Origin of the sequence: Vibrio sp. 1557 (assembly GCF_033340175.1) — a bacterium.
In the GTDB taxonomy this organism is placed as follows: domain Bacteria; phylum Pseudomonadota; class Gammaproteobacteria; order Enterobacterales; family Vibrionaceae; genus Vibrio; species Vibrio alginolyticus.
In genome coordinates this window covers 171,900-229,570 of sequence record NZ_JAWOVZ010000001.1, presented here as the reverse complement: position 1 = coordinate 229,570, position 57,671 = coordinate 171,900, and the positions used below count along the sequence as shown (strand labels likewise).

Genomic DNA, 57,671 nt, shown 5'->3' with positions numbered 1-57,671 from the left:
CAATGGAGATGTATTTAGCGGTGCCTGGCCGAATGATCGGGTTCAAAGAAATTGTCATGACACAATATTTTAATTGATTCATTTTTAACGCTCATTGTAACTTCCATTTAACAAATGGCGAACTTTAACTCACAAAACGAGGTGAAATGCACAAAAATAAACCACAATTGTAATGATTGACATGAAATGTATGGGTTAAACAAACATGTTAAACAGCATCGTTTAATCCAAATACAACCCCAGAGGTAAATTGCAATCATTTTTTAACGCAGATCTGGCTAGCTGGTAGAAGGTAGAAATACCTCAGCGTCTCCGAAGGCCCATAAGGCGTCGGATTTCTAACAAGGAGAAAATATGAGAGGCGTTGCTTTGCATTTTACACTGGATGAGTTCCAGGATCGGTTAACGAAAGTTCGGCAATCGATGGAAGAAAGAGAATTGGATGTCCTTATCATTCATGACCCTTCTAACATGGCGTGGCTGACAGGCTATGATGGGTGGTCTTTTTACGTGCCACAATGTGTCGTTGTTGGTCCATCTGATGAACCCGTTTGGTTTGGACGCTGCCAAGATGCCAACGGAGCATACAGGACTGCGTATATGTCGGCAGAAAACATCACCTACTATCCAGACCATTATGTAATGAATCCGCCGCTACACCCGATGGATTTCCTGGTCGAAGCCGTACTGGCTCCGCGCCTTTGGGATCGTGGTCGTATCGGTGTAGAAAAAGATAACTATTACTTTAGCGCCACCGCTTACGAATCACTCACTACGCACCTACCGAATGCTCAACTTCTCGATGCAACCGGACTAGTCAACTGGTGCCGCGCCGTTAAATCCGATCAAGAACTGGCATACATGTACCGTGCCGCTCGCATTGTTGAAAACATGCACCGTGTCGCGTTCGACATGATTGAACCAGGATTACCGAAACACCACCTTGTTGCCGAGATTAACCGTCAAGCCGTGCTCGGGCATGAAGACCACTTTGGCGATTACACCGCGATTGTGCCGCTTTTGCCATCAGGTTCTGATGCTTCCGCACCTCACCTGACTTGGGATGACAGACCCTTCAAGAAAGGCGAAGGGACGTTTTTTGAAATCGCAGGGGCGCACCGCCGTTACCATTGCCCACTCTCACGCACTATTTTTCTTGGCGAGCCTGACGACAAGTTTAAACGAGCCGACGAAGCCCTAACTCTAGGACTTGAAGCGGGCTTGAAAGTGGCAAAGCCCGGAAATACCTGCGCCGACATCGCCAATGCACTAAACCAGGTTCTCGATAAAGCGGGATTCTCACGCGAAGGTGCCCGTTGTGGCTACCCAATAGGTTTGAGCTACCCACCAGATTGGGGGGAACGAACCATGAGTTTGCGAGACACCGATAAAACCATCTTGAGAGAAGGCATGACATTCCATTTTATGCCGGGGCTGTGGTTCAAAGATTGGGGGTTAGAAACAACGGAAAGTATCGTCATTACCCATGATGGAGCAAAAACGCTGTGTGACTTTCCACGCCACTTATTTGTTAAACACTAATTTTTCAAACCTCAAGCTCTGTTGAGCTAGGTCTGAGAACTAAAAGGACTTGATATGCAAAAAAGCTCGATCACAGCCACCATAGACTTTGACCGAGAAGGTGTACAGCACGGCTTTTTAACGCTGCCCTATTCACATGACGACTCCGCTTGGGGAAGTATTATGATACCTATCACCGTGATCAAAAATGGTCACGGACCAACCGCACTGCTTACTGGCGGTAATCACGGAGACGAATACGAAGGCATCACCAGCCTGCTAAAATTGACGAACTCGCTTCAGGCAGATCAAATCCAAGGTCGTGTCATTATTGTACCCATGATGAACTTACCTGCGGTACAAAATGCCTCACGTACGTCGTTTATCGATAAAGGGAATTTAAATCGAAGCTTTCCCGGCAATCCCATAGGCACAGTGACTGAGAAAATTGCGGATTATTTTACTCGTTACCTAGTTCCTAAGTGCGATTTTGCGTTAGACATTCACTCAGGTGGTAAAACGTTAGATATCGTTCCGTTCGCCGCTGCCCATCGTCTCGACAATCTCGATCAAGAAGAAGCCTGCATATTAGGTGCAAAACTGTTTGGCGCACCTTACACCATGATCTTGCTCGAAATGGACGCCACCAGCCTGTATGACACTGCCGTGGAGTCTCAGGGAAAAATCTTTGTTACCACCGAACTAAGAGGAGGCGGAACCAGCACTCCAGAAACCATCGCTTATTCCGACCGTGGCATTCGCAACTTCTTACGCTTCTCAGGCAACTTGCCCGGTGACTACGAACAACCAACCCAACCAACTAAGTTATTAGATATGCCTGATGCAAGTTGTTATGTGCAAAGCCAACACCACGGCATCACAGAATACTTATTTGATCTTGGCGATACCGTCAAAAAGGGCGATGTATTAGTGAGAATCTTCTCGACCGAGCGCACAGGTACCGCCCCCGTTGAGTACAAGTCACAGCGCAATGGTATTTTCGCGGCACGTCGTTTTCCTGCTATGGTGAATATCGGTGACACTATCGCAGTTATAGCCGAAGACTGCGGCGAGATAGGCTGATTGAAAAGCCAACTAAAGAAATCAAAACCAATGGCATACCAGAAGCAAACTGGAAAGCACCTTATAACAGCGACCAGTCATCAGCCTTTATGAAATGATTAGTATTCAACAGGGAGACTCATAATGCGCCTCGATCGCTACGACGTAAAAATTCTACAAATACTTCATGATAATGGTCGTATCACCAAATCTCACCTTGCCGAGGCCATCAACCTATCCGTGAGCCCTTGCTGGGAGCGCGTCAAAAAACTGGAAGAAGCAGGCATCATTGAAGGTTACGGAGCAAAAGTAAATACCGATATTTTGTTCAAACGAACGTCAGTTATGGTTGAAGTTACGCTCAAAGAACACAACGCCCAAGCGTTCAAACGCTTCGAGCAACTGGTTCAACATTCACCAGAAGTCACTGATTGCTATGCCACGGGCGGTGGTGTCGATTACATCCTTAAAATTCAGTCAGAAGATATCGACCAATATCAGCGGCTTATCGACAACTGGTTAGACTCAGATGTGGGCATTGAGCGCTACTTTACTTACATTGTGACAAAAACAATCAAACGTGATGCGGGCACATTCGAAGTAAACCAAAACGCTTTGTTATAAAAGGGAAAATGCGTATCAGGCGTGAACAGAAAAAACACCATATTTTACGGCACTAAAAAGAAAGTTCTGACGTTTTAAACCTCGGTATCAGAAATTATTTCGGTCACTTCTCCATTACAGTTTCATTATGGACAACGATGCTGGGAGAAGGACTCATGGCAGCACTGCACAGCTTACACGCTGAAGAATTAAAAGCCTCGCACGACATGATGGCGATAATGAAAGACGTACGTTTGGTGAGAGGTTTAGCGTACGTGAATGGCAAATGGGTAAGTGGTGATCAATTTCATCCGGTGGATAATCCAGCAGATGGCACGGTCATCGGTTACATCACTAAGCTATCTCAGCAACAACTCTATCAAGCGATTGATGAAGCCGACCAAGCCTTTCGTCAATGGCGAAAAATGCAAGCAGAAGAACGCGCTGAAATTCTCATGCGTTGGCACGACCTGATTCTAGAATCAAAGCAAGATCTTGCTCATTTGATGGTGATGGAGCAAGGAAAAACACTAGGTGATGCTGTAGGTGAGATTGACTACGGCGCATCCTTTGTTCGTTGGTTTGCCGAAGAAGCACGCCGCAGCTATGGTGAAACCATCCCAAGTCATATTCCGAATGCGCAGCTATCAACCGTGCGCGAGCCGATTGGTGTCGCAGCACTGATTACGCCATGGAACTTTCCTAATGCCATGATCACACGCAAAGCCGCAGCCGCACTAGCAATAGGCTGTCCGGTGCTCATTAAGCCAGCCAGTGAAACGCCTTTTTCTGCGTTAGCGTTGGCAGAGTTAGCAGACCGAGCTGGCTTTCCACCTGGTGTGTTTAACGTGATCACTGGCGATGCGGTGATGGTGTCACAAACCTTGTGTCACTCCGATAAAGTCAAAGCGCTCTCGTTCACAGGCTCAACTCGAGTAGGCAAACTATTGCTACGCGACGCGGCACAAACCGTGAAGAAGTGCAGTATGGAACTCGGTGGTAACGCCCCTTTCATCGTGCTGCCAGATATGGATGTCGAGCAAGCAGCCAAAGCCGCCGTGGATGCGAAGTTTCAAACCGCAGGACAAGACTGCTTGGCCGCAAACCGTATTTTCGTCCCTGACGATAAGTACGAAGCGTTTTTGGAAGCGTTTGCCAAAGAAATGAGCCACATCGTTTTGGGCAATGGCTTAGACGAAAAAACCACCATGGGACCACTTATTAATCGCACTGCGGTGGATAAAGCGCATGATTTGGTGCGTGACGCGCTCGACAAAGGCGCGCGATTGATAGCGAGATACCACCAGCCCGTACCAGGCGAAAACTTCTTCGCGCCGACATTGCTAGCCGATGTAACCCCTGAAATGGCGGTGTATCGCGAAGAGAATTTTTGTCCTGTGGCAGGCGTATTGCCTTACCAAGACTTAGATACTGTGATTGAAATGAGCAACGACACTGAGTACGGCTTAGCTGCCTATGTTTATGGTCACGATATTCACCAAATTTGGCACTGCATGCGCGGTTTGGAGTTTGGCATGGTGAGCGTGAACTCCGTCAAAATGACAGGGCACCCTATCCCATTCGGCGGCGTGAAACAGTCTGGTCTTGGACGAGAAGGAAGCCGTCACGGATTTGAAGAATACAGTGAAATCAAATACTGCTGCTTAGGCGCTTTACCAACCGTCAGTGGCAGTTGAGACACGAAATATGGATATCCAATTATTCGAGGAGAAGGATCATGAGTAACAAAACCCAACAACTTTTAGAGATCGATCGTCAGAGAGTATTTCATGCCTCAACCCACCTGAAGCAGTATGCGGCCGGGGAGCTTCCGGGAAGAATTATCTCGAGCGGAAGCGGAATACGCATCACCGATTCAGAAGGCATCGAGCTGATAGACGGCTTTGCCGGGTTGTATTGTGTAAACATTGGTTATGGCAGGACCGAAATGGCCGATGCGATTTATGAGCAAGCCAAAGAACTGGCGTACTACCACACGTACGTCGGTCATACGAACGAAGCGCTCGTGACACTGTCAGATCGCATCATCAAAATGGCGCCTGAAGGCATGAGCAAAGTTTACTACGGCATGTCAGGCAGCGACGCGAACGAAACTCAACTTAAGTTGGTATGGTATTACAACAATGCTCGTGGTCTACCAGAGAAGAAAAAAATCATTTCGCGTGACCGCGGCTACCATGGTTCAAGTATCGCGTCCGGTTCAATGACAGGTTTGCCGCTGTTCCACGCCCATTTTGATTTACCACTTGAGCGTATCAAACACACCATCGCGCCATATTATTATCGCCGTGAAGAAGAGAGTATGTCTGAGCTCGAATTCTCTCAATATTGCGCAGATCAACTCGAAGCGATGATCTTGGAAGAAGACCCAGAAACGATAGCAGCAATGATTGCAGAACCAGTGCTCGGTACTGGCGGTATTGTGCCACCACCAGCAGGGTACTGGCAGGCGATTCGCAAAGTGCTCGACAAATACGATGTACTCTTGATTGCGGATGAAGTGGTGTGTGGCTTTGGTCGCCTCGGCTCCGATTTTGGCTCACTCCACTACGACATGAAACCAGATCTCATCACGGTAGCGAAAGGGTTAACCTCAGCGTATCAACCGCTGTCTGGCGTGATCGTCGGTGAACGAGTTTGGAGTGTGCTAGAAAACGGCACCGACCAGTGGGGCGCTATCGGACACGGTTATACCTACTCTGGTCACCCAATGGGAGCGGCAGCTGCGAACTGCAACCTCGATATCATTGAACGTGAAGGATTAGTGCAAAACGCGGCCGAAGTCGGTGCTTACTTGCAGCAACGTATGGCAGAGACGTTTAACGATCATCCATTAGTCGGTGATACTCGTGGCGTTGGCTTGTTGCATGCGTTGGAGTTTTCTTCAGACAAGCTTCGCCGAGCACACTTTGATCCAAACTTGAAAGTAGGCCCGCAAATCGCGGCGGCCTGTTTAGAGCAAGGCTTAATCGCTCGCGCTATGCCACATGGTGACATCCTCGGTTTTGCTCCACCGCTTATCGCGAACCGTAACGATATAGACATCATTGTCGACAAAGCGCATCAAGCGGTAAACAAAGTGATGGATAACCTTGTCACATCTAAACAGTGGCAGCCATAACCCACCTAGATTTCAGTAACGCTCGCGGGCTTTGGAGAAGGCCCGCTTTGCACTTTCCTTAAAGAGATAACAAGCCAACCAAACATTTTAGACCCATAGGAAGTACTATTATTTACTACAAGTGGCAATAGTGGGTAAAATGCCCAAAATTGCGCACTAACTGGATAAAACATGGCAAAACTTACCCTTCAAGAACAAATGCTGAAAGCTGGCTTAGTTAATGAAAAGAAACTAAAGAAAGCGAAGAAAGGCTCTAAAAAATCACGCGTTCAAGCACGCGAAGTAAAAGCGGCGGTTGAAGAGAATAAACGCCAACAGTTAGAGCGTGATAAACAATTGAGCGAGCAGCAAAATGCTGAGCGATTAAATAAAGAGATCAAAGCGCAGATCAATCAGTTGATTGAGATGAACAAGATCGACTTAAAAGATGGCGACATCAAATACAACTTCACTCACGGTACGCTAGTGAAATCTCTTTATGTAGATTCACTTATCCGCGAGCAGTTGATCAAAGGTATTTTGGCAATCGCAATTGTTGGTGAAAGCTATGTTGTCATTCCACGTGGAGTAGCGAATAAAATTGCTCAGCGTGATGAGTCCGTCATCATCGAACAAAAAGAACCTGAATCGGACATTCCAGCAGAAGACGATCCATACGCAGATTTCGTCGTGCCTGACGATTTGATGTGGTAACAATAAATAATCGATGCATCAACTAAAAGAGCCGCTGATGTAACATCAGCGGCTCTTTTTATAGAAAAATAATCTACGGAGATGATGTGTTGTTATTGCTTACTTAGTAGCAAATTCGCACCTGATGCGGCTAAAAACAACGAACATCCGCGATTGAAACGTTTCGCCATTTTGGGGTTTGAAAACCAGTGTCTCAAGTACAAACCAAAGATGGCATAGATTGAAATGGCGACCATTTCTAATATCAAAAACGTGGAGCCAAGGGCAAAAAACTGCTCTTGAACGTTGGCATTGGCATCAACAAATTGCGGCAAGAATGCAGTAAAAATAAGAATCGCTTTCGGGTTGCCAGCAGCGAGCGTAAATTCTTGTTTCGCCAGTCCTGCGTAGTTGCGCGAATTGTCCAAGTCAGAGATCGGGCTGGACTCTGAGCGCCAAAGGTTGAACGCAATCCATAGTAGATACAGCGCCCCTACCAACTTTATTGCCAAAAATAGCATTTCTGACGTATACAAAATCACAGCCAGACCTGATGCAGACAACGCAATCATCGCTGAAAAAGCGGCAATTCTGCCTAAACTAGCCGTAAACGCGGCCCTAAAGCCGTAACAACGAGCATTATTCATTGCCAATAAATTGTTTGGGCCTGGAGCCATATTGAGAGCAAAGCAAGCAGGGATAAAAAGGAGAAGCTGCCAAATATCCATAATAAAATGGTCTTAGTGAGTGATTTTGATCGGTACCCTAACATCTGTTAATAAAGTGAGTAAACCACAAACCGATCTTAAAGCAACTCAGCATCAAATCGTGCCGTGCGAGCTTGAACTAACGTGCAGTTCGTTTCAGCCATCAGCTCCGCTAAGGTGATGTTTGGGTTTTGTCTCACCAAACGTATCAACTTCACGTCCAAAGGTTCCAATTTGTCTTGGTGAGCAAGTAGAGCTTGTTCGATTTTGTTGATCGCAAATCGCATCGTCTCTGCTTCTTCGTTTTTGAGAAGCTCTAAAAACGCTTTTACATCCAAAGCCTCGCCTGAGATTTGCCAGTGACGAGATCGTCTAATTCGCTTAAGATCGCACTGTTTTTCTGCTGCGAGTGTTTTCGCTCGCTTGGCATGGTCGCCCCCAATACGGTGAATCAAGGATGGGAGCGAAATCGTAATCTTCGTCTCTTTCATGGCCTTTTCTTTCATCGTCTTAGCCCTCAACCACCGACACATTCTCGCCAACCCAAGCCAACAACTGTTTTGCCGCTTTGGATAACACCTGATTTTGACGCACGATGTAGCCGAAATCAGTGTTTGGAAAACTTGGCAAAGGCGTAACTTCTCGAGAAAGCTTTAATCTCGGATCGAGCGAAAAATCCGGCACAATAGCAGTCCCAAACCCCGCTTCCGCCCAGTCGATTTGTGCTTCCACACTGCCCACTTCCATCACGCGATGCTTAGGCAGATTTAGCTCAGGTAAAGACGCATCAATCAGCTCTCGGGTTCGAGTATCGTGCCCTAGCAGGATCAGCGTCTGGCTCTCTTTTCGATTGTCTTGCCACTCAAAAATGTTATCGCCAAACGCACACCAGTGAATTTGCGTGAGAGGCGTAAAATGCAGCGGTTGACTCTCTTTTTGTGCGATTACAAAGCCGATATCGGCACGCGCACTTTTCACCAAATCCACCGCTTGAGAAGATGTGGTATTGAACAATGCCAAGTCGATCCCCGGATATTCACTTTTGAATTGCTGAAATGGTTTGATAAGCAGTAAACGTGAAACAATATCGCTCGCCGCAATAGAAAGCGTCCCCTGCGTAAGATCGTTGATGGCATTGAGATCCGACTGACAAATTTGCAGCTCATTGAGCATCCGCTGCGCCGTAGCTAACAAACGCTTCCCCGCTTGCGTCAACTGCACGGGATTTCGCTCAATCAATTTCGTGCGCGTGGCTTGCTCCAACTGCTTGATATGCAAACTTACGTTCGGCTGCGTCATGTGCAGTTCCGTCGCTGTTTTGCCGAAATGTTTTACCTCTGCAAGAGTTACGAAGGTTCGCAGCCAGTTCAAATCTAACATTGCCAATTCCGATATGAAATTCTTATCAAGTTAATGAGTATAATTAATTTCTCTTATTATGGCGAACGTCTTAAGATTTTTGCATCTGTTTTTGGAGATTAAATTATGTCGTCTATCGTTGTTGTGGGTGCAAACTGGGGTGATGAAGGCAAAGGCCGCATCGTTGACTTTTTGGCAGAGCAAGCTTCTGCGAGCATTCGTTTCCAAGGTGGTAACAACGCGGGTCACACCGTGGTTAACGATCTAGGTACGTTCAAGCTGCACCAGCTTCCAAGTGGCGTATTCAACCCTGACTGTTTGGCAGTGTTAGGTCCGGGTATGGTTATCAGCCCTGCGTTGCTGTCTCAGGAGATTGCGGAAGTTGAAGAAGCAGGCGTAAAAGTGAATATGTGCATCTCTGATCGCGCAACACTGTGTCTACCTCTACATGCACTAGAAGATACGCTAGAAGAACAACGTTTAGGCGACAAAGCATACGGTTCAACTCGTCAAGGTATTGCACCTGCGTACGGTGACCGCGTAATGAAGAAAGGCATCCTAGTTGGTTGGTTGAAGCAACCAGAAGTATTGGTTGAACGCCTTCAATTCATGATGGATTGGAAACTGCCGCAACTGCGTGCACTTTACCCGACGTTCGAGTTTGAACAAACTGCTGAAGAACTGGCGAACTGGCTGCTAGAAGTCTCTGCACCTTGGCGCGATTCAATTTGCAACGTAACGCTTCCTCTAAAAGAACTACAAGCGAAAGACAAAACTCTATTGTTCGAAGCGCAGCTTGGCGCGGGTCGTGACCTTGTTTACGGTGAGTACCCTTGGACAACATCTTCTAACGTTGTATCAATGTACGCGGGTATCGGTAGTGGCCTTCCGGCACTTCGTCCTGAACGCGTTATTGCGGTTGCAAAAGCCTTCAGCTCATCAGTGGGTACTGGTACGTTGATCACTGCAATGGAAGAGCAAGACGCTTTCCGCGAACTTGCTGGCGAGTTCGGTGCAACTACGGGTCGTCCACGCGACATGGGCTACTTCGACGCAGTCGCTACGAAGAATGGCGTTGAACTGCAAGCCGCAACTGAAATTGCACTAACGAAAGTAGACTGTTTGACTGGCCTTAACGATCTGAAAATCTGTGTTGGCTACGAAGGCGACCACAGCGAAAACCCAATCTGGCCTCAAACTGCCTCTCTTGCGCCAATCTACGAGAAGATGGAAAGCTGGAGCGAGGACATCACAGGTTGTCGTAAGTTTGAAGAGCTTCCAGTAGCAGCACAGAAATACGTTCTACGCATTGAGGAACTCATGGGCGTACCAGTAAAAATGGTGTCTGTGGGTCCTGGTCGTGAACAAATGATTATGCGATAAGATGTGAATTAACACATCATTGGCAAGCGGCTTTTATCTGTTCCGGGGTAAAGCCGCTTTTTTTTACACTGTAAACTTTGGAAAATTGCACGGCTAAATTCATGTTTAATAACCTCATCACGAGACTCCTACCTCCTTTATTTATAAATCAATAAATTATAGGACTTAACACGTTGTGCACGTTACTAGCACATCTCACTTGTTAAAGAAGCACGTCAATTAGGTTAACTGGTTGATTTGATATTCTTTAAGTGATTAGTTGATCACGATCTTCATCTGCAATTTGTTGAACTAGTACTCAAAAAATCTAACCCGCTGTTTTTAGGATAGATGAGTTCCCCAACATCCAACCTAACAGCAGGTGATTCCCATGACAAAAAATCTTTTCCGCCTCAGTACGATAACCCTCGGTTTATGCATCAGTTCGTTCTCTTTTGCGCAATCCGATCTTCCGAACATTAAAATTCTTGCCACTGGTGGCACCATAGCAGGCGCAGGTCAATCTGCAACAGAATCAAACTACACAGCAGGTAAAGTCGGCGTTGAATCATTGATTTCTGCGGTGCCGAGTATGACCAAGATTGCCGATATTTCTGGAGAGCAAGTGGTCAGTATCGGTTCACAAGATATGAATGATGAAGTGTGGCTAAAATTATCGAAAAGAGTTAATGAGCTACTCGATCAAGATGATGTTGACGGCATCGTCATTACTCATGGTACGGATACGTTAGAGGAAACCGCTTACTTCCTTGATCTGACCGTCAAGAGCAAAAAGCCTGTCGTGATCGTCGGTGCAATGCGTCCTTCCACCGCAATGAGTGCTGATGGACCAGTCAACTTATACAATGCAGTCGTAACAGCCACCGATGAAGATTCAGAAGGACGTGGCGTGCTAGTCGCAATGAATGACACGATTTTCGATGCGCGAGATGTGACAAAAACCAATACAACCTCCGTCAGCACTTTCCAGTCACCCAACTTTGGTGCTATCGGCTACATTCATAATAGCGATGCCAAATATCAACGAAGCCCAGAACGTAAACATACGACAGAAACCCCATTCGATGTATCAAAGCTTACTAAGTTGCCTAAGGTCGGTATTGTTTATAACTATGCAAATGCCTCCAGTTTGCCGGTGAAAGCCTTTGTGGATGCGAAGTTTGACGGCATCGTAAGTGCTGGTGTCGGTAATGGTAACTTGTACCACACTGTGTTTGATGAGCTAGAGAAAGCGAGTAAAGATGGCGTTGTTGTTGTAAGAAGCTCCCGAACGCCTAGCGGCTCAACGACTTTGGATGCTGAAATTGATGACGACAAATATGGCTTTGTTGCCGCAGGTACATTGAACCCACAAAAAGCACGTATCTTACTGATGCTGTCACTGACTCAGACGAAAAACTATCAAGACATCCAAAAGATGTTCCAATACTATTAATTCTGTCTAAGGCTCATTCGATAGAGGAGGTACACACCTTACCTCCTCTTACACATAGCGACATGAGCGTCTCTTGTTAGCCAAACAAGCGACGCTTCATTCCTGCTTTTTCCAGAATACGCGTAGTAATTTCCTCAACAGACAGAGAGGACGTATTGATATATGGGATCGCCTCTCTTCTAAACAACGCCTCAACAGTGTCTAGCTCCAGCTTGCACTGCTCTGTGCTAGCGTAATCACTTCCAGACAAACGATTTTCACGGATTTCAGTCAAGCGCTCGGGATCGATCGTCAGCCCAAACAACTTATGACGATGGATCTCAAACTCAGGCAACAAACGCATCATCTTCACATCTTCCGCAATGAACGGATAGTTCACAACACGTAAACCAAATTGCATCGCCATGTACAAGCTAGTCGGCGTTTTTCCGCTGCGCGATACTCCCAGCAGGATAATATCGGCTTGTTCCAACCCTTTTAGCGTGATGCCATCATCATGCGCCAATGTGTATTCAATAGCCGCAATACGGTCAAAATAGGTGTCGGAATCTTTCCCCACGCTGCGAGAACGCTGCAACTTAGGCTTTGGTGCCATCTGAATGTCGTCTTGCACTTTCTGCACAATACTCTCCAACACATCGTAACTGTATGCCGGCGCTTCAAGCAGCATTTCACGTACTTCTGGAACGACAATTGAGAAAAAGACCAGAGGTTTGACGCCATTGCGCTGGTAGGAAGTTTCAATTTCTTTGACTACGTCAGTAGCTTTGTCCTGGCTTTCTACAAACGGAAAGGTTTTTTCGTTAGGAATGAACGGAAATTGACCGAGAACAACATGCCCTAATGTCTCACATGTTATCGCCGTACCGTCAGAAACATAGAACACATCACGACTTTGGTTATTTATTTGCATTTCTGTTTAATTTTTCAAAATCTTTTGAGTAGGATGGTACACATAATATTAATAAATCAGTTTGGCTTTCAGTTAGGTTCACCACAGCTTTAAAAATTCTTTTGAATTTTTTTCAGCCAGAACGTAATCGTTTGCCTTTGATATCAATCTAAATGAAGCAATGTATGGTCAACGTGTAATAACAGCCAACATGCGATTGTTTAGATCGATTTAAGTCCCCCTACTAAGCTGCAATGTTTCTGGAGAAAGACATGCAAAAGAACACCCTCTGGTTCAATGGCCTATCCATGGATGATGTCGACAAAGTCGGCGGTAAGAATGCTTCACTTGGCGAAATGGTTTCTAACCTAGCAAACGCAGGCGTTTCTGTACCAAATGGTTTTGCGACAACCTCATACGCGTTTAACCAATTCCTTGACCACGAAGGTTTGGATGAGCGTATTCACCAATTACTCGATGAACTAGACGTTGAAGATGTAGAAGCTCTGCGTAAGACAGGTGCAAACATTCGTCAATGGGTATTAGAGGCCCCTTTCCCTGCGGACCTTGAACAAGAAATTCGTGAAAATTACCAAGAACTGATCGAAGGCAATCCTGAGCTTTCAGTCGCAGTTCGTTCATCTGCTACGGCAGAAGACCTACCTGATGCTTCTTTTGCTGGTCAGCAAGAAACGTTTTTGAACGTGAAAGGCATCGACGCAGTACTAGAAGCAACTAAGCACGTTTACGCTTCTCTATTTAACGACCGTGCGATTTCTTACCGCGTTCACCAAGGGTTCGACCACCGTGGCATCTCGCTATCTGCGGGTATCCAACGTATGGTGCGTTCAGATAAAGCCTCGTCGGGTGTTATGTTTACACTAGACACTGAATCGGGTTTCGACCAAGTTGTCTTCATCACCTCTTCATGGGGTCTAGGCGAGATGGTCGTTCAAGGTGCAGTAAACCCTGACGAGTTCTACGTTCACAAGCCAATGCTTGAAGCAGGCGAACACCCAATCGTTAAGAAAACATTTGGTTCTAAGTTGATCAAAATGATCTACTCAGATAACCAAGAAATCGGCAAACAAGTTGATATCGTTGATACTTCTGATGAAGAGCGCAACACGTTCTCATTGAACGACGACGAGATCAAAGAGCTCGCAAAACAAGCAATGATCATCGAAAAGCACTATCAGCGTCCAATGGACATTGAATGGGCAAAAGATGGCATTGATGGCAAGCTGTACATTGTTCAAGCGCGTCCTGAAACCGTATGTTCACAAACGGAACAAAACGTGATTGAGCGCTACGAGCTACAAAACAAAGCGGATGTTTTGGTTGAAGGTCGTGCAATCGGTCAGCGCATCGGTAAAGGCGTGGTTCGCTTGGTTGACTCTCTGGACCAAATGTCTTTAGTCCAAGAAGGTGACGTGCTAGTTACAGACATGACTGACCCAGATTGGGAACCAGTGATGAAAAAAGCATCTGCAATCGTAACCAACCGTGGTGGCCGTACTTGCCACGCTGCCATCATCGCTCGTGAGCTTGGTATTCCTGCAATCGTTGGCTGTGGCGATGCGACAAGCAAGTTAACCGATGGCGCAACCGTGACCGTATCTTGTTCAGAAGGTGAAACGGGCTACGTTTACCAAGGTGAACTTGAGTTTGACGTAAAACGCTCTTCTGTTGATGAACTGCCACTGCTACCAACAAAAGTGATGATGAACGTGGGTAACCCTGATCGCGCGTTTGACTTCGCACAAATTCCAAATGAAGGTGTTGGTCTTGCTCGTCTTGAATTCATCATCAATAAGATGATTGGTATCCACCCGAAAGCATTACTTAACTTTGATGCACAAAGCGATGAGCTAAAAGCAGAAATCACTCAGCGTATTCGTGGTTACAAAGATCCTATCGATTTCTACGTAAGCAAGCTGACAGAAGGTATCGCAACCATTGCTGCGGCATTTTGGCCGAAACGCGTTATTGTTCGTATGTCTGACTTTAAGTCTAACGAATACAGCAACTTGGTTGGCGGTAAAGCATACGAACCGCATGAAGAAAACCCAATGCTTGGCTTCCGTGGCGCGTCTCGTTACATTTCTCCAGTGTTTGAAGACTGCTTCGAGCTAGAAACTCAAGCAATCAAACGCGTTCGTAACGAAATGGGTCTGAAAAACGTTGAAATCATGATCCCATTTGTTCGTACACCAAGCGAAGCAGCATCAGTGATTGATTTGCTAGCGAAGTTTGATCTGCGCCGTGGCGATCAGGGTCTTAAAGTCATCATGATGTGCGAACTGCCATCCAACGCGGTCCTTGCCGATGAGTTCTTGAAGTACTTTGATGGCTTCTCGATTGGCTCAAACGACATGACTCAGCTAACGCTTGGTCTTGACCGTGACTCTGGCGATGTCGCACATCTATTTGATGAGCGCAACCCAGCGGTTAAGGTGATGCTTCAAATGGCGATTGATGCGGCAACAAAAGCAGGCAAATACGTTGGTATTTGTGGTCAAGGCCCATCAGACCACGACGACTTAGCGGAATGGCTAATGGATCAAGGTATTAGCTCTGTATCACTAAACCCAGATACGGTTATCGATACTTGGTTAAAACTCGGTAAAGTTAGCAGCAAGTAACACACGATAAACTCTAGCCCTCACACTCCCCTTGTGAGGGCTTTGTTATTCACACGTCATTTCACAATCAGTTCGTGATTCCTCTCTCAAGTTCGTCATTTAGTCAATTTCATTATCAAAGTCTGATGACCTAAAATGAATGGTATATCGATAACTCCAGAGAGAATTTGATGAAAAAGCCTATCGCACTCCTTACTACATTGATGCTCCTGGCATCCCCTGCTTATGCCGATTGGGATGAAATTTCCAATAAAATGTCTGAGCTTGGCGACGCAGTTTCTGATACTGCACAAGATGCTTGGGACGACACCAAAGCGTTTTCAAAACAAGCGTGGCAAGATTTCACGAACTGGTCCGAGGAAGCGATCAATACCGCAGGCGAATGGACGGAAGCCAGCATCGAGAAAAGCAAAGAATGGATAGATGCTGCCGACAAAAAAATTGATGAGCTGATGGAAGGCGATACGCCAGAAGAAGCTCGCCAAGCCGTGGACTTAATGGCAGATAGCGCTTTGCTCAAGTTATTTAATGAAAAGCCGGAGGCAAAAGCTATTTACGACAACGCGTACGGCTACGCGGTCTTTGATTCTCGTAAATTATCTTTGCTGTTTCACACCAACTCAGGGTCAGGAGTCGCAGTGAATAAGGAAACAGAAGAACGCACTTATATGAATATGTTTGGTTTGGGCGTTGCACTTGGGGCTGGCGGCAAATTTTACCAACAAGTGGTTCTGTTTGAGAGCAAAGAAGACTTTGATACGTTCGTCAACGAAGGATGGGAGGCCACAAGTGAAGCCTCTGCTGTTGCGGGCGAAGATTCAGAGCAACTTTCAAAACAATTTAACAGCGGCGTCGCCGTCTATCAGTTGAACGCTAAAGGTTTGCTCATCGATGCTAACGTGTCTGGTTCTAAATATTGGGTTAACGAAGAGCTCACTAACTCGCAGTAATGCATAGCAACTAATCGCTTAAATAAAACCGTTGTTATGCACCCTTATCAATAAGTTAACGGGGATATGATTCCTCAAAACTGAGCACTTACGCAACTTTCTCTATGGAAGTCACCAGAAGATGGCGACTTCCCTTTCTCGTTGGATTGCTTTTGGTTATGCTTGCGCAAAACCACCTGCAATTCGGTATCCCATGCCTGACAATAACTTTAATAATCTGCTAGCAGAAGCAATTTCTGCTCTTAACACGCCTAACTTTACTCCTAAACTTATGCGTGTCATTCGCACTCTTTTTCATTTTGATTGCGCAGTTATTTTAGGTTACCGAGAAGGTAAACATCCTATTTATCTCTACGACTCAATTGAGAACGAGCGAGAGTTACTTTTTCAACGCTACCTTACTGACTCATTTCAAAATGACCCTTTTTTTCTCAAACTAAACGAGACAAAGCAACAAGGCGTATTTACGCTCAAAGACGTGGCGCGTAAAGGCGTTGACTTCACCTCATACTGCGAGCAGTTCTATCATCAAACAGGGTGGAAAGACGAGCTTAGCATGCTAGTCGAAGTTGAATCTGGCCGTTGGGTCATGCTGTACTTCGGATATATGACTGATGGAAAATACTTTTCTCAGCCACAAATCAATAAGCTAAAGCCCTATTTCCCGATAATTCAGTCGCTTTGTCAGCAGCATTGGAAACAAACGGAATTTACCTTTTCTGAGCCTGTTTTTGCACAGAGTGCTTATTCTGGCAGTATGCGATTAGCCATTGAGCAAGCTTTAGCAACGTTTGGCGTAGAATCACTCACCCGTCGCGAACAAGAGGTGGCTTCGCTTCTCGCTCAAGGGTTTGACACCAAAGAAATTGCCGCGCGGTTACACTTAGTTCAAGGCACGGTCAAAAATCATCGAAAGCGAATTTACTCGCAATTAAATGTGTCTTCATTGAGTGAGTTATTCCAGCTTTTCCTCAATCACCTCATTCTCCATTCAAGATAAAAAACTGTCCCTTAAGGGATATATCGAGAAAAGGTGTCGCGTTTTAGTCTGAATGTAACAACCACTAAAACAGACAAAAAGAATGACAACACCATTACTGCAAGATTTACAAGATCGTGGCTTGATTGCACAAGCCAGCGATTTGGAAGAAATTCAGACACTTCTCTCACAGCCACAAACCGTTTACTGCGGCTTCGATCCTACAGCTGGCAGCTTGCATATCGGCCACCTCGTGCCTTTGATTATGCTTAAGCGCTTTCAAGATGCCGGACACCAAGCTGTTGCCTTGATTGGCGGTGCAACGGGCATGATTGGCGACCCAAGCTTTAAAGCGACTGAGCGCAGTCTGAACTCAGAGGAAATCGTCTCAGGCTGGGTTAACGATCTTTCTAATCAAATTCAGCAGTTGATGAACCTCCAACTGACCAAGCCGATGATCATGGTGAACAACGCTGACTGGATGAAAGCGATCAATGTGATCGACTTCTTCCGCGATGTGGGTAAGCACTTCTCGATCAATACTATGGTCAACCGAGACTCGGTAAAACAACGCCTGCAACGACCTGACCAAGGTATCTCCTTCACCGAATTTAGCTACGCCCTACTGCAATCGTACGATTTTGCCGAGCTAAACCGTCGATACGGTTGCCGTTTGCAAATCGGTGGCAATGACCAATGGGGAAACATCGTCAGCGGGATCGATTTAACTCGCCGTCAAAATGGTGAGCAAGTATTTGGCTTAACTCTGCCGCTGATCACCAAATCCGATGGTACCAAATTTGGCAAAACCGAAGGCGGCGCAGTATGGCTAGATCCTAGCAAAACCTCTCCTTACGCGTTCTACCAGTTCTGGCTTGGCGCAGAAGACGCCGACGTTTACCACTTCCTGCGTTACTACACGTTCTTGAGCTGCGAAGAAATTGCCAGCATTGAGGCGCAAGACCAAACAAGCCAAGGTAAACCGCAAGCACAACGTATTCTCGCTGAGGAAATGACGCGATTTGTTCATGGCGAAGAAGGCCTAGCTAGCGCCGAGCGCATCACTCAAGCTTTATTCAGCGGTAATGTGCAACAACTGAGTTTGGGTGAATTAAAACAATTGGAGTTGGATGGTTTACCAAGCATTGAGAGCGCACAACAAGATTTGGTTGAGCTGTTGGTTGAGTCGGGTTTAGCAAGTTCGAAGCGTGTTGCACGCGAACACATCAGCAACAACGCCATTAGTGTAAACGGTGAAAAAGTGTCGGCTGATAACCCAAGTTTGAGCTTCCCACTGTTCGATCAATATTGGTTACTGCAACGCGGTAAAAAGCACTTCTGCCTCGTAAAGCGTGCCGCGTAGCAACACTCGCAGTACAAAGCCTGTAAAAAATTCCCCTCACCACTTTCGTGATGAGGGGAATCCAAATTTGAACGATTTTAAGCCTAAAAATAGGTAAAGACGTCGCTTATTGCGTTCTTAAACGTTGCCAGTACTTTTCGTAAATCGCTAACGTTTCTGCGCCAACATCATTAATGAACTCGCCTTTTTTCATGTCTTCTGATGAAGGGAAAATAGTACGGTTGTTTTTCAACTCTTCTGGCAATTTGTCACGCCCAGCGTTTGTTGCCGACGCATAACCCAAACTGGTCACGATTTCCGCTTGGTTCTCTGATTGGTACATAAAGTTAATAAATTTATGCGCCAATGCTTTGTTTTTACTGCCAGACGGAATAGTGAAGTTGTCCATCCACAATACCGCGCCCTCTTCCGGCATCACGAACTTCAGCTCAGGCATTTCAACCTGCCCTTGGAATGCGTTGCCGTTCCATTGCATGCCGACCGATGTTTCACCGGACACGTAAGGGACTTGAGGTGCATCTGAGTTGTACAGCAATACGTTATTTTTCAGTGCCACTAAAGAATCGAAAGCCTGTTTGATTTCTGCTTCGTCTTTGGTGTTCACACTATGGCCATTTTTCTTCAGCGCCATACCGAACACATCGCGAACGTCATCAATCAGCATGACTTGTTGTTCGTATTGTGACTCCCATAAGTCAGCCCATTTTGTCACTGGTTGCTCAACCATGGATTCATTGTAGCTGATCCCGGTAATGCCCCAAATATAAGGCAATGAGTAATCATTTTTCGGATCGTGCGCTTGGCCAAGTAAGCCGTCCATTGTGTCTTGCATGTTTGGCACTTGAGCGTGATCTATTTTCGAAAGCAGTCCTTCTCGACCCATTTTTTCAATGAAGTACGCAGAAGCAAAAACCACATCGTAACCAGAACCTTTTAGCAATTTTAGCTTGGTATACATTGATTCATTATTCTCAAAGGTCGAATAATTAATCGTAACGCCTTCTTGTTTTTCAAACGCTTTTAACGATGCTTCCGGCAAATAGCCACCCCATGCATAAACGTTCAACGTTTTGCTATCTGCATGAGCAAACATGCTGAGCACAAGAGCACTCAGCCCCAATCCTTTGATGATTAATTTCATGGTATGCAATCCAACCAGTCCAGCGACGCGCTGGGATTCGGGTGCATAATTAGGTAATTGTTACCCAATTGAAAGAAAATTTAATTAATCTTTAACAGCAAAAATATTTATCGAATTTATAAAATTAACGCATGTTTTTAATAGCGACTGTGCATACCAAAATGATGAGACATTCCATCTTCCATTCGACCTCCTTTCCAGCCACCAGAGCCGAGTAAATTAAGCACATCTTGAGCGGTATAATCGACACCAGCGAAGAAGTCATGCGCTACATCAGAGCGGATGGCTTGCAACTCTGGTTGATTTTCCAAATCAAGATCTTGCGGATTCGCATACAACGCCAACGCAATTTTTTGTTGGCACGCGCTTAACTCGCTGGTGCTCGTCTTTACCTGACCAACCGAAAAGTACTCACGACTGCCGTATCCCACCACCAATCTGGTACTCATTAGTTTAATCACTTTCTTAATGCGGCGACGTTGTATAAATCTCAACATGTTTTGTTATTCCTGTATTAAGTTGGCTATGGTCGTATTCTTTTGTTCGAATTAAAACACTCTGTTTTATCCGCGAAATTTCTCTAGCGCTTTTCGCGATGATCGGTTGTATAATACGATCCTGAAATATTTTGTTACGTTACCTCGGTAACCCCTGAGACTGCAACATGAACAACAGCAGATGGGTCGGCTTTATAGGCGGCACGATTGTCTTACTTAGTACCTTTATCCTCTTTGGATCTTCCGTCCACTCTGCTTGGTACCGAATCCCTGCGGAAGCCATTCATGGTATCGCCTTCACTCTGGCTTTTGGTTTAGGGTTAAACAGCCTACTGGCGTACGCGACGGCAATGATTACTCTTGCTGCACTATTCTACATTGGCTTTGTCGTTAGCTATCGGGTCCATCAGAAACTTAAATAGTCTTCTGTCTCAACCTGAGCTTAATAACGGATACTTGGTAACTAAAAAGGGAGCAAACGCTCCCTTTTTAGTTGTCAGCATGTAGATGTTCTATACCCGCTTTAATCATTAAGGTGGTATACCCTCAACGACTGCTGCATACCTGAAACATCATCACCTAAATACTCAACCGTCATTGGAACGTTGACCAACAGAGTAAAACTGGAGTCACTGAACCTTCCATCAGCATCACTCTCCAAATGAACAAAAAACGCAGGCTTATCCGCAATCAATGTAATTCGCCTCCCTTCAATAGAGACATCTATATTGGCTTTCGCTATCGGCAAGGTTTTTAGCTCGTGAGTACTAAACCATGTGTTGCTTATTCTGTCTTCACCGATTTGCGCTTCAACATAGAAGAAGCCTGACGTAAGTTCATCCTTCTCGATCAATTCATCCAACTGCCACAAAATCGTATTGCTGTCTGCTATGACTGTTTGTTCTAAGCTCCAACATTGCTTTTCTTCCCCTTGCCAATCTACCCACTTGAGCAATGCGTTGACGCTTGCGGACTCTTTCGCATCATTGAGCAAATGTAGGCTCAACTTGCCTGTATGCTCGGAAAATACCAAATACTGCGGCGCAAAAAAGCGTTTTGCATGGTAGTGCAACTGCTTCCATCGACCACTGTATTCCAAACTAGACCAAGAGCTGACAGGCCAGTTATCGTTGAGTTGCCAGTACAGCATGCCGCGACAAACTGGAGAAATGGCACGCCAATGATCGCATGCAGTTTTGATCGCGATTGCCTGCTGAACTTGACTTAAATACAGCATGCTCTCAAATCCAGAGGGAAAACGAAAATAGCGCGTGAACATCTCTGTGATAATACTATTACCACGCGGGTTCTTCTGATGTTGTTCGAAAGTTGGGGATGTAATATTCCAGTCTTGCTCAGGGACAAACCGCTTAACTTCAGCAAAAGATGGCCAAGATTGAAAACCAAACTCAGAGCAAAAACGAGGATTCACGTCAAGGTAGGCACTGAATGATTTTCCTGAATGCCAAACGTCCCAAAAGTGCATATCGCCTTTACTATCATCATGCCACGCATCACCGAAATCCAGTTCACCATTACATGGGGAACTTGGCCAGAAACGGCGAGTGCTATCTTGCTCGGTAATCTCCTTCTCAATCATGCGGTTGAGGCGATCGTAGTTAACCGTGTATTTGACTTTGCTGCGCTTAGATTCGTCATACCAACCAATAGCTCCAATCACTTCATTGTCACCACACCAAAGTGCGATTGATGGGTGCTTCTTAAGCCTCGGGATTTGGAATCTAAGTTCTTCTTCTACCTCTTTTAAAAACTCGTCGTTTGATGGGTACAACGAGCAGGCGAACATCATGTCTTGCCACACCAACAAGCCAAGTTCATCACAAAGGTTATAAAAGATTTCACTCTCGTACTGACCACCGCCCCATACGCGAATCATGTTCATGTTGGCGTCAACCGCACTTTGCAAAAGGTTGCGATAACGTGTTTCGCACTCTCGCCCCGGCATTGCGTCAATAGGGATCCAGTTGGCACCTTTAGCATTAATCGGTACGCCATTGACGATAAATTCCATTGCAGAGCCGTGCTCATCAGCTTGATTATTTAGAGTTAGCTGACGCAAACCAATGTTGTGCGTTAACTTTTGCTCTCTGCAAGAAATGGTAATGGGATAGAGATACGCTTCGCCATAACCCGATGGCCACCAGCGTTGAGGCTCCAAAATGTGGAACTGGCAATGATAGTGACCACTTCCTTTTGTTTGAATACATTGACGCTCACCATTAAATTCAACCATCATTTCATGGCGTTGACTGTCCGTTTCCACTTCAACTACTACATCAAGAAACACACTCCCATCGGCTTGCCATTGCTGCTCTGTCGAGAAGCCTTTGAGCCAAAGCTCATTCACAATGTCGATTTGAATGGGGTCGTAAATACCCGATACCATCAAGCAAATGCCCCAGTCCCATCCGGAATGGCACTGTGTTTTGCGGATCAAGTTCATGTGTGGAATTTGGTTGTTGCCCATTGCCGATGGAATAGGAAATGGCAGTTTTTTTGCTCTTGCGATACCTTCTAAATCCACCCGAGCAAACTCAACCCGAATCGTGTTAGTACCTTGCTTTAAATGCGGTTTAATATCCACACGTTGCTGGGTAAACATGTTGCTGCAAGTTTGTGCTAACTCACCATTAACATAGAAGGTTGCCAATGTATCGACACGAGTTAGCGTCATCCAAATTTGCTTGGCAGACAACGTAAACGCGTCGACGTCAAACTCACGTGAGATATGCCACTCACACTCTTCAATCCATCGAACTTTGTTTTCATTATCGGCAAAATAAGGATCTGGAATCTGCTCTGTTTGTAAAAGCGCCGACACATTATCGCCCGGAATAAACATTGGAATTTCAAGATTGGGACGCTGTGGCGAGGTAAGCATCCACTGCCCGTTAAGTTCGAAGTGAGCCATCGAGTTAAACCTTAGCTTGGGAAAAACATGTTTTCTCAATGTAATCCTGACAATCCCATGCAAAAACAAGGGAAATGTTAATTACATACGAAATGCGGTGTATTTCACGTAAAAACTCTTTCTTTTGATCTCTACCCAAAAATCAGCAACTTGGCTAACCTGTTAAAAATTAATCGAAATCTAAGGTTATATTTGCAACTTCGACATGTTAACATCATCAGCTTTTTGAACATCCTCACACTTTTCGTTGAAACGATGTGAGGGGAAATGCACGGCTTCATAGCCCTAAAAAGCGAAGTAATTATGTCAAATATGACGAATGCCGCCTCCCACACAGCGCCTATTCAGGATGCTGACTATTCTGCTATTCATCCCCCATCTTTACTCAAGCGCCTCGAACTCACCAATCCTGTCTTTTGGTTAAGTGGTAGCTTCCTCACTCTATTCGTTTTACTTGCTCTAACGAATACCGACTCTCTAACCGCAATGGTTAACACCGGCTTCGGCTTTGCTACTAAATATTTCGGAGCTTACTGGCAAGTACTGCTTCTTCTGAATTTCCTAATTGGTTTGGCTCTTGCGTTTGGTCGCACTGGTTATGTGCGCCTAGGTGGTCTAGCGAAACCTGATATTGATAACTTTAAGTGGTTGTCAATCGTACTCTGTACTCTACTTGCAGGTGGTGGTGTGTTCTGGGCCGCAGCTGAGCCTATCGCGCACTTTGTGACTGCTCCGCCTCTATACGGGGAAGCCTCACCGAAAACTGCCGCAATCAATGCCCTATCTCAGTCTTTTATGCACTGGGGCTTCTTAGCTTGGGCGATCCTTGGTGGTCTATCTTCCATTGTCTTAATGCACTTGCATTACGATAAAGGCCTGCCTCTTAAGCCGCGTACTCTGCTTTACCCTGTTTTTGGTGATAAAGCCATTAAAGGCTGGATTGGTGATGTTGCTGACGCATGTAGCATCATTGCAGTAGCAGCAGGAACCATCGGTCCTATCGGCTTCTTAGGTTTACAAATTAGCTACGCGCTAAACTCATTGTTTGGCCTGCCAGATACGTTCGTAACGCAAAGCATGGTTATCATGGCGGCGATCCTGATGTATACCCTTTCCGCACTGAGCGGTTTGAGCAAGGGTATTCAAATCGTCAGTCGTTACAACATCATTTTGTCTGTACTATTAATTGGTTACATCCTGTTCTTCGGGCCGACAAGCTTTATCGTTGATGGCTACGTGCAAGGCGTTGGTCGTATGGTGGATAACTTCTTCCCTATGGCACTTTACCGTGGTGATACAGGCTGGCTAAGTTGGTGGACAGTATTCTTCTGGGGTTGGTTTATCGGTTATGGCCCAATGATGGCGATCTTTATTGCTCGTATCTCTCGTGGTCGTACAATTCGCCAATTAATCATGTCTATTAGCATCGCGGCACCGCTGATTACTTGCTTCTGGTTTAGTATCGTTGGTGGCAGTGGCCTTGCGTTTGAACTTGATAACCCTGGTTTGATTTCATCTGCGTTTGAAGGCTTTAACTTGCCTGCAGCACTGCTAGCGATTACTGGTGAATTACCTTACCCAATGATCATTTCGGTTCTGTTCCTGATCTTAACGACAACATTTATCGTGACGACGGGTGACTCGATGACTTACACAATCAGTGTAGTGATGACGGGCTCAACAGAACCAAACGCAGTGATTCGCTCGTTCTGGGGTCTGATTATGGGTATTGTCGCTATTGCGCTCATCTCAATGGGCTCTGGTGGTATTTCTGCATTGCAGTCTTTCATTGTAATTACTGCCGTACCTGTGTCTTTCATTTTGCTGCCAAGCATTTGGAAAGCACCCGGCATTGCAAGCAGAATGGCGAAAGAGCAAGGCCTCGTTTAAACCGCCTCTCTAACCAATATGCGAAAAAGAGCCCTTCATTGGGCTCTTTTTAATTCTGCGCTTTATCCTACGCTATCAATGCGAATCATCACTGCGTCTGGACGCCAATACTCGAATTCGCAGTCCATTAAATGCCCATCTTGTTTGTAGTTTACCCGCCGAATTTTCAGAACGGGTTGTCCTTCAGCTAGGTTCAACGCCTTAGCGACATGAGCAGGAGCTGACGTGGGAATCACATCAAAACGAGAGCGCTTTGTCTCGTAACCATACTTCTCACGATAAATGCCTGTCAGGGACATGGTGAGGTTCTCAGACAATATACCCTCAAACAGTGCCGCTTTGAGCACGTTCTCAACAAACAATACCGCTCGCCCATCAATAAAACGTAACCGTTCAATTACATAAATTGGGGTAATTCGCTCAACCTCTAACGATTTGGCATACTCACCTGCGGCCATTTCACTTCGCACGTTGAGTAGCTTAGTTTCTGCAATACGATGCTGCTCTCGAATCATCTGATGGAAGTGAGAACGAGACAACGGGTTGTAACAGATACGCTCAGGAGATACATACCAACCCCGGCGCTCTTCTCGATAAATAAGACCTTCCGTTTCCAAAGACACCAACGCATCTTTGATAGTGATTCGAGTCGTAGAAAACAGCTCACTGAGCTCTCTCTCTGACGGCAGTTTTTGTCCTTCCGACATGATGCCGGAAAGAATCTGCTGTTTTAAGCTGCTTCTAATTTTTCCTAATTGGGTACCAAATTGTCCGGTGCCTGTCGCTCTCATTCTGATCTAGTCCAACGATAATTTGACGAATAACATAAGGCGTTTACGTAACAAAAATATGACATTAATCAACAGAACACATACTGAACGTATGAAATATAAGTGCCATATAAAATCAGCAAAACTGTCAAATTACTTGCGCTAAATCGTCACATTCCATCCATAGCATACAAAGCGAACTTACTGACCTAGTCCAGAAGGATGGAGACAATGAAAACTTTGCTAAGTCGTTCAATTACCGCACCAGCGGCAATCATTGCGGTAACGCTCGCTACGCCAACAGTAGCGAAAGAAGCCGATATTGAATCTTTGGTAGCTGCAGCACAAAAAGAAGGGGCGGTTTACAGTGTGGGTATGCCTGACAGTTGGGCAAACTGGAAAGACACTTGGGCTGATTTAAAGTCAAATTACAACCTTAAGCACCAAGACACGGATATGAGCTCGGCTCAAGAAATCGCAAAATTCGAAGCTGAGAAGAAAAACGCGACCGCAGACATTGGTGACGTAGGCTTTGCCTTCGCACGTGTAGCGGTTAAAAAAGGCGTCACTCAGCCATATAAACCAACAACTTGGAATGACATCCCAGATTGGGCAAAAGACGAAGATGGTCATTGGGCACTTGCTTACACTGGCACTATTTCTTTTATCTCCAACAATAACCTCGTAAAAGACGCGCCAAAAACGTGGGATGACCTATTAAAAGGCGACTACAAAGTGACCGTAGGTGACGTAGGCGTAGCAGCACAGGCAAACAACGCGGTTCTCGCCGCAGCGTTCGCCAACGGTGGGGACGAATCCAACCTCAAGCCTGCGCTCAAATTCTTTTCTGAACTCGCGAAGCAAGGTCGTCTTTCATTTACCGATCCGAACATCGCCAACCTAGAAAAAGGCGAAGTGGAAGTGGCGATCATGTGGGACTTCAATGCATTGAACTACCGCGACAAAATTGACCGCGACCGCTTTACAGTGAGCATTCCTCAAGATGGCTCTGTGATTTCTGGTTATACAACCATAATCAATAAATACGCGAAGAACCCTAATGCAGCAAAGCTTGCTCGTGAATACATCTTCAGCGATCAAGGGCAAATCAACTTAGCAGAAGGTTATGCGCGTCCAATCCGCACCAACATCACACTGCCTCAAGCAGTGCAAGACAAGCTAATTGCTAATGACCAATACAGCAATGTTCACCCAGTGACTGACTTCTCAGCTTGGGAAAAGTCCGCACGTAAGCTGCCACGTCAATGGCAAGAAAGTGTCTTAATCCACCAGCAATAAGAGTAAGTCGTTATGAGCAATAAGGTCATCCTTGTTGTTCTAGATGGACTGAACTATCAGGTAGCCCGTGATTGCATGGGCTACCTCAATGGTCTTCTAGAACAAAGTCGTTCCCAACAAGAAACTCGCGCAACGCTTTATCCTGTGCAGTGTGAGCTGCCCTCTATGTCTCGCCCACTTTATGAGTGCATTTTAACGGGCGTTCGCCCTGTAGAAAGCGGCATCGTAAACAACAATATCGTTCGTCTATCCAAACACGATTCCATTTTCAGTTTGGCAAAAGCCCAAGGAAAAGTGACCGCTGCGGCTGCCTACCATTGGGTAAGTGAGCTTTATAATCGCACACCATTTGAACCTGTTCGCGATCGTTTCACGCATGATGAAACCCTGAATATCCAGCATGGCTGCTTTTACCATTGGGATCATTATCCTGATGAAGCCTTGTTCCTGGACGCAGAGTATTTACGTCGCAACTATCAACCTGATTTCTTATTGATCCATCCGATGAATATCGACGATACAGGACATAAGTTTGGCCTAGACTCTCGCCAATACCGCAATTGTGCGCGAGGTGCAGACATTATTCTTTCCAACTACATCGAACAATGGCTTGCTGATGGGTATCAAATCATTGTGACCAGCGATCATGGCATGAACAACGATCTTTCTCACGGTGGGATTTTGCCTGAAGAGCGAGAAGTTCCCCTGTTTGTCATTGGTGATAAGTTTACCCATCAAGATTGCCATATTAAGCAAACTGATATTTGTGGCACCGTTTGTCAATTGCTAAACCTTGACCACACGAAGCCATACACTCAGGAATTGTTAGCACTATGAGCAGTTCAGTCCTCTCTCCAAGCTCTAGCGAATCACGTTCAAATTTGGCAAGTACTTGGTTAAAGCGCTTTAAGCCAGCCATTTGGTTGGCGCCTTTCGCACTGTTTTTCTATCTATTTCAACTCGCACCGATGATTTGGGTACTGTTAAACAGCTTTATCTACGATGGCGAGTTTGCCTTCGATAACTACATTGAAGTGCTCGACTCCGCCTTTATGATGCAGGCGTTTGGCAACAGTTTGTGGTTAGCTGTATGGTCGAGCATTTTTGGCTTAGCCATTGCGACTCTGTTGGTCTCTTCTCTGCGCAGAGTCGATTCTAAAGTCCGCGACGGTGTGATTGCGTTTACGAACATGAGCAGCAACTTTGCAGGCGTACCTCTGTCATTCGCTTTTATTATTATTTTGGGCACCAATGGGGCGATTACCCTTTTGCTCAAGCAGTATGGCTTACTCGGTGATTTCGACCTTTATGGTAAATGGGGCCTGCTGGCCATTTACATCTACTTCCAAATCCCGCTGGCGGTGTTGTTGCTCTACCCTGCGTTCGACGCGTTGAGTGATGATTGGCAAGCTGCTGCTGCGCTACTGGGAGCCAAAACATCACAGTATTGGGCGAAAATCGCGCTGCCAGTGCTCTCACCAGCCTTATTCGGTACCTTTATTATCTTAATAGCCAACGCAATCGGCGCATATGCGAGTGTTTATGCGTTGACCTCCGGTAACTATAACGTCATCACCATTCGAATTGCGAGTCTGGTATCGGGAGACCTGTTCCTTGAACCTAATCTCGCCGCTGCAATTTCGGTGATTCTAATGGCGTTACTTGCCTTTATCACTGTGATTAACCAATGGCTCATTTCGAAAAGCTATGCAGGTAGGAAGTAGTCATGAACAACGTTAATACTCGATTCCATAAAACGGTGGTTTATTCCATTGCTGGGATCATGCTCATCCCGATTTTAGCGACCTTTGTCTATTCGCTTTCATCACGCTGGGGCGCCACGGTGCTTCCAGATGGTTTCACTTTTGATTGGTACGTTAAATTGCTGACCGACCCACGCTTTTTGCAAGCATTTGGGCGTTCGCTGTTTATTTGTATTGCTTCGCTAACCCTCAGTGTGATTTTAGTTCTGCCAGCGATATTCGTGGTGTTTTACTACTTTCCAAGGCTCGATAAGCTCATGAACGTATTGATTTTGCTACCATTCGCTGTACCACCAGTGGTGTCCTCCGTCGGCTTGCTTCAACTTTATGCTGACAGTGAAATCTCCCTTATCGGTACTCCTTGGATTCTAGTAGGTACTTACTTCACCATAGCGTTACCGTTCATGTATCGTGCGATTTCTAATAGCTTCGAAGCAATTAACCTTAACGATTTAATGGACGCTGCACACTTGCTAGGAGCAAGCACAACCAAAGCGTTTTTGATGGTCATTTTACCTAACCTCAAAAAAGGACTGATGGCATCGCTTTTCCTTTCATTTTCATTTCTATTGGGAGAGTTTGTGTTCGCCAATATTTTAGTCGGCACACGTTATGAAACCCTGCAAATCTACTTGTATAACATGCGTCAGACGAGCGGCCACTTTACGTCTGCCTTAGTGATGACCTACTTCCTATTTATTTTTTTACTGACTTGGTTGGCAAGTCGTTTCAGCCGAGGAGTCAAACAATGAGCTACGTAACAGCGAAAAATCTGACTAAACGTTTTGGTGATAACACCGTATTTGAGGACATTCACTTTAACATCGAGCAAGGTGAATTCATTACGCTTTTGGGCCCTAGCGGTTGTGGTAAATCGACACTACTTCGCAGCCTTGCTGGGCTTAACCCTGTCGATGGAGGCGAGATTTGGGTAAACGGAGAAGATATCACGCATCAAGTCCCGCAAGAGCGTGGTATTGGGATGGTCTTTCAATCGTATGCGCTGTTTCCCAATATGACCGTCGAAGGCAACATTGCATTTGGCTTAAAAATGAAAAAGCTTGCGAATGATGATATTCGACGTGAAGTGGCTAAAGTCATCAAACTGGTGGATCTGGCAGGTAAAGAAAAACACTATCCGCATCAACTTTCTGGCGGTCAGCGCCAGCGTGTCGCACTCGCTCGAGCGTTGGTGGTGAAACCTCGCATATTATTGCTTGATGAACCACTTTCTGCGCTTGATGCCAAAATCCGCAAACACCTTCGTCAGCAAATCCGAGACATTCAGAAAGAGATGAATCTCACCACTATCTTCGTAACTCATGACCAAGAAGAGGCGATGATTATGTCTGATCGTATCTTCCTAATGAGTAAAGGGGAAATTGTTCAAGCAGGAACACCTGAAGAAATTTATACTCATCCTGCTAACGAGTTTGTGGCCGGTTTCATGGGGCACTACAACCTTGTAGAGGCCAATAAAGCCAAGCAACTCTTCAACATTGATACCGAATGGAAAGTAGCGATTCGCCCAGAGTCTATATATGTAAAAGAGCAAGGTCGTCAATATGATAGCCACATCTCAGCGCCACAAGTAGGTACGATCACCAACCACCAGCTTCTAGGTAATGTTATTCGCTATCAAGTGAACGTTGAAGAGTGTGAGCTCACTGTTGACTTGCTTAACCGCTCTTCAGAACGCTTACTAGCGAATGGCAGCCAACTAGAGCTACTCTTTAACCTAAACGAAATTCAACCAGTGAGAGCCTAAACATGTCCAAACCTTTGTATGTTTTTGATATGGATGAAACCCTAATAAACGCTGACTGCGCAATGATTTGGAACGAGTTTATGGTTGAGAGAGGCATCGCGACTGATCCTTTATTTATTATGGAAGATCAGCGTCTAATGGCCTTGTACTCTGAAGGCAAAATGGACATGGAAGATTACCTAGCGTTCTCCATGAAGCCACTAGAAAACATGCCGATTGAAGAAGTAAACGCCTTGGTTGAAGAATGTGTTGAAAGCCATATTTTGCCTAAACAGTTCCCTCAAGCCAAAACCCTGATTGAGCAACTGTCTCGTGATGATATAGATATGGTTATCATCTCTGCCAGCGTCACTTTTTTGGTGGAAGCCGTTGGTCGCCGTCTTAATATTCCAACCGCACTCGGAATTGATTTAATCGAGGAAAACAACCGTTATACTGCTGAAATCGACGGTATCCCGAGTTATCGTGAAGGCAAAGTCACGCGATTAAAACAGTGGCTAGAAAATCAGCCTGAGCCTTATTCCGAAATCCATTTCTATACCGATTCAATCAACGATTTACCGCTTTGTGAATACGCGAACTACGCTTATCTGGTAAATCCATGCCCACAACTAAAAGAACACGCCAACAGACCGAATTGGAGTGTGTTAAGTTGGGGGTGATCTAGCCTCAAAAGACCGTTTTTCCTAAGTAAATACTTTTCTATTTGTTCAAAGAGCAGTTCTTTCTGCTCTTTTTTACTTCTCTTCATCACAAATTAATCACTTGATTAAATACTGATTAATTTTTCACATGTCGCATGAGAAATCAGCGTCTTATAATTAATCAAATGTTTAATATTTTGAGAGAAGATTGTGACGGAAGCGCATCGAAGGGCGGGAAGACCCACAGATAATATCGACGCACGGGAAAAACTGATTTTCCACGCGCGCGAACTCTTCACCATTATGGCTTATGACAAGGTCTCTACTCGCCTAGTCGCGCAGAAAGCAGGCGTGAACGTGGCGATGATTCGTTACTACTTTGGCAACAAAGAAGGCTTGTTCGAGACCATGTTGCGCGAAACACTGTCACCGATGCAAAAGCAGATGCAGACGTTGGTATCCAACAGTAACGAGCAAAACTTTCTCGATCTAATGCGCACCTACTACCGCGAAATGATCAAGGTACCACAGTTCCCACGCTTAGTTGCCCAAGTTATGAATATGCCCCCATCGGAAACCCAACGCAAACTGCTCGAAAAAGTCTTCGCAGATATCAGTAAGCCAATGCAAGGCGTGATCTTTGATAAGTTGATCGACAGTGGCGTTTTACGAAAAGACGCCGACCCTCAACTTTGTCGCGTCTCTTACATCAGCTTGATGGTATTTCCTTTTATGGCACCACCAGCACTGCTCGCCATTCATGGCATTGAACTTTCTGAAGCCTTCTTGAACCGATTATTCGAACACAACATACAACTGATGAAACATGGATTTTTAGACTCGGGCGAACAATATGAAGATAAATAAAAAGCTGCTGTTCTTTCCTGCTCTTGCGGTGGGGGTCGTCATTCTGTTTTTGGCGATTAGCCTCAAACCAGATTTGCCCGTAAAACCCGCAGGAGATCGTGCACGGTTGGTCGAGACGATTCCACTTGAGCTCAAAGCCATTGCTCCAGTAGCCATAGGGTTTGGCAAGATCGCCCCAAAAGTGGAATGGAAAGCGATAGCCGAAGTGACGGGGAAAGTGGTCTACCGCCATCCGCAGCTGGAAAAAGGACAAGTGTTGCAAGCAGGGACAGAAATCTTGCGAATCGACCCACTCGATTACGAGTTGAAACTGGTTCAAGCTCAAGCCGATCTCAAATCTGCTCAAACCTCTCTGGCTAAGCTGAACCAAGAAGAAGCGAATCTCAAAAGCACACTCAAGATAGAAGCCAACCGTCTGGTTATCGCCAACAAAGAGTTAGACCGTAAACAAAACCTGCGTAAGAAAGGCTTAACCTCACAATCGGATGTAGATCAGCAAGAGCAAAGCGCGCTCTCTCAACGTAAGTTAGTACTGGATATTGAAAATCAAATTGGTTTGATGCCGGATGCTATTCGGTTGGAATTAGCCTTCAACTTTTACAAATAGTAGCAAATTTCTGCTCTTGGGTTTTATATTATAAACCTAATTATCAAAAATATGTCAATCCAATAACTCTGATATTTTTATCGAGGATACAATCATATTTTCAGCTTCCTGAGAATTTTCAAGACAAACTTTCATATAACGATCAGTCCATCCATTGTGATAAAACTCTATGCTCAAGTAACAATATTCATTAAATAAAAAGCAATAATTACTCTTAAAATTAGAAAAGCTCTTTTCAGATTCATATTTAATATAGTCATGATGTAGCGTTATAGTTGGAGGAACTATCAATGTATCTAAAACTTTATTATTTATAAGTTCATTTCTTAGCTCTTCATTCCCCAAAACCACCTCTTCGTTGTAATGCCTATATATAGATTTTATTTTATGTTTATTGTACCCTCTCCCCGTATTAGGATCATGTTCTTCGGCATTATAAAAATCATCATATCGAAATAAGATATCATCTCTTATATCATATAGAGATTTTTTAACATTTGAGCTCTTTGCATATGGAACCAAGCTAAGTTTCATTATCAAATGCCCATAATAGTCGTATGTTCCTGGGTATGGAATTATCGTATGGTAAGGCCACTCTAAGCGCTCTACCAAAAAAAATTGATTATGATAATCATTCTTAACATTACTTTCTAAGAAATCACGCGTAATCTCTGGGCTTTCTTCCGCCCTATTTGATTCGTAAAATCCCCCAGGTACAGTCAAATCACAAACGAGACTCCCAAACCGATAAAGTCTTTGGTTAGGTTTAGACAATTTCGCTCCTGACCGAAATTTTAATTTTAAAATAGACCTGATACCCATTAATGCTTACCAATTTTTGCATATTTACCTATCACCCTAGCCTTTTGCCGAGCACCTGACTCTCTCAACTGTTTTTCGTAAGTATTTAACCCAAGATATGGTAATGAATGAGGACTACCGCCTATGGTTTTGGATAGAAAACAAGCCCAAATGAAAACAGGACTCAAGCTCAAATTCATCTTGGTGATACTTGTTACACCATTTAACCCAATGACATTAGGTACAAAGTCTGCTGGGTTAGCTCTCAGTGGCTGAACTTTCATGCCTAAGCGCTTTGCTTTAATGGATAAAATACCATAATTACCACCGGGGCTATGCACTGCCAATTCATGTCCGTCTAATCTTAGCTCAGGCCTTAGTCTTTTTACTTCCTCAATCGCAGAACGAAATATGATAGCTCCTTGACTATGAACAGTCCATTTCACTCGACGACGTTCACTTTGTGTTTTAATGATTAAAGAAGCAAGTTGCTTCGCATTTCTACTTTTGAATATACGGGTTTGATCAAAAACACACTCAGCCAAGTCAAAAATCCCTCCATCTGTAGGATTATGAAACAAATTATACCTAAGTATATTATCTTTTCTGTATGCGATATCCGTATGAACACCCATTAACTTTGAAGCTGTATTATAATCGTTATTCATACCATTTATAGTAACGTGATCACAATTAATTTTCGGAATGATATTGGCGCCTTTCCCATCCCAACTATTCAATGCAGACTGAATATCTTCGTTAGTACTTTTATCTTCTGAGTAACGAGCATTTGTTTCTTTCTTTATATCATATAACATAGTTCTTTGCTTTTTAGACTCTAACTTTGAACCATGCAGATTGCTATCTAACATAATCTCTTCGATAACTACAGAATCACCATCAGAAATACGATAAAGAATTAAAAAATGATAAGATCTAAAAGGATCAACATTCCTTGCCAAGCGCCAAAAAGGGTTTCTACTATGCTTAGTTAGACTTGCTCTTTTAGGGTTATCTATAATTTTATAAATATCTTTTATCACATTCTTTCGATCAAAATCTGTCATCGCCTGGATAACTAAAATCGCTTGTCTTGTGATTTTAACTTCTCTCTTATCTAATATTTTAGGATCAATATCTAACTGACGTAAAAAGTTACTAAATCTATTCAATACAACAACATCTCTAGCATTACTGTTTGTTGGCTTCTGGTTAAGTATTTCCCAAGTCATATTAAACTCCAAAATTAAAATAAGACAAACAATACTCAATATATTCTCTAATCTAAAGAGCAATTTTATTATTTTAGAGGGAAGCACTAAAAGTCATGTAACTTACCATTGCCACAGTTACACAAAAAACGAAAAAACAGCCTTATAACCTACATCTCCATATGAGCGACTTTCTCAATACCACAAATATCGTGTAAAATTCAAACTAAAGAACATCAATGAAATTTACAAACTCGCAACAAAAACACAACTCACGCTACATTACTAAAGGCAATCAACATGTAGGGGCGTGACATAATAAGATCTATATAGATAAAAAGGCATAGTAATGTCTCAATATTCATTCAAATTGACCAACTAAGTATTACAAAGAACAATAGGACAACATGTTTACACATCCAAACTCACAATAATGAAAACATTGATTGAAGAATTAACATTTTAACAATCATTACAACAATGTTAACTTTAGCCTCGTTGGTCGCGCTGGTGGTAAGCCTCTCATCAAGCCTATTGTCAGTTTTATATGGACGTTCGACCACCTCCAAAATGAATAGACACCCAATTTGGTGCCCTTTTTTCGCCCGTGAAAGCATTCTTCGCGGGCTTTTTTCTTTAAGTTAAGTATGAACGCTCTGGATCAACTTTTTTTTGCCAACCTTTCGGATTTGGAGGTAGTATGCGAATCAATAAGCGGAGACAGTGCTAGCAACTCTAAAACATTTTTTTCAAAGATTTCATCCGCGTGTCTTACCCAATCTAAAAGCTTTTTTTGAGCAAACATAGGCTCGATTTCATATAAAAATTCAATACTAAAGTAAAACTCATTTTTGATAGGCAAATTGTACACTCTTCGATAGTCTTTTTTATACTCCAAATTTCCTTCTACATATTTTGAAAATGTATTTTCACCAATCTTGATATCTTGGCATTTGATTGGAGGGTAACCACGAAGAAACTCTCCTACAAGGAACTCTTCTTTCGCTCTCTTTTTTTCTTCGTTTATCGGGTCCATTCCCCAACGATGATTTGCATACGCAATGGCATCATTCATCAACTCTGTATGATCACCTTTTTGAGAACCGTCAGGTGACTCTACAGCATGATAAAAATCCACGTACTCTTTCTCTATAAATGAAGATAGTTGATTAACACTAGTAATATATTTATCTGAAGATTTAATCCTTAACCGAATATATAAGCTACCTTGTTTATTGATTGGTAATAGTGGATTGATTATTTTATTTTGAAAAGAGAAATAAATCGTGGCCAAGTTTATAAACTTTTCATGCCGCTCTACTTTTGAATCAATATTGAATCGTTGTAATTCAATAAAATCTTGGTATACATGACCTTCATATATATTGTTCGGACATTCAAATGATAGTACTAAGTCATCTATCTGGAATACATTATGTAACAAGTGTGCAAAATCTGGTTTCCCTCTAAACCCATCTTTAAAGATTTTGATAAAATTCATATTTATATCTCTTGTTATTTAAATATGTATTGATATTTGTGATAAGCTCTATACTAAATCCATTGGCTTTATATGCGCCATGGCGTACAAAGGTAAATAGACATCCAATTTGATTCATTTTTCTCTCATGGCTACATACTTTGCTAGCTTTTCTTGACACTGACGCTGTGTTACTCAGCCTTAGTTTTTTCGTTCAATCCCTTTACTGCTTTGGCTGTATACGAGTCGATGAGCGGAGACAAATCCAGTAATTCCAATACTTTTTTTTCAAAGGTTTCATCCGCACTTCTCACCCAATCTAAAAACTTCTGCTTAGCAAACATCGATTCGTACTTATACCAAAACTCGATGCTCAGGTAGAATTCATTTTTTATGGGTAAATTGTATACTCTTCGTAATTCACTCTTATACTTAAGATTACCTTCTGAGTATTTTGAGTATTTGTTTTTTCCAACTTCAACTATCTCACACTTTATTGGTGGATAACCACTTAAGAAACCTCTAATTAAATATTCTTCTTTTTCTCTTTTTCGGTCTTCACTTTCTGGAATTTCTCCCCATTGTTTATTCGCACGCTTAGTCAATTCTTTCATCAAGTCTGTATGATACCCCCTCATAGAGCCTTCACTTTGCTCCGGGGCATGATAAAAATCATAATATTCTCTCTCTAAAAATGAGGACAATTGACTAATATTATCAATATCTTCTCCAGTAGATTTAACCCGTAGCCTAATATATAATCCACCTTGTTTGCTAATAGGAAGCAAAGGGTTTAATATTTTCTTCTGAAACAAAAAATATACCGTAGCTAACTTTACAAACCTTTCATGCCTCTCTATTTTTGATTCAACATCGAACTGTTCTAAATTAACAAGATCCTGGTATACATGTCCTTCATATATGTTGTTCGGACACTCAAATGACAGCACTAAGTCATCTATCTGGAACGCATTATGTAATAAGTCAGAGAAATCCGGCTTTCCTCTAAAACCATCTTTACACATTTTAATAAAACTCATATGTCTATCTCTTACTCTTCAAATATGCATCAATACCTTTAAACGAACGCCTGAAATATGAGTTCTAATTCAAGTAAAGGTAAGCCACATACTAAGGTATTATGAAGGTCAAAAAGGAGATCGGATCTTTTCAAAATTTTAAATATCTAACATCACCTCTACTTTACTGAAATCTACACTTTTAAAAGTTACATCCGCTCCATCCAGCAATAGCTCATCAAACACGCCAACTATTGATAATGAGCTTGAGGATCTGATCCCTACCCATGAAATGAGAAACAAAAAAGCCAGCCTTAAAAGGCTGGCAAGTAGAGCAACAAGGTCAGTGCTTACTGCTAGCTAACACCGAACTCGTATTGGATTCATTTTCGTCTGTTAGTCTCTTTTATCGGCGTTTATGACTTGCTTGCTTTCTCTTTGTGGCACGTTACCTTTACTAACTGTTCTTGCTCATCTTTAATGTTTTTCACGATACGCTCATCACGTGCGTGAATGGCATCCATGTTCATTTGCTGAATATCTGCTATAGCTTCATGTTTCATTTCAGAAAAGTCCTGACGTAAATCTGAGCTCCACTCCTCTTTGTCTAAAGTGTTAGCAGCAGCGATTGGTGATGACATTACAGCAATAAGACTTAGAGTAGATAGAAATACGCTTTTCATAATAAGCTCCTTGAGGATTAGCAGTTAATTTTAATTACAATTCATATATTGCACATACGATGCCAACTTTTATTTTGTTACTTTTCAATAACTTAAATAAAACCTCATATTCAACGTTATCTTCGTCTGGTAAATTTCGCTAACCAAGTGTCAAATTAACCATGCGAATTTAAAACATTAGAAACATATATATTAGAAATGCTTTGTCAGGCAGTTTTCTCATCAGATAATTACGTAACTGCCCACTAAAAAATCACTTTGAATCAAAATGCGGAAACAAAAAAGCAGCCCGAAGACTGCTCCTAATCGTTAATACCAAGCTTGTTAACTCGATACGCTTGCTTCAACGCTCGACGTCACTGGCGACTTTCTGAAACGATTAATCAAACGATGGATAAACCTCTTAATCGATCTGAAAATATTTTTAATATCTTCAAGCATTAAATACAAACAAGGCACCAACACTAAAGTCAGAACCGTTGCGTACAACACCGCAAAGCCCAAAGCGACAGCCATCGGTATGACAAAACGCGCCTGCAAACTCGTTTCAAACATTATCGGCAATACACCCGCAAACGTCGTTATTGAGGTGAGCGTGATAGCTCGAAAACGAGCACAACCCGCCTCAACAACCGCTTGTTTGATGTTCATACCCTTTTCTCTCACTTGGTTTACGTAATCTGTCATAACCAGAGAGTCGTTAATAACCACGCCAGCAGCGGCGATCAAACCAAATGTCGACATCATACTGATGTCTAAACCTAGCCAGAAATGGCCCCAAATCGCCCCCGTCAGACTAAACGGAATAACGGACATTACAATCAAAGGTTGGGTATAACTTTTTAACGGTACAGCTAACAAGATGTAGACGATGATCATGCCAGCAATAAAGAACAAAATCTGTTCATTACGCTGCGCAGCCTGCTCTTCAATATCACCGCCCAATTCTGTTTTCACAGTTGGGAAGGCTTGCTTCATGTCCGGTAAGATATTGTCGTCAATGACCTTAACGATTTCTTGAGGTTCAACCAATTCTTCGTCTATGGAACCATAGACATAAACGGTTTGATACCCGCCTTCACGTCGAATGCTACTCACGCCCGGCTGCTCATTGATCTTCACCACATCACCCAACATGACCTTCTTACCTGCTGGTGTGGTAATCACAGCGTAACGCAATGATGAGAATGCTTCACGCGTCAATTGCGGGTAACGCACCATAACTTTAATTTCTTCACCATCACGAATAATGCGCTGTGCTTCGCCACCATAAAAGCTGCCACCAACTTGCTCTGCGATCATGGTGAGATCCAGACCGAGATCGTACGCTACAGGCGCAAGAGACAGGAGTACTTCTTTGCTTCCAGAATCAATAGAAGATGAAATATCATATAACCCTTCTTCCTGCTGTAAACGCTCTATCAAGTAACGCCCAGCCTCGTTGAGCTCATTGATGTTAGAACCAAACAACAAGTAGCCAAACTCATCTCTGTCACCACCACCCGCACTCTGCTCGCGGATTTTGATGCTCTTCATACCTGGAATAACAGGCATAGCTTCACGCCAACGTCGAGCCAGTTCAAATGTATTGAACGGGCGTAACTCTTCATCAACCAGAGGTACTAATACACGACCTTCGGTGCGGCTTCTGTTGTACGACAGCACATCACGAATCATTCCTTGACCATGTTCTGCAATGGTCTCAGATTCGATCTTTTGCATGACACGTTCAATAGTCTTGAGTGCACTGATTGTCTGCTCACTTGAAACGGTATCATTCATTTCAATAGTGATCGCAGGATAGTCAGTCGGCACTTTAGGGTTAGGGATCACCCGAACATAATTCGCGTTGATCAAAGCCGCGCTGATCAGCAGTAAACCACAGAACACCGCAAATACTGTCCAGCGCCAATGGGTGCATGTTGTTACAAAGTTCCGATATGGACCATTTACAAAACCAAAAAAACGTTGGTTAAATCGGTCACGCCAACCACCTGGTTTAACTGGCTTAAAATGAGTATGCGCAAGGTGTGCAGGAAGGATCAGCTTCGATTCAATCAAACTGAAGATCAAACAAAGAATCACGACCCCCGCGATACCATAAAAGAAGGCACTATCAATACCGCTAGACAACAAGAAAGGGGCAAACACCGCAATTGTGGTTAACACACCGAAAGTGGCTGGTGTGGCAACACGTTTTACACCACGAACCACGTTTTCGACGCCACCGCCTTTTTCTTCAATTTCGCTGTAAGCGCTCTCTCCCATCACGATGGCGTCATCAACTACAATACCGAGCACCATAATGAAGGCAAAAAGAGACACGATGTTTACCGTGATTCCTAATGCAGGCATCATCATTACGGCACCGAGAAAACAGACAGGTAGCCCAATCATTACCCACATAGCCAAGCGGAAACGTAGGAAAATGGTCAGCATAATCGCGACTAATGCAGCGCCTTGCAGCAAATTTTTCAACATCATGTCGAGACGCCCATTTAAATAATAAGTCGTATCAACTAAGACTTTGAGCTTAACATCCTGCGGTAATGTCTTGTTTTTTGCTTCAATATAATTACGAACGGACTGTGCAACAGGGATAATGTTCTGGTCACGAGTTGCTTCAACAGACATGTAGATCGCATTCTGACCTGAGTATTCAAAGTAGCGCTCTTCTTCCGTAAAGCCATCTTTTATTGTGGCAATATCTTGCAACAGAACCTTTGCACCATTTGCGCCAAGCTTTACAGGAATATTTCTAAACTCATCACCACGGTAGTATTGGTTTTCAATCCTTACTGCAATCATCCCTGAGTTTGTTTTTACTTCGCCCGCAGAAAAGTTGGCTGAGTAACGGCTGATCGCGCTGCTGATATCGCTCAACGTCAGGTCGTATTTACGAAGAACAAGTGGGTCAACTTCAATCGCTATTTCTTCTTCTGGCGCACTCAGATACACCAGCATGACGTTTTCTAACTGAAGTAATTCATCTTCGATTTGCTTAGCAAGCGGTTTAAGCTCCTCGAGCGGTCGGTCCCCAACTAACCCCATTTCGATTACATCTTGGCGCCATTCAACTTGGTAGACATTGATTGGTTCCATACCCGCTGGTAAGTTAGACAAGGTATCAATACGTTGGTTTACATCATCTAAGACACGCTTGATATCGGCATTAACGTCTACCTCGATGGAAACATACGCGCTACCTCTAGAGGCCGTTGAGACTGCTTTTTTAATCCCGGTGACGTCTTTAATCGATTCCTCGACCTTAACGAGAATACTCTCTTCTATCTCTTGAGGAGAAGCGCCAGGATAAGTCGCACGAACATCAATGTAGTTCACCTCAATATTCGGAAACATCTGCCTTTGAATAAAGAGAAAACTCACCACACCCATGATAATGATGAACACCATCAAAAGGTTGGCAGCGACGGGGTTATTCGCAAAATAGGCAATCAAGCCCTTTTGTTTAGTATCTTCCATGACAAACTCCTACTTACTGTACGACGGTTTCGGAGTCGTCACTCTTTTTTGCGATTTGTACCGCCATGCCTTTTTGAGGGTACTCTGGTAAGGTCAGTACCAACTTATCACTTTGCTCTAAACCTTCGCCCACCAGCAAAAACTCACCTTCTGCTCTCAAAACCGTGACAGTTCTGGGTTGAAGTTGATTATCGCCATTCACCACCCACACGGTACGGTTTTTAACTAATTCCTGTGGTAAGCGATAGATATGCTTAAGTTCCTTACCAGTGAAGCTCACTTCAACGTAGGAGCCGAATTTAATTGGAGGCTGCTGGTTATCGACACCGTATGGGTCCGCGATTTGAATGACCATGTTAATCATTCGGGTAGCACTATCAATCATGCCTAAATCACGAACTACTCGACCTTCTCTAGTGGTAGAAAACACACCTTGCTGCGTCACTGTCGCAGTGAGTTCACCAATGGATTCGGGTAAAAATGCACTATCAAAACCTGCAATGGGTACGTGCACCTCTGCCACTTCGATGTTGTTTAACGTGGCAACTCGAGAACCAGATGTAACAAATTGACCAACACCAATATCACGCTCAACAACCAGCGCATCGTAAGGTGCAACGACTTTGCAATTTTCTAACTCTCTTTTTGCTCGTTTGAGTGCCGCTTGAGCCGACTTCACTTGGGCTTGTGCGCTCAAAACGTGAGGTTTGCGTAAATACAGATCCGTCACTTGCTTATCGCTCAGTCTCTTTGCCTGACGTTTTGCCACTTCGGCTTTCGCTTGTTCCTCAATCAAGTTTGCGCGTGCACTAGCTAAATCGGCTTCAGCTTGTAAAACCGACGCTTCATAGTTGTCGCTTTCAATTGTGAAAAGAACCTCTCCTCGTTTCACGATGCCACCCGTTACAAAATTCGGGTGCCAACTTATCACTTCACCACTGACTTGCGCGGAAAGGTGTGTTTTTTCAAAAGGGACTAATTCACCGTGACTGGTAATCACCACTTTGTGATCAGTAGGAAAAAGAGAAGAAGCCTGAACAGTAGGTTCTGTAATTGCATCTTTGGTTGACTCTTTTTCCGGCGCAGTTGCGGCAATTGCAGCATATCCTGCATAAGAGCCTCCAACGACGACGAAGGGTAAAAGCCAACGTAATATGGGTTTTGCTAACATCGAAAATCCTTTTTTATTGTTGTTTTCAACACCACACTTTTATTCAGTCCATTGCTCCCGGTAAGCATGGTGGTGAGAGAATTGAATTTGAATAAACATCAAAGCGGCGCTTGCCTAGTCTTTTAAGCAGCGAACTAGATAGTTATTGCCAATTCAAAGTTAATAAAATTAACAAAAAATTAACCAACTGCGCAAGTTGCTCTGACTTAACTTTTATTCTAAACAGCAAATGATATGCCAAGCATTTATTTATTAAAAATCATATGGTTATATAAAAACCATTATTTTATCCAGTGTGCTATTGGTCATAATCACCAGATATTAGTGATTATGACCAATACGGCCATAATGATAATTAAAATAAATGATTATCTGCGCTCTAAAAGTTGAACTTAGTGCAGGCTCTATGGCAATTCATTGATTAATCGCTCGTTATCAAACGGTTCTGGGTGCATGTGGCGTCAGCTTAAGTCTATAATTTGGAGTAGGTAACACTCTGTAAGACAAGGAAATGTGCTTTGTTACAAACGCTCGCCAAGTTGCTCTTCCCCTCGCTGCTCACTATTTTATCGGCATGCTCATCCGTATCGTTGAATGACGCCAGTGAAAAGTCCACCAGCTTTCAGCTCGGTTATCAAAAGGATTCTGTTCTTGCGCAGTACTTTGAAGCTTACGGGAGAGACCCTAAGTCCATAACTGGCTTTGCACCGTTAAATCAGGGACACGATGCCCTTCTTGCTCGAACCTCTTTGATCGAGTCCGCCCAGAAAAGCCTTGATCTTCAATACTATATTTACCGTGGTGACGAAACGAGTCAGCTAATAACGTGGCGCTTGTATGAAGCGGCAAAGCGTGGTGTTCGAGTAAGGCTGTTGCTTGACGATATGCAAAAGCGAAACGACGATGTGATGGCTGCCCTCAATGCACATCCTAATATAGAAATCCGCTTATTTAACCCGCATCAGTATCGCGACTCCCGTTGGTTCGCTCTTGCTAGCGATTTTGAACGCCTTAATCGTCGTATGCACAATAAGTCTCTGATTGCAGACAGTGTTTCCGCCATTGTCGGAGGTAGAAATATCGGCAATGAATACTTCTCTTTTGAATCGCAAGTTGAGTTTGGTGATTTTGATCTTCTGCTCTATGGTGAGGCGGTACAACAAACTGCCGATCAGTTCGACCTCTACTGGAATAGCGCCTATTCGATACCAATGGAATGGATTACACCGAATTCACAGCAAATTACCGACCAAGCGATTCAAAAGCAGGTCAATAAACTCCGGTTAGAGGAAAAGTTTTCAACCGGCCGCTATGACTTCACTCAACTGGATATGTACCAAGATCTAAAACAAGGCAAACTCAAGCTCTACTGGGGAGAAGCGAAAGTATGGTTTGATCTGCCCGATAAAGTCGCGACCCGAGAGAGCCAACTTATTGATAATTTGTCGGAATTGGTTAAAAGTGTTGAGGATTCATTTGTGCTCATTTCTCCTTATTTCGTTCCAACTGAAGTAGGTACTCAAGCATTAAGTAACGCGGCCAAGCGAGGCGTTGATATCACGATTGTGACCAATAGCCTCGCGTCTAACGATGTGTTTGCCGTGCATGGTTGGTACGCAAAATATCGAAAAGATCTACTCGAAGCTGGAATAAAGCTTTGGGAAGTAAAAGCGAGCGCGAAACTCAAAAGTAAGTGGAGCCTCACGGGGAGTAGCAGAGCAAGTTTACACGCTAAAGCAATGACGATTGATAACAAAACACTTTTCGTTGGTTCGATGAACTGGGACCCACGTTCGGCCGCTTTGAATACCGAAATGGCCGTTGTTATCGAACAGCCAGAATATGTGCAAATGTTTCTAGAACAACTGCCGAGTCAACTGTCGAGTAACGCCTATGCCTTAACTCTGCGCGACGGCGACATTGTCTGGACCGACGTAAAAACAGGCGAAGAATACGACTCCGAACCAGAAGCAGGAGTATGGCGAAAAATGGGCGCTTGGTTCTCCGGAATATTACCGATTGAAGATCAGCTATAACAGCTGCCAATACTGCAAACCTCCCCAGTCAAGCAAAACAAAATGGACGCTAGTTTTTTGGGCTAGGGGCGCAACCAACATAAGGAAGTTCAATGCCAGCGCAATGGAATGAATACTATCAGAAAATTTTAAGCCAACCTCACCGCCCAAACGTGGAAAATGCCGTAAACCGACTTAAGATAGAGGGCAAAGTCGCTCTCGATATTGGCTGCGGAATAGGTCGAGACAGCCACTTTCTACTCGAACAGGGATTTAAGGTTCACGCATGTGATAGCAATGAAGATGCAGTAAAAACTTGTTTAACACGCTTTGAAGGTAATAAGCGATTTTCGGTTTCGCAGTGCTGTTTTACTGAATTTAATTACCCTCAGTGCAGCTTGGTTATCGCAAATGCCAGTTTGTTCTTTTGCCCTGACACAGGCTTCAAACAAGTCTGGAAAAAAATAGACAGCGCATTACAACCGGGCGGTATCTTCTGCGGCGATTTCTTGGGAGTGAAAGACTCCTGGGTTACCTCCGAAATGCACCCAAACATTACCGCATTAACAAAAAAGGAAGTGGAAAGCTTATTCGAAGGTTACGACCTCATTTCATTGCATGAAAGAGATGAAGACGGGACCACTGTAGTCGGAAGCCAAAAACATTGGCACATGTTTAGTGTGACCGCTCGAAAGCGCTAAAAATGGTCTCTCAGTAAAGAAAGCAGCACTTCAAATCAGTGCTGCTATCAGAGATTAATTGACGGGATACACCACTTCAAAACGCTCTAAAACCAGCGTACGTTTCTCATGCCAATCGATGTTCAACTCATCGCATTCAGCTTTAAAAAATGCAGTATGAGCATCACGCCACCAGTTTAAGGTTCTATCACCTTCGCCTTCTGCGTAGGCAAACTCTGCGGTTACATTCTCATATTTGCATGTACTTACGTCAGTAATTCGTATCACGCAAACCGGGTCCCCATCCCAATTCGTCACTACTTGTAAATGACCGACTTGGGGCATGGTTTCACCATGTTCTCGATACCAAAGCTCCAAACTGCACGATGCAGTTTTCTGTCCAATACGAACCAAGTCTGCGCATACATTCGCGTTGTATTCATCGGCACAATAATAGTCAGCACTGACTGATGGTACTGCTTCCCTTTGTTCTGGTGATAATAATTCTAGGAATTGTTCTAAGTAATCCTTAGCTCGCGCGTCCATGCTCACTCCATTAATCATAAATTCGCAAGGAGGATAAAAGATATCACAACAAATAACCACCAGGAACAAACTGAAAAACAACAAGAATATGACTTCTACGAAGACGACTGTTATTTCTTTTGTAATAACTTTGCTAAACGTTTGTGCTATTTGCTATTGTTGCATGGTCTATCTGTACTCTTCTCGTGAAAGGACGTTATATGCGCTTATTTATTGGTATTTTTTTCTCGCTGATACTTGCCTTGCCAACAATGGCATCGGAGGAAAAGTATTCAGAATCGGATCTGTTAGATAGACCATTAATGGAACGCTATATTTTAGATGAACTAAAAGCGCTGCGTCAGGACTATCAAAGCCTAGAAAAGCGAATGATCACAGAGATCACCGATCGCGAGCTAACGGTCGCAGATAAATCGTTGAACTATGCCAACGTGACCGTTACATACTTCTTCTACATCATTGCTGGTGTCGCATCTCTGATTGCCTTTGTCGGATGGCAATCTCTGCGTGAGTTTAAACACAACACCAAAGAGATGGCTGATAAACGATTGGAGAAGATCGCCCAAGAATACGAGAAAAAGTTTGTCGCCCTTGAGCGAGATTTAAAACGCAAAACTCGCATTATCAGTGAAAACAACAAAGAGATTGAGAAAATCAACGAGATCCATAACTTATGGCTACGTGCACAAAGCTCTCAAACTCCAGAACAACGTATTGAAATCTATGATGAAATCTTATTAATTCGTCCAGGTGATTTAGAAGCGTTGACTTACAAAGCCGACGCAGCGATGGAAATCAACGAATACCATTGGGCACTTAGCATTTGTAACCGCGTACTTGAAGTCGATTACACCAACGGCCCTGCACTGTATCAACGCGCGTGTGCATACTCTCGCCTTGGTATCGAAGAGCAAGCTATTGAAGACTTGGAACGCGCAATTGAATACAGCCCATCCATTCGTGATTTACTTGCCGAAGAACGAGACCTCGAATTGCTGCACGGTAATGAGCGTTTTGAAAAGCTCTTACATCTAGCAAGCGAATAATGGAATAAACAGCATGAGCAGCCACTTTAATCTAGAAGACGCTAGCCAAGTATTGGTTGGCGCTTTTGCCCTAGCAGTCCCGATCTCATTTTCGGAGGAAGCGTGGCGATTGGGTGAGAGCCTACCAATGGCAAACTTGCTCATGCTGTTAAGTCTTTCTGTCATTTTCCTCAGTTTTTTCGCGTATCAAAGCGTGTTTCAAAGCCACATCAAGAATCGCGTATCCATCTTTATTTTTCGTGTGGTTATCGCGTACCTCATTGCGGCCGTTGTGGTAGCGTTAGTTCTTTTCTGTCTTGATAAGCTGCCACTCATGAATGAGCCTTTGGTTGCGATAAAGCGCGTTATCGTCATCACAATGCCTGCTTCGATGGGCGCGATCGTAGTCGACAGTTTCGACAAAGAATAGAGATAATCGCTACTCTTCTTCTAACGTTAAGTTCGACCCCGAGTGGTCTTTCCCTAATACATCTTCTGGGTTTCGCAGTGCGCAGGTTTCTAACGACAAGCACCCGCAGCCAATGCATCCGCCTAAATCGTTTTGCAACGCTTTAAGTTTTTGAATCTTTTGTTCTAACTGTTCATGCCAATGGCTTGCCATTTCTTCCCATTGCGCTTTGTTAGGGGCTTGGTGTTTCGGCAGTTCATCTAACGCATGTTTAATTTCTTCTAACGACAACCCAACTTGCTGCGCTGCTTTGATCACCGCAACACGGCGCAACACACTGCGATGGTAGCGACGCTGATTACCTTGATTTCTCCAACTCGAAATCAGTCCTTTTTGCTCGTAAAAATGTAGGGCAGATACTTTCACTCCAGAACGTTTTGCCACTTCTCCTACGCTGATTTCCATCCTTGATTCCCTGTGTATCAATTTTGTTAAAAAAATGCTTTACCTCAAGTTTACTTGAGGTTTTAAAGTTGCACCATCTTAATTAACGCTAAACCCCGGCGATCTCAAGATAATGTGTTCAGCGCGAACGACTTGGTTGTTAAACACAAGACAGTTGGACATCAACCTTTTGAAATCCATCGGGAGTTAGAGGCAAACATAATGAAAAATAAAACTCAGCCGTACTTAGCTGGCCGCTTCTTCGACAGCATTTCCTCTGGCTTATTCATGATGGCACTGCCATGGGTCATGCTTTCCGAACCTAACATGGGTACATTCGTCGCTTTAGTTTCTCTGAGCTGCACCGCGATTTCTTTTCTGGCTACGCCTTTCTTTTCCACTTTAATTGACCGACATTCACGCAAAGTACTACTCGTGCTCAATCAATGGATTCAATCGGGTATGGCTTTGGTGGTGTTCATTGCTTATTGGTTAGGGTTTGAGTCACACTGGTTGCTGGCTTTTGCGCAACTGGTGTATTGGGTTTCGAGTAATTTTGCATGGACGACCAACAACGCCTTCACCCAAGAAAATTATCAGCACCATGAGTATGCGAAAATTTCGGGTCAGCAAGAAATTGTAATGCAATCCACAACCCTCGGAGCTGGCGCGTTGGGTATTGTTTTGCTTGAAATGTGGGGTATGAAAGAGTTTGCTTTGTTTGCGGCCAGCGCCTCTGCATTAGCAGCGATGTTCTATATTCTGACGCCTTATACCCAACAATTAAGGGCGTCAAAATCCGTTGCTTTCATCGCGCAACTCAAAGAGAGCAAACAAATATTCCGTCTGGAACCCCGATTTTATGGCTTTATTCTGCTCTCTTGCCTCTCTTATCCTGCATTGACGTATTTGAGCAAACTGGTGCCGATTTGGTTTTCTGAACAAGGCATCTCTGGCGATTGGTTTGCAGGGTTCAACATCAGTTTTGGCCTCGGCTCGTTGCTAACCGGCTTTATTGTCACCAAAGTGCTAAGCCGTGCCTCCCATAGCCACATTATGTTCGCTTCGATGGTTATGGTCTCTTTTGCGCTTATCGGGATGAGTTTTGCGATGAACCCGCTGACCATCTTATTGTTTACGGCGCTGTTTGGCGTATTTAACGCGCTAAATCGCATTGCGAGAGTCAACTGGATGCATCACACCGTAGCGGTTCATCAACGAGGTCGCGTCGATGGCGGCATCAGCATGTTTGCCACCACCATTCAATCTCTCAGTTACGTCCTGATTGCAATATTGAGTCATTACGAACTAACACAATACGGTTTTGCAATCGCAGCCGCTGTCATGGTATTGGCAGTGATTTTGATGGGATTACTCAGCCGAGACGTCGAGCCGTTTAACGACCTGCCCCTTCATGCAGCAGCAAAGTGAAGCATAGAAATTGAGAAGTTGAGAAATTGAAAAAGCGAGATAGGAAGGCAACCAACATCGTCTTCCTATTTTTTACGCTAGCACTTTTGCCTCTATCGCTTATCAGCAAGGTTGGGTATTCTGAGGTGACCAACATAAGCAGAGAGAAATCGCAGTGAACTTAAGGCAATTAGAAGTCTTTTACGCCATTATGCAAGCAGGAACGGTGTCAGGCGCGGCTCGCTTACTGCACGTTTCCCAACCTAATGTCACTCGAGTTCTCGCCCATACAGAACAACAACTGAGCTTCGCTTTATTTGAGCGTGTAAAGGGCCGTCTCGTTCCAACTCAAGAAGCCAAAGCCTTATTGCCAGAGGCTGAAAAAGTCTATCAACAACTCGGACAATTTCGCTCTCTGACCAACAAAGTCAAACAGGGAACTCAACATTTACGAGTTGGTGCTCCGCCTGTTTTGGCCGCACACTTGTTAACGCCGACTGTCGCGTTGTTGTCGAAAGAGCACAGCATCTCCTTTGAGCTCTTAACGGCCAATCGCGATGAGCTGTGCTCAGGTTTACTGAAACATGAGTTGGATGTCGCCATTGCGTTCGGTGAAGAAACGCCACCAGCGATCATGGGACACATGTTATTAAAAGAAAACTTGGCGCTAATTGCCCCTAAAAGCGCAGCGATACCCACAGAAAAAACCGTCACTTTAGAAGAACTCATCAGTCACGATTTACCCATTATCGGTTTAGATAGCCGAGATCCTCTGGGCTTATTGCTGCATCAAACCTTATCGGCGCGTGACGAGCATTATCAACATGCCATTACCGTCCGCAGCTACTCCGCGGCGGCTGAACTGGTGAAAAACGAAGCAGGATTCGCGATTGTAGACCCTTGGACTGCAAAACAATATCGCCAAGATAATGCCGTTTCCGTGCATGCTTTGGAGCCAAATATGTCCTTCTCTGTCTCTATTTTATTCGCAGAGCACACACCTCAATCCATTGCGACAAAGCAATTTATCACCGCCCTAAAACAACAGATGGTTTAAAGGTATAACCTGAAGTTATACCTGCCTAACAAATAAGCATTCGGTTTCCTAAATCAGTCTGGCTAAATTAATGAGCAATAACGATGACGAAGGGAACCATCATGCAAATTGCTCAACCTTACCTACTTTTTCTTGGCGATGTAACCGATCCACTTGCAGCAAAAACCGCGCGTGGCATTTACCAATGGCGACCTGAGATTTGCCTTGGCCAAATCCGCCTGACGCCAGAAACCGTATCGCTTGGTTTAACCGACATGACAATACAACAAGCGCAGCAGCAAGGAGCAAAAACGCTGGTGCTCGGCACGGCAAATCCAGGAGGCGTCATTCCCGAAGCTTGGCAAGCAACCTTACTTGAAGCGGCAGAGATGGGATTTGAAATTGCATCGGGCATGCACCAACGTTTGGCGGAATTTGCTCCTCTTGCCGATCTAGAACAACGCGGATTAACCAAACTGTATGATGTTCGTCATTATGATGCCCCGCTCAAGGTCGGCAATGGCAAAGCTCGCGCAGGCAAGCGAGTACTTACTGTAGGGACAGATTGCTCCGTTGGCAAAATGTACTCTGCCCTTGCCATTGAGCATGCATTGAAGCGTAAAAACTGTCGTGCAGAGTTCAAAGCAACGGGTCAAACCGGAATTCTCATCGCAGGCAGTGGCATTTCGATTGATGCCGTAGTTGCCGATTTTATCTCCGGCGCAGTAGAAGCGATCAGCCCTGAGTTCACCGATCACGATTGGGACATCATCGAAGGGCAAGGTTCATTGTTTAACCCTTCGTTTGCTGGCGTAAGTTTGGGCTTACTTCACGGCGCACAAGCTGACGCTCTGATACTGTGCCATGAGATTGGTCGCCCGCACATCCGCAACTTACCACATGCGAGCTTGCCAACCATTGAACAAACGATAGAAGCGAATCTGGCCGCTGCTCGCCTAACAAATCCAAACGCTCAATTAGTGGGTATTTGCTTGAACACTTCGGCGGTCAGCGAAGAAGATGCAGCCCAGTTATGCCAGGATTGGAGCGACAAATACCAAGTGCACGTCACCGACCCTGTACGTTTTGGCGTTGATGCGGTTGCAGATAGGCTCCTTACGATTTAAGAAACATTTACGGTTTAGAAAATAACTGCGGTTTAGGGAAAACTAGTGAGATGAAAATTCATGTAGAACCTGTCACGCTTGCCATGGCGACACCATTTCGCATCTCTCGCGGCAGTCGGACAGAGTGCCACGTAGTCCGAGTGACAATTGAACATCGAGGCATGACAGCCCAAGGTGAATGCACGCCATACCCTCGTTATGGTGAATCGGTTGAATCGGTGATTAAGGCGATTTCTCACGCCGCACATGAACTGCAAAGTTTGTATGCCAAAGGCGAAGCTGATGTCATGGTTCTCAAAAGCCAGCTTCAATCGTTATTGCCCGCGGGGGCGGCAAGAAATGCATTGGATTGCGCCCTTTGGCATCTTCACGCGCTTTTGAGCCACAAGCAACAGGTTCACGACCTCTTTACGTTACCAGAGGCGATTGTGACGGCGATGACGGTTTCTATCGACACGCCGCAAGCGATGGCAAAACAGGCGCAAGCTTACGTTAGTCAAGGCGCAAAACTGCTAAAGGTAAAACTGGATGGTGAACACGTACTTGATCGCGTTGCAGCAGTACGCGATGCTGCGCCGCAAGCGCAAATTGTTTTAGATGCGAATGAAGCATGGCAAGGCCTCGACCTCGCGACGGTATTTGCTCAACTCGAACCGCTAGACATCACCATGATCGAACAACCGTTGCCACAAGACTGCGATGACGTACTCGCCAGCATTCCGCACCCCATTCCACTTTGCGCCGATGAAAGTTGTCACACCAGAGAGCAATTGCATCAACTGCTTGGAAAATACGAGATGGTGAATATTAAGCTAGATAAAACTGGCGGGCTCACTGAAGCACTATTATTAGCCGACGACGCCCAAAAACTCGGTTTTAGCCTCATGTCCGGTTGTATGTTGGGGACGTCGCTGGCGATGCGAGCCGCGTTACCTATTGCAGCTCAGGCGAGCGTTGTCGATCTTGATGGCCCGGTGTTGCTCGGACAAGATGTAACGCCAAGCTTGGTTTATCGCGACGGCGAAATCGTTCTTTCCAAATAGCCTAAACAATCCAGAGGTTTTGCTCCAAAAGTCAGAACCTCTGAGTTTATGATCTCAATAAAAAAACAATCAGCTCCATCATGAAATAAGTCACATAAATTATATGGTTATTGAGGCATGCTAAGATTCCAGTAGTCCAAGAAGGTGATCTTATGCATCGAGTCATCCGGAAAATGACGTGGAAAACGAATAGGCGGTAATCCCGCCCTACTCCAATGCAGTGCGTGGGTTTCTATAACAACCCACTTCCTAGCAATTCGTAGGTTTTTCACGCCATCTTGCAAGGAGGCTCTATGCCTATCAATAAAATACGCAATATCGCTTTTGTCGGTCAAACCGGGACCGGTAAAACCACGCTAATAGAAAAACTGCTCTTCACCTGCGATGCCACGCACCATTTAGGCAGCGTAGAAAAAGGCGATACCGTTACCGACTTCGACCCTCAATCCATCCAATATCAACACAGTATTGAAGCAACGCCAGTCGCACTGCGCTGGAATAAACACCGGCTCAATATCATCGACACTCCGGGACAAAACGAGTTACTTGGCCGTACTATCAGCGTTTTTCCTGCCGTTGAAACATCTGCCCTTGTCATCGACCCTCAAACCCCACTTAACCAAACTTCCGATCGCTTATTCACCTTTGCTAAAGAGCAGCAAAAATGTCAGATGATCATCATCAATAAGCTCGATAACCACGGTAATCAGTTAGAAAGATTGATGGAGAACATCGTTGAGCATTTTGGGGACCACTGCTTGCCGATCAACTTACCTTCGGCTGACGGGGAATCTGTAGTTGACTGCTATTTCGAACCAGAATTGGGACGAGAAACCTTACTTGCAACGGTAGATGAAGCTCATGAGACCTTAATTGACCAAGTCATCGAAGTCGATGAAGAACTGATGGAACTGTATCTGGAACAAGGCTCCGAACTCACCGCAGAGCAACTGCATGATCCGTTTGAAGAAGCACTGAGAACTGGACATGTGATTCCGGTCTGTTTTGTCTCAGCACAAACCGGCGCGGGCGTCGAGTTGCTGCTGCGCACCTTGGCGGAGATCATGCCCATGCCAAACGAGGGTAACCCTCCTCTACTGGAAAAGAACGGCAAAAAAATCAAAGTAAATTGCGAAACCTTAGAGCACACCGTCGCACACGTGTACAAAGTCAGCGTCGACCCATATATGGGAAAACTTGCCTACTTACGTGTGTATCAGGGTGAAATCAATGCGGGCAGCCAGCTTTATATTGGCGAAAGCAACAAGGCATTTAAAGTTGGGCACTTATATCAACTGCAGGGCAAAGATAGAACCGAGATCCCTCGCGCGCTTGCAGGCGACTTCTGCGTTTTAGCCAAAGTGGATGATCTCGAATTCGATTCAATCGTTCATGACTCTCACGAAGAAGATGGAGTTCAACTCAAAACGTTGGACCTTCCTGACTCCATGTATTCTTTGTGCTTGAAGCCTCTTAAGCGTGGAGATGAGCAAAAATTAGGAGATGTGCTGAATAAAATTGCCAGTGAAGATCCTTCGCTGCGCATCGAACATCGCGCTCGCACCAACGAAACCATCATCAGCGGCCAAGGGGAGTTTCACCTCAAAGTCGCATTAGAAAAGATGGCGAACGTGTACAAACTGGACGTCGAAACCTGCCAACCAAGCGTCGAATACTTTGAAACCATCACCAAACCTGCCGAAGGGCATTATCGACACAAAAAACAAAGTGGCGGTGCAGGCCAGTTTGGTGAAGTGCAATTGAAGGTTCGTCCACTCGAACGTGGTGCCGGATTTAAGTTCATCAACAAAGTAGTGGGTGGCGCCATTCCAACCGCGCTCATTCCTGCTGTTGAAAAAGGTATTTTGCAAGCGTTAGAGGAAGGCGCGATTTCTGGCAACCCAATTAAGGATGTGGAAGTCACCGTTTATGACGGTAAATATCACTCCGTCGATTCGAAAGAAATTGCGTTTGTCATCGCAGGTAAGAAAGCCTTTTTAGATGCGATTAACAACGCAGATCCTATTGTGCTAGAACCCATTGTCCAGATGGAACTGCACATCCCAACCGCGAACGTTGGCGATGTTTCTGGAGATTTATCTGGAAACCGAGGCTTAATCGAAGGCACCGAGCCAATCGACAGCAGCTTCACCTTACTCAGAGCCAAGTCACCTGTAAACGAGCTGCAAGATTACGCTCGTCGATTACGCTCTATCACTGGTGGTGAAGGCAGCTTTAGTATGACCTTAAGCCATTACGAGCCTGCGCCACCAGCAGTGCAAAAACAGGTCTGCCAAGGCAGTACACAACAAGGTTAATTCCCTAAGATTCAAATCAATCACATAAACAAAAAAGCGCCCTCATTTTGAGGGCGCTTTTAGGTAAAAGAAAAATTATTTATCGAGAGACAAACCTATCTGACTGATTTTGCTTTCAAACTCTTCGATGCTGTTCGCTTTGTAAGTCGGAGCACCGTTAAAGTAGCGCGGTTTCTCTGGCAGCATCGCATTTTTCAGCTCTTGTTCTTGATCGATATTGTCATGGTAAACCGTTACACGATTTGGAATATCCTGCTTCATTACAGCCATTTTGGTTCTCCTTTATTAAGACGAATAGTAAGCGTAGAACGAATTTATCGGAGTACAGGCGTAACTGTGTAAAATTTAGACACCAACGACAAAATCATATTTAAACAGTTGCATTTAATATTTTTGAGGCACTTTGTCGTGGCTATTGGCAAACGTGAGTGCAGCGATTAAGGTGAGCTCTCTCTACATGAAGACAGGAAGTCCGGTGTCGCAGCAAGAACTCAACCAAATGGGCAGTGCCAAAGTTTTTCTCATCGAAAAAGATGGCGTCCAAGTAATAGAAAAACGTAACCCTACTCAAATAGAAGTCGCGTTTTATCAACGCTATGCCGAACAGTTTAACGCGCTTGGAATACACGTACCGCGCTTGATTCAATTCGACGACCAGAAAAACGTTCTGCACATTGAATACGTTCCCCACGCAGTCGAGCAAGCATTCTTACTTGAAGATGATCGAGTCATTGAACAACTCGTCAAACTGCACCAACTTCCACCAACATCAGATGGTGTTTATCACCGCCACCAGTGGACACCACAAGCGACTCAACAAGCACTCGCTACACTTGAACTGGGCTCAGAGACAGAGCAGTTCTTCCACAACCTCCAACAACGATCGGCGCATCTTTTCGATGGACAGAACTTGATCTCCGGAGACTCGAATGCTGGAAACTGGGGACAGCGCGAAAATGGCGAGCTGGTGCTGTTCGACTGGGAACGCTTTTCTACAGGGCATGTCGCGATAGATTTAGCGCCGCTCATCGAGGGCATGGGCACATTTGATGATTACTTGAACGTAGCAGGCAAGTATATAGAGTGCGCAGAGAAAGGTGAAACAACAGAATTGGCGCGCGATATCGGACTAGCAAAAGCGTGGATCGTTGTCGAGGTAGTCAACATACTGGTCTCCAGAGAGAATCCGCAGACCAGCAAATATTTGGACTGGTTTCGGCAAACCTTGCCGCAATGGGCCAAAAGCCTTAGCGCTCAGGTGATGAGTTAGGCTCTGAGATTTGATATAAACGCCTTTCAGGTTCTGCGCATGAGGTTTCACAATTGCACACCTTGTCAACGCCGACATTATTCAAACCACCACAACTCCCTTGAATGCGCTTGTTGTGAAAAATGACGCCAAGTGACATCAACAAAATGATTGCGAGAAAACCAAGAAAGGTAAATAACCAAACCATATTAACCTGCCTTATTAGCCATCGACTCTAGCTTAAGTATAGCAGGGCTAGATGTTGCTTTGAGTAGCGCTTTAGGTCTTGCCAACAAGGAGGGTTTTGATTTTCGGCCACCACAACCACAGGAGCCGCAGCCGCCTTTTTGTTGGTGAACACTTTTCTTATGATTGTTTGATGGGCGTCCTTGAGAGGGCTCAATCAAAGGCTCTCTTGGAACCGCAAGCACATCTTCCAAGGAACTACGAGTAGACAGCCTAAATACTGGCGTGCCACTGCTAAGTAGCTTTGCCAATACACGTTCACCAATATTTCGCACAAGAACAGCATCCACATTGTACCCTTGTAGAGACTGAATCAACTGAGACTTCGCATTGCAACCCGCTTGTGGCATAGAAGCAATGTTCGCTAAGTTTTTTAGCATACCGTCAGTATCAGAATAAATAGCGATGTATGGTGCTTTTACAAAGTGGTTTGCCACCCGCTCACCATCATTAGGAATAGCATAAATCATAAGTTTGACTCCTCATTCGGAAAAACTAATGCATGACCTTCAACTAAACTTTTTGCGACTTTCAATCTTGCACTTTTTACTGTGTTACCAAAAGTTTGTCTAGAAACGCCCATCTGCTCCGCAGCTTGCTGCTGGCTAAGCCCCTCTAAGTCGGCTAAACGTAGCGCTTCTAACTCTTCTGCTAATATGGCGACTTGCTCCAACTGATTAAATGGAATGCCATTGGGCTTAAAGCAGTGGTGAGCCGCACGTCCGCATATTCGTCTTTCTATCTTTGGTCTTGCCATCATTGTCCCTCAAAAACACAGAGTCAAATTACGCCTTAAACTGGCATATGCCAATAACATTTTTAGCATATGCCAATAAACTAAGTTTGCAAAAATCAACACGACAAATACGTAATACATCAGCATTAATTAGACATCTAATAATTTAGGAATTTTGATGACAAACGAACAAAAAGATCAATTCTAATTAACCGGATAATAAAAACGTTAGTTTGCGCAGATTTTTCATACAAATACACGCTAATGTGTTCATTTTATTGAAGAAGAAAAACTATAATCCAAGCAAATCATTAGTTTGAACACTAATGATTGTTTTATTTAAAAGGATGTATACCTAAGGAACGAAAAAGAGAAGTTTGACGACATTGGCCTGAGCTTAAAGGGTAATACTTTCGATACAGAACCTGTCGAACGACCATTACTTGGCCTAGGTGCCCTACTCTTCTTGCCAAATTAAGTTTCTTGAGAGCGCTTAGGTATATCAGAAAAAGGAAGTACATATGTCTGACTCAAATTGGCTCAGCGAATTCCCGGAAATGGATGCCTCTGATCTCAGGGCGATTCGCAAAACACTCGACGGCGCCTACAGAGATTTCTCTCGCGAGTATGGTGAACTCATTGAGTCTC

At 44.4% G+C, this 57,671-nt stretch carries 54 protein-coding genes and 1 pseudogene (2 of these 55 cut by a window edge); 33 read left to right on the top strand and 22 right to left on the bottom strand.

Annotation, left to right across the window (positions count from 1 at the left end; translation table 11 throughout):
• On the bottom strand, positions 1-82 hold the start of the coding sequence (locus tag R7070_RS01115; RefSeq protein WP_005387040.1) for a PLP-dependent aminotransferase family protein. 1,352 nt of this gene lie to the left of the window's left edge; the window shows 82 of its 1,434 coding nt (coding positions 1-82); the start codon lies at positions 80-82; the stop codon falls past the left edge of the window.
• A 272-nt stretch (positions 83-354) separates the two neighbouring features.
• Between R7070_RS01115 and doeA the strand changes: the two genes are divergently transcribed.
• The 6 genes from doeA to R7070_RS01085 all read left to right on the top strand — a co-directional run bounded on the left by doeA (position 355) and on the right by R7070_RS01085 (position 7,021).
• The gene (gene doeA, locus R7070_RS01110; RefSeq protein ID WP_005373780.1) at positions 355-1,542 is read left to right on the top strand and encodes an ectoine hydrolase DoeA; all 1,188 of its coding nucleotides are present in this window, start codon (positions 355-357) and stop codon (positions 1,540-1,542) included.
• Positions 1,543-1,596: 54 nt separating this feature from the next.
• Positions 1,597-2,604 carry a N(2)-acetyl-L-2,4-diaminobutanoate deacetylase DoeB gene (gene doeB / locus R7070_RS01105; RefSeq protein WP_005373782.1) on the top strand — a complete coding sequence of 336 codons (1,008 nt, stop codon included), beginning with the start codon at positions 1,597-1,599 and terminating at the stop codon, positions 2,602-2,604.
• Between the two features lie 123 nt (positions 2,605-2,727).
• Entirely contained in the window at positions 2,728-3,207 is a 480-nt protein-coding gene (locus tag R7070_RS01100) for an Lrp/AsnC family transcriptional regulator (RefSeq protein ID WP_005373784.1), read from the top strand.
• 155 nt (positions 3,208-3,362) lie between these two features.
• Positions 3,363-4,883 (top strand): NAD-dependent succinate-semialdehyde dehydrogenase, encoded by a 1,521-nt coding sequence (locus R7070_RS01095; protein WP_256900371.1) that lies wholly within the window; start codon positions 3,363-3,365, stop codon positions 4,881-4,883.
• A gap of 41 nt (positions 4,884-4,924) precedes the next feature.
• A complete protein-coding gene (locus R7070_RS01090) occupies positions 4,925-6,328 on the top strand; it encodes an aspartate aminotransferase family protein (RefSeq protein WP_256900370.1) in 1,404 nt (467 codons plus the stop codon).
• 171 nt (positions 6,329-6,499) lie between these two features.
• Positions 6,500-7,021, top strand: coding sequence for a DUF2058 domain-containing protein (locus R7070_RS01085; protein ID WP_017633576.1), 522 nt, complete (start codon positions 6,500-6,502; stop codon positions 7,019-7,021).
• Positions 7,022-7,113: 92 nt separating this feature from the next.
• Here R7070_RS01085 and R7070_RS01080 read toward each other — a convergent pair whose 3' ends face one another.
• From R7070_RS01080 to R7070_RS01070, 3 genes are all read right to left on the bottom strand, one after another.
• On the bottom strand, positions 7,114-7,728 hold the full coding sequence (locus R7070_RS01080) for a LysE family translocator (protein WP_017633575.1): 615 nt from the start codon (positions 7,726-7,728) through the stop codon (positions 7,114-7,116).
• Positions 7,729-7,805: 77 nt separating this feature from the next.
• On the bottom strand, positions 7,806-8,198 hold the full coding sequence (locus tag R7070_RS01075) for a ribosome recycling factor family protein (protein ID WP_054577722.1): 393 nt from the start codon (positions 8,196-8,198) through the stop codon (positions 7,806-7,808).
• A gap of 19 nt (positions 8,199-8,217) precedes the next feature.
• On the bottom strand, positions 8,218-9,087 hold the full coding sequence (locus R7070_RS01070; protein ID WP_005373812.1) for a LysR family transcriptional regulator: 870 nt from the start codon (positions 9,085-9,087) through the stop codon (positions 8,218-8,220).
• Between the two features lie 105 nt (positions 9,088-9,192).
• On the opposite strand from R7070_RS01070, the gene R7070_RS01065 reads away from it, so the two are divergent.
• Positions 9,193-10,449: an adenylosuccinate synthase gene (locus R7070_RS01065; protein WP_005373814.1), complete on the top strand. Its 1,257-nt coding sequence runs from the start codon at positions 9,193-9,195 to the stop codon at positions 10,447-10,449.
• 370 nt (positions 10,450-10,819) lie between these two features.
• Positions 10,820-11,884 (top strand): L-asparaginase 2, encoded by a 1,065-nt coding sequence (gene ansB, locus R7070_RS01060; RefSeq protein WP_213869136.1) that lies wholly within the window; start codon positions 10,820-10,822, stop codon positions 11,882-11,884.
• 76 nt (positions 11,885-11,960) lie between these two features.
• Here ansB and R7070_RS01055 read toward each other — a convergent pair whose 3' ends face one another.
• Positions 11,961-12,797 carry a pyruvate, water dikinase regulatory protein gene (locus R7070_RS01055; protein ID WP_005373820.1) on the bottom strand — a complete coding sequence of 279 codons (837 nt, stop codon included), beginning with the start codon at positions 12,795-12,797 and terminating at the stop codon, positions 11,961-11,963.
• 251 nt (positions 12,798-13,048) lie between these two features.
• On the opposite strand from R7070_RS01055, the gene ppsA reads away from it, so the two are divergent.
• From ppsA to tyrS, 4 genes are all read left to right on the top strand, one after another.
• Positions 13,049-15,421, top strand: a complete 2,373-nt coding sequence (gene ppsA, locus R7070_RS01050) for a phosphoenolpyruvate synthase (protein WP_005373822.1) — start codon at positions 13,049-13,051, stop codon at positions 15,419-15,421.
• 170 nt (positions 15,422-15,591) lie between these two features.
• Positions 15,592-16,371 (top strand): hypothetical protein, encoded by a 780-nt coding sequence (locus R7070_RS01045; RefSeq protein ID WP_005373824.1) that lies wholly within the window; start codon positions 15,592-15,594, stop codon positions 16,369-16,371.
• Positions 16,372-16,564: 193 nt separating this feature from the next.
• The gene (locus tag R7070_RS01040; protein ID WP_031778843.1) at positions 16,565-17,371 is read left to right on the top strand and encodes a response regulator transcription factor; all 807 of its coding nucleotides are present in this window, start codon (positions 16,565-16,567) and stop codon (positions 17,369-17,371) included.
• 82 nt (positions 17,372-17,453) lie between these two features.
• The gene (gene tyrS, locus R7070_RS01035) at positions 17,454-18,713 is read left to right on the top strand and encodes a tyrosine--tRNA ligase (RefSeq protein WP_005373828.1); all 1,260 of its coding nucleotides are present in this window, start codon (positions 17,454-17,456) and stop codon (positions 18,711-18,713) included.
• A 106-nt stretch (positions 18,714-18,819) separates the two neighbouring features.
• On the opposite strand, the gene R7070_RS01030 is transcribed toward tyrS, so the two are convergent.
• Positions 18,820-19,854 (bottom strand): PotD/PotF family extracellular solute-binding protein, encoded by a 1,035-nt coding sequence (locus R7070_RS01030; RefSeq protein ID WP_005373831.1) that lies wholly within the window; start codon positions 19,852-19,854, stop codon positions 18,820-18,822.
• 137 nt (positions 19,855-19,991) lie between these two features.
• Entirely contained in the window at positions 19,992-20,351 is a 360-nt protein-coding gene (locus tag R7070_RS01025; protein WP_005373833.1) for a DUF6559 family protein, read from the bottom strand.
• Positions 20,352-20,518: 167 nt separating this feature from the next.
• Here R7070_RS01025 and R7070_RS01020 point away from each other — a divergent pair, with 167 nt between their 5' ends.
• The gene (locus R7070_RS01020) at positions 20,519-20,773 is read left to right on the top strand and encodes a hypothetical protein (protein ID WP_005373837.1); all 255 of its coding nucleotides are present in this window, start codon (positions 20,519-20,521) and stop codon (positions 20,771-20,773) included.
• 101 nt (positions 20,774-20,874) lie between these two features.
• Here R7070_RS01020 and R7070_RS01015 read toward each other — a convergent pair whose 3' ends face one another.
• Entirely contained in the window at positions 20,875-23,283 is a 2,409-nt protein-coding gene (locus R7070_RS01015) for a beta-mannosidase (protein WP_318141072.1), read from the bottom strand.
• Positions 23,284-23,586: 303 nt separating this feature from the next.
• Here R7070_RS01015 and R7070_RS01010 point away from each other — a divergent pair, with 303 nt between their 5' ends.
• Positions 23,587-25,173, top strand: a complete 1,587-nt coding sequence (locus R7070_RS01010; protein ID WP_005373846.1) for a BCCT family transporter — start codon at positions 23,587-23,589, stop codon at positions 25,171-25,173.
• 62 nt (positions 25,174-25,235) lie between these two features.
• On the opposite strand, the gene R7070_RS01005 is transcribed toward R7070_RS01010, so the two are convergent.
• Entirely contained in the window at positions 25,236-25,964 is a 729-nt protein-coding gene (locus tag R7070_RS01005; RefSeq protein WP_005387087.1) for a UTRA domain-containing protein, read from the bottom strand.
• Positions 25,965-26,174: 210 nt separating this feature from the next.
• Here R7070_RS01005 and R7070_RS01000 point away from each other — a divergent pair, with 210 nt between their 5' ends.
• The 8 genes and pseudogenes from R7070_RS01000 to R7070_RS00965 form a co-directional block, all read left to right on the top strand.
• Complete coding sequence (locus tag R7070_RS01000) at positions 26,175-27,242, top strand: ABC transporter substrate-binding protein (protein ID WP_005373851.1); 1,068 nt, start codon at positions 26,175-26,177, stop codon at positions 27,240-27,242.
• A gap of 12 nt (positions 27,243-27,254) precedes the next feature.
• Positions 27,255-28,079 carry an alkaline phosphatase family protein gene (locus R7070_RS00995; RefSeq protein ID WP_213907141.1) on the top strand — a complete coding sequence of 275 codons (825 nt, stop codon included), beginning with the start codon at positions 27,255-27,257 and terminating at the stop codon, positions 28,077-28,079.
• Positions 28,076-28,966 carry an ABC transporter permease gene (locus R7070_RS00990; RefSeq protein WP_017633568.1) on the top strand — a complete coding sequence of 297 codons (891 nt, stop codon included), beginning with the start codon at positions 28,076-28,078 and terminating at the stop codon, positions 28,964-28,966. The genes R7070_RS00995 and R7070_RS00990 overlap by 4 nt, the downstream gene beginning before the upstream one ends.
• A 2-nt stretch (positions 28,967-28,968) precedes the next feature.
• Positions 28,969-29,757: an ABC transporter permease gene (locus tag R7070_RS00985; protein ID WP_158173378.1), complete on the top strand. Its 789-nt coding sequence runs from the start codon at positions 28,969-28,971 to the stop codon at positions 29,755-29,757.
• The gene (locus R7070_RS00980) at positions 29,754-30,773 is read left to right on the top strand and encodes an ABC transporter ATP-binding protein (RefSeq protein WP_005373862.1); all 1,020 of its coding nucleotides are present in this window, start codon (positions 29,754-29,756) and stop codon (positions 30,771-30,773) included. The genes R7070_RS00985 and R7070_RS00980 overlap by 4 nt, the downstream gene beginning before the upstream one ends.
• 2 nt (positions 30,774-30,775) lie before the next feature.
• Positions 30,776-31,435 carry an HAD family hydrolase gene (locus R7070_RS00975; RefSeq protein ID WP_158173377.1) on the top strand — a complete coding sequence of 220 codons (660 nt, stop codon included), beginning with the start codon at positions 30,776-30,778 and terminating at the stop codon, positions 31,433-31,435.
• 192 nt (positions 31,436-31,627) lie between these two features.
• On the top strand, positions 31,628-32,284 hold the full coding sequence (locus tag R7070_RS00970) for a TetR/AcrR family transcriptional regulator (protein ID WP_158173376.1): 657 nt from the start codon (positions 31,628-31,630) through the stop codon (positions 32,282-32,284).
• Positions 32,271-32,864: pseudogene (locus R7070_RS00965) on the top strand (HlyD family secretion protein); the annotation flags it as partial. The gene R7070_RS00970 and the pseudogene R7070_RS00965, both read left to right, overlap by 14 nt.
• An 81-nt stretch (positions 32,865-32,945) precedes the next feature.
• On the opposite strand, the gene R7070_RS00960 reads toward R7070_RS00965, so the two are convergent.
• The 7 genes from R7070_RS00960 to R7070_RS00930 all read right to left on the bottom strand — a co-directional run bounded on the left by R7070_RS00960 (position 32,946) and on the right by R7070_RS00930 (position 42,739).
• Complete coding sequence (locus tag R7070_RS00960; RefSeq protein WP_253657273.1) at positions 32,946-33,665, bottom strand: hypothetical protein; 720 nt, start codon at positions 33,663-33,665, stop codon at positions 32,946-32,948.
• A gap of 47 nt (positions 33,666-33,712) precedes the next feature.
• The gene (locus R7070_RS00955; RefSeq protein WP_250156853.1) at positions 33,713-34,924 is read right to left on the bottom strand and encodes a hypothetical protein; all 1,212 of its coding nucleotides are present in this window, start codon (positions 34,922-34,924) and stop codon (positions 33,713-33,715) included.
• A gap of 640 nt (positions 34,925-35,564) precedes the next feature.
• The gene (locus R7070_RS00950; protein ID WP_256900368.1) at positions 35,565-36,404 is read right to left on the bottom strand and encodes a DNAase; all 840 of its coding nucleotides are present in this window, start codon (positions 36,402-36,404) and stop codon (positions 35,565-35,567) included.
• A 170-nt stretch (positions 36,405-36,574) separates the two neighbouring features.
• Positions 36,575-37,423 (bottom strand): DNAase, encoded by an 849-nt coding sequence (locus tag R7070_RS00945; protein ID WP_256900367.1) that lies wholly within the window; start codon positions 37,421-37,423, stop codon positions 36,575-36,577.
• A gap of 395 nt (positions 37,424-37,818) precedes the next feature.
• On the bottom strand, positions 37,819-38,085 hold the full coding sequence (locus R7070_RS00940; RefSeq protein ID WP_005373876.1) for a hypothetical protein: 267 nt from the start codon (positions 38,083-38,085) through the stop codon (positions 37,819-37,821).
• 324 nt (positions 38,086-38,409) lie between these two features.
• Positions 38,410-41,568 carry an efflux RND transporter permease subunit gene (locus tag R7070_RS00935; RefSeq protein ID WP_053304607.1) on the bottom strand — a complete coding sequence of 1,053 codons (3,159 nt, stop codon included), beginning with the start codon at positions 41,566-41,568 and terminating at the stop codon, positions 38,410-38,412.
• A gap of 13 nt (positions 41,569-41,581) precedes the next feature.
• On the bottom strand, positions 41,582-42,739 hold the full coding sequence (locus R7070_RS00930; protein ID WP_025767993.1) for an efflux RND transporter periplasmic adaptor subunit: 1,158 nt from the start codon (positions 42,737-42,739) through the stop codon (positions 41,582-41,584).
• Positions 42,740-43,257: 518 nt separating this feature from the next.
• On the opposite strand from R7070_RS00930, the gene R7070_RS00925 reads away from it, so the two are divergent.
• Both R7070_RS00925 and R7070_RS00920 read left to right on the top strand, forming a co-directional pair.
• Positions 43,258-44,775: a phospholipase D family protein gene (locus R7070_RS00925; protein WP_053304608.1), complete on the top strand. Its 1,518-nt coding sequence runs from the start codon at positions 43,258-43,260 to the stop codon at positions 44,773-44,775.
• Positions 44,776-44,867: 92 nt separating this feature from the next.
• Positions 44,868-45,455: a class I SAM-dependent methyltransferase gene (locus tag R7070_RS00920; protein WP_256900366.1), complete on the top strand. Its 588-nt coding sequence runs from the start codon at positions 44,868-44,870 to the stop codon at positions 45,453-45,455.
• A gap of 54 nt (positions 45,456-45,509) precedes the next feature.
• On the opposite strand, the gene R7070_RS00915 is transcribed toward R7070_RS00920, so the two are convergent.
• Positions 45,510-45,980 carry an ASCH domain-containing protein gene (locus tag R7070_RS00915; protein WP_017819794.1) on the bottom strand — a complete coding sequence of 157 codons (471 nt, stop codon included), beginning with the start codon at positions 45,978-45,980 and terminating at the stop codon, positions 45,510-45,512.
• 200 nt (positions 45,981-46,180) lie between these two features.
• Between R7070_RS00915 and R7070_RS00910 the strand changes: the two genes are divergently transcribed.
• Both R7070_RS00910 and R7070_RS00905 read left to right on the top strand, forming a co-directional pair.
• The gene (locus R7070_RS00910; protein WP_005373890.1) at positions 46,181-47,026 is read left to right on the top strand and encodes a tetratricopeptide repeat protein; all 846 of its coding nucleotides are present in this window, start codon (positions 46,181-46,183) and stop codon (positions 47,024-47,026) included.
• Positions 47,027-47,039: 13 nt separating this feature from the next.
• Positions 47,040-47,435: a DUF2391 family protein gene (locus tag R7070_RS00905; RefSeq protein ID WP_005373896.1), complete on the top strand. Its 396-nt coding sequence runs from the start codon at positions 47,040-47,042 to the stop codon at positions 47,433-47,435.
• A 9-nt stretch (positions 47,436-47,444) separates the two neighbouring features.
• Here R7070_RS00905 and soxR read toward each other — a convergent pair whose 3' ends face one another.
• A complete protein-coding gene (gene soxR / locus R7070_RS00900; protein WP_005373898.1) occupies positions 47,445-47,879 on the bottom strand; it encodes a redox-sensitive transcriptional activator SoxR in 435 nt (144 codons plus the stop codon).
• Between the two features lie 201 nt (positions 47,880-48,080).
• On the opposite strand from soxR, the gene R7070_RS00895 reads away from it, so the two are divergent.
• The 5 genes from R7070_RS00895 (at position 48,081) to fusA (ending at position 54,792) form a co-directional block, all read left to right on the top strand.
• Positions 48,081-49,289, top strand: a complete 1,209-nt coding sequence (locus R7070_RS00895) for an MFS transporter (RefSeq protein ID WP_158173371.1) — start codon at positions 48,081-48,083, stop codon at positions 49,287-49,289.
• Between the two features lie 154 nt (positions 49,290-49,443).
• A complete protein-coding gene (locus R7070_RS00890; protein WP_042523297.1) occupies positions 49,444-50,325 on the top strand; it encodes a LysR family transcriptional regulator in 882 nt (293 codons plus the stop codon).
• Between the two features lie 101 nt (positions 50,326-50,426).
• Complete coding sequence (gene dgcN / locus R7070_RS00885) at positions 50,427-51,431, top strand: N-acetyltransferase DgcN (RefSeq protein ID WP_318141092.1); 1,005 nt, start codon at positions 50,427-50,429, stop codon at positions 51,429-51,431.
• Between the two features lie 50 nt (positions 51,432-51,481).
• Entirely contained in the window at positions 51,482-52,474 is a 993-nt protein-coding gene (gene dgcA / locus R7070_RS00880; RefSeq protein ID WP_256900365.1) for an N-acetyl-D-Glu racemase DgcA, read from the top strand.
• 293 nt (positions 52,475-52,767) lie between these two features.
• On the top strand, positions 52,768-54,792 hold the full coding sequence (gene fusA, locus R7070_RS00875; protein WP_029853012.1) for an elongation factor G: 2,025 nt from the start codon (positions 52,768-52,770) through the stop codon (positions 54,790-54,792).
• A gap of 75 nt (positions 54,793-54,867) precedes the next feature.
• Here fusA and R7070_RS00870 read toward each other — a convergent pair whose 3' ends face one another.
• Complete coding sequence (locus R7070_RS00870) at positions 54,868-55,062, bottom strand: hypothetical protein (protein WP_005373920.1); 195 nt, start codon at positions 55,060-55,062, stop codon at positions 54,868-54,870.
• A 187-nt stretch (positions 55,063-55,249) separates the two neighbouring features.
• On the opposite strand from R7070_RS00870, the gene R7070_RS00865 reads away from it, so the two are divergent.
• Positions 55,250-56,062, top strand: a complete 813-nt coding sequence (locus R7070_RS00865; protein ID WP_213867563.1) for an aminoglycoside phosphotransferase family protein — start codon at positions 55,250-55,252, stop codon at positions 56,060-56,062.
• Here the strand turns inward: R7070_RS00865 and nqrM are convergent.
• From nqrM to R7070_RS00850, 3 genes are read right to left on the bottom strand one after another with little or no spacing between them, the layout of a single operon-like run.
• Positions 56,040-56,249 (bottom strand): (Na+)-NQR maturation NqrM, encoded by a 210-nt coding sequence (nqrM, locus tag R7070_RS00860; protein WP_017635136.1) that lies wholly within the window; start codon positions 56,247-56,249, stop codon positions 56,040-56,042. The two genes, R7070_RS00865 and nqrM, sit on opposite strands and share 23 nt — an antisense overlap.
• A 1-nt stretch (position 56,250) precedes the next feature.
• A complete protein-coding gene (locus tag R7070_RS00855) occupies positions 56,251-56,757 on the bottom strand; it encodes a NifB/NifX family molybdenum-iron cluster-binding protein (RefSeq protein WP_151515793.1) in 507 nt (168 codons plus the stop codon).
• A complete protein-coding gene (locus R7070_RS00850; RefSeq protein ID WP_213970407.1) occupies positions 56,754-57,044 on the bottom strand; it encodes a DUF134 domain-containing protein in 291 nt (96 codons plus the stop codon). Before R7070_RS00850 ends, R7070_RS00855 begins: the two co-directional genes overlap by 4 nt.
• Before the next feature lie 500 nt (positions 57,045-57,544).
• On the opposite strand from R7070_RS00850, the gene R7070_RS00845 reads away from it, so the two are divergent.
• Positions 57,545-57,671: the 5' end (the start) of an ABC transporter permease gene (locus R7070_RS00845; protein ID WP_005373926.1), read on the top strand. The gene runs 773 nt beyond the window's last position; only the first 127 of its 900 coding nucleotides appear in the window; its start codon is at positions 57,545-57,547; its stop codon lies beyond the right edge, outside the window.

Bases quoted from the DNA above. Each gene is read 5' to 3' on its own strand.
- R7070_RS01065 (WP_005373814.1), top strand. From the start codon at position 9,193: ATGTCGTCTATCGTTGTTGTGGGTGCAAACTGGGGTGATGAAGGCAAA.
- R7070_RS01100 (WP_005373784.1), top strand. From the start codon at position 2,728: ATGCGCCTCGATCGCTACGACGTAAAAATTCTACAAATACTTCATGAT.
- R7070_RS00950 (WP_256900368.1), bottom strand. From the start codon at position 36,404: ATGAATTTTATCAAAATCTTTAAAGATGGGTTTAGAGGGAAACCAGAT.
- R7070_RS00940 (WP_005373876.1), bottom strand. From the start codon at position 38,085: ATGAAAAGCGTATTTCTATCTACTCTAAGTCTTATTGCTGTAATGTCA.
- R7070_RS00855 (WP_151515793.1), bottom strand. From the start codon at position 56,757: ATGATTTATGCTATTCCTAATGATGGTGAGCGGGTGGCAAACCACTTT.
- R7070_RS01010 (WP_005373846.1), top strand. From the start codon at position 23,587: ATGTCAAATATGACGAATGCCGCCTCCCACACAGCGCCTATTCAGGAT.
- R7070_RS00895 (WP_158173371.1), top strand. From the start codon at position 48,081: ATGAAAAATAAAACTCAGCCGTACTTAGCTGGCCGCTTCTTCGACAGC.
- doeB (WP_005373782.1), top strand. From the start codon at position 1,597: ATGCAAAAAAGCTCGATCACAGCCACCATAGACTTTGACCGAGAAGGT.
- R7070_RS01075 (WP_054577722.1), bottom strand. From the start codon at position 8,198: ATGAAAGAGACGAAGATTACGATTTCGCTCCCATCCTTGATTCACCGT.
- R7070_RS00850 (WP_213970407.1), bottom strand. From the start codon at position 57,044: ATGGCAAGACCAAAGATAGAAAGACGAATATGCGGACGTGCGGCTCAC.
- R7070_RS01025 (WP_005373833.1), bottom strand. From the start codon at position 20,351: ATGTTGAGATTTATACAACGTCGCCGCATTAAGAAAGTGATTAAACTA.
- R7070_RS01090 (WP_256900370.1), top strand. From the start codon at position 4,925: ATGAGTAACAAAACCCAACAACTTTTAGAGATCGATCGTCAGAGAGTA.
- R7070_RS01020 (WP_005373837.1), top strand. From the start codon at position 20,519: ATGAACAACAGCAGATGGGTCGGCTTTATAGGCGGCACGATTGTCTTA.
- R7070_RS00990 (WP_017633568.1), top strand. From the start codon at position 28,076: ATGAGCAGTTCAGTCCTCTCTCCAAGCTCTAGCGAATCACGTTCAAAT.
- R7070_RS00930 (WP_025767993.1), bottom strand. From the start codon at position 42,739: ATGTTAGCAAAACCCATATTACGTTGGCTTTTACCCTTCGTCGTCGTT.
- nqrM (WP_017635136.1), bottom strand. From the start codon at position 56,249: ATGGTTTGGTTATTTACCTTTCTTGGTTTTCTCGCAATCATTTTGTTG.
- R7070_RS01055 (WP_005373820.1), bottom strand. From the start codon at position 12,797: ATGCAAATAAATAACCAAAGTCGTGATGTGTTCTATGTTTCTGACGGT.
- tyrS (WP_005373828.1), top strand. From the start codon at position 17,454: ATGACAACACCATTACTGCAAGATTTACAAGATCGTGGCTTGATTGCA.
- R7070_RS00975 (WP_158173377.1), top strand. From the start codon at position 30,776: ATGTCCAAACCTTTGTATGTTTTTGATATGGATGAAACCCTAATAAAC.
- R7070_RS00985 (WP_158173378.1), top strand. From the start codon at position 28,969: ATGAACAACGTTAATACTCGATTCCATAAAACGGTGGTTTATTCCATT.
- R7070_RS01095 (WP_256900371.1), top strand. From the start codon at position 3,363: ATGGCAGCACTGCACAGCTTACACGCTGAAGAATTAAAAGCCTCGCAC.
- R7070_RS01045 (WP_005373824.1), top strand. From the start codon at position 15,592: ATGAAAAAGCCTATCGCACTCCTTACTACATTGATGCTCCTGGCATCC.
- R7070_RS01005 (WP_005387087.1), bottom strand. From the start codon at position 25,964: ATGAGAGCGACAGGCACCGGACAATTTGGTACCCAATTAGGAAAAATT.
- R7070_RS00910 (WP_005373890.1), top strand. From the start codon at position 46,181: ATGCGCTTATTTATTGGTATTTTTTTCTCGCTGATACTTGCCTTGCCA.
- R7070_RS01085 (WP_017633576.1), top strand. From the start codon at position 6,500: ATGGCAAAACTTACCCTTCAAGAACAAATGCTGAAAGCTGGCTTAGTT.
- doeA (WP_005373780.1), top strand. From the start codon at position 355: ATGAGAGGCGTTGCTTTGCATTTTACACTGGATGAGTTCCAGGATCGG.
- dgcA (WP_256900365.1), top strand. From the start codon at position 51,482: ATGAAAATTCATGTAGAACCTGTCACGCTTGCCATGGCGACACCATTT.
- R7070_RS00980 (WP_005373862.1), top strand. From the start codon at position 29,754: ATGAGCTACGTAACAGCGAAAAATCTGACTAAACGTTTTGGTGATAAC.
- R7070_RS00905 (WP_005373896.1), top strand. From the start codon at position 47,040: ATGAGCAGCCACTTTAATCTAGAAGACGCTAGCCAAGTATTGGTTGGC.
- R7070_RS01030 (WP_005373831.1), bottom strand. From the start codon at position 19,854: ATGAAATTAATCATCAAAGGATTGGGGCTGAGTGCTCTTGTGCTCAGC.
- R7070_RS00995 (WP_213907141.1), top strand. From the start codon at position 27,255: ATGAGCAATAAGGTCATCCTTGTTGTTCTAGATGGACTGAACTATCAG.
- R7070_RS01000 (WP_005373851.1), top strand. From the start codon at position 26,175: ATGAAAACTTTGCTAAGTCGTTCAATTACCGCACCAGCGGCAATCATT.
- R7070_RS00945 (WP_256900367.1), bottom strand. From the start codon at position 37,423: ATGAGTTTTATTAAAATGTGTAAAGATGGTTTTAGAGGAAAGCCGGAT.
- R7070_RS01015 (WP_318141072.1), bottom strand. From the start codon at position 23,283: ATGGCTCACTTCGAACTTAACGGGCAGTGGATGCTTACCTCGCCACAG.
- R7070_RS00935 (WP_053304607.1), bottom strand. From the start codon at position 41,568: ATGGAAGATACTAAACAAAAGGGCTTGATTGCCTATTTTGCGAATAAC.
- R7070_RS00955 (WP_250156853.1), bottom strand. From the start codon at position 34,924: ATGACTTGGGAAATACTTAACCAGAAGCCAACAAACAGTAATGCTAGA.
- R7070_RS00920 (WP_256900366.1), top strand. From the start codon at position 44,868: ATGCCAGCGCAATGGAATGAATACTATCAGAAAATTTTAAGCCAACCT.
- ansB (WP_213869136.1), top strand. From the start codon at position 10,820: ATGACAAAAAATCTTTTCCGCCTCAGTACGATAACCCTCGGTTTATGC.
- R7070_RS01070 (WP_005373812.1), bottom strand. From the start codon at position 9,087: ATGTTAGATTTGAACTGGCTGCGAACCTTCGTAACTCTTGCAGAGGTA.
- R7070_RS01040 (WP_031778843.1), top strand. From the start codon at position 16,565: ATGCCTGACAATAACTTTAATAATCTGCTAGCAGAAGCAATTTCTGCT.
- ppsA (WP_005373822.1), top strand. From the start codon at position 13,049: ATGCAAAAGAACACCCTCTGGTTCAATGGCCTATCCATGGATGATGTC.
- R7070_RS00865 (WP_213867563.1), top strand. From the start codon at position 55,250: ATGAAGACAGGAAGTCCGGTGTCGCAGCAAGAACTCAACCAAATGGGC.
- R7070_RS00915 (WP_017819794.1), bottom strand. From the start codon at position 45,980: ATGGACGCGCGAGCTAAGGATTACTTAGAACAATTCCTAGAATTATTA.
- dgcN (WP_318141092.1), top strand. From the start codon at position 50,427: ATGCAAATTGCTCAACCTTACCTACTTTTTCTTGGCGATGTAACCGAT.
- soxR (WP_005373898.1), bottom strand. From the start codon at position 47,879: ATGGAAATCAGCGTAGGAGAAGTGGCAAAACGTTCTGGAGTGAAAGTA.
- R7070_RS01080 (WP_017633575.1), bottom strand. From the start codon at position 7,728: ATGGATATTTGGCAGCTTCTCCTTTTTATCCCTGCTTGCTTTGCTCTC.
- fusA (WP_029853012.1), top strand. From the start codon at position 52,768: ATGCCTATCAATAAAATACGCAATATCGCTTTTGTCGGTCAAACCGGG.
- R7070_RS00870 (WP_005373920.1), bottom strand. From the start codon at position 55,062: ATGGCTGTAATGAAGCAGGATATTCCAAATCGTGTAACGGTTTACCAT.